This is a genomic window from Planotetraspora sp. A-T 1434, from assembly GCF_025420585.1.
Classification (GTDB): Bacteria; Actinomycetota; Actinomycetes; order Streptosporangiales; family Streptosporangiaceae; genus JAOEGB01.
Genome location: NZ_JAOEGB010000001.1, coordinates 633809 through 691479, shown reverse-complemented (window position 1 = coordinate 691479; position 57671 = coordinate 633809). Strand labels below are relative to the sequence as shown.

The following is a 57671-nucleotide window of genomic DNA, read 5'->3' as shown; positions in this document are numbered from 1 at the left end:
TCCGGACGCCCCGCTGGAAGCCGGCGAGCCTGCTACGCACGCGTTCAGGCGACAGCCCAGGCGCGGGGTCGGCCGCCGCGGGCGCCACGGGCTCAGCGGGGGCGGAGGCCACGGCCGAACCGGACACCAGGTTGGCCTTGGGCACCCACCAATCCGACTCCAACGCGGCGAAGATCGGCACGAACTCCGCCGTCGCCTCCAGTGGCGAGGTCCGCACCACAGGAAGTGGTCCGGTGTTGTCGGCTAGCCGGAAACGCACCCGCCGGTTACCCAAATGCATGAACGCCGCGCCTGAGCTGTGCGAACCTGCCGGAGCGGCATGCTCCAGCCCCTCTGCGCCCCGCCACCTTGCGGGTCGTGCGTTTCTCACCGCATTCGCAACCTCTCGGCCTTGTCTGCCGATCTGGGGTCTCCGTTGCTTGTGTGGCAACTGCGACTCCGTAGGGCAATAGCAATTGCAGCACGCCCGTTACCGGATCGGCGAATCATGCATTTCGCCCGAAATCGCAATTAATGCGACTAACGGCGACAAACCACCTCACATGATGGCGATCCACTCGATCGTGTCGGCGGCGACCCGCAGGCCGTCACGGCGGCGGATCTCCGCACCGGCGGCCTCCAGCCGGGACCGCAACCCGGAGTCGCCCAGAAGCCGGTCGATCGCATTTTCGGAATCAGCCCTCACATGGCGTGGCTGGGGGCAGTGAAAACCGGCACGACGCGGTACGGCCCAGCACCACCGGACAACGGCTTGCCGGTGATGGACGGCGTCGAAGACCAGGGCCACAGGCGCCCCGCCGGTGGCCCTGCCGGAAACCCGATCCTCAGTAGGCCCGGCCGCCGTATGCGGCGCGGACCGTCAGGACGTACTCCACCAGGCTGATGAGCGTGGACTTGACCGCGTCCCGCGAACGGGCGTCGGTCCGCACCACCGGAACGTGGGGAGGAAGGGAGAGGGCCTCCCGGACCTCGTCCTCGGAGTGGAGGAACTGTCCCTCCCAGCCGTTCATCGCGACCACGAAGGGAAGCTGGGCCTCCTCGAAGTAGTCGATGGCGGGGAAGCAGTCGGCGAGCCGACGGCTGTCCACCAGCACGACCGCCCCGATGGCACCGCGCACGAGGTCGTCCCACATGAACCAGAACCGGTGCTGACCCGGCGTCCCGAACAGATACAGGATCAGGTCCTGGTCCAGCGAGAGCCGGCCGAAGTCCATGGCGACGGTGGTCGTCGTCTTGTTCGGCGTGAGGCCGAGGTCGTCGATTCCCGCGCTGGCGTCGGTCATCACGGCCTCGGTCGTCAGCGGGAGGATCTCGGATACGGCCCCGACGAAAGTCGTCTTGCCCACACCGAACCCACCCGCGACGACGATCTTCGTCGAGGTCAGCCCACGACTAGAGCCTGCGTAGTCCACTGAGCACCCTTTCGAGCAGGTTGAGGTCTGGCTGTCCCTGGCTCAGCTGCGGCATGTGCAGGCGGACCAGACCCTCGTCGGCCATGTCGGCGATGAGCACGCGGGCTACGCCGAGCGGAACCCGGAGCAGTGCCGAAACCTCCGCGACCGATCGTACGGAACGGCACAGCATCATGATCGATTCCTGCTCCGGGGTGAGCAGGGAATAATCATCACTCATCAAGGTCACCGATGATACGAGGGTTTCCATCGCCATGTGATAACGCGGCTCGGAACGCCCTCCGGTGACGGCGTACGGACGGAACAGAGGCTCGTCCTCTGTCCCGTCATGCTCGCGCATGCCCCTCTCCCGCGGTGATCATCGGCGTGACGTCTGGAGCTCGGCGCGCAGCGCCGGGGTGAGCACCTGACCGGCGCGCTCCACGAGCAGGGTCATCTGGTACGCCACCAGGCCCATGTCGCAGTCGGGAGCGGCCAGTACGGCGAGGCACGACCCGTCGCTGATGGCCATGACGAGTAGCAGGCCGCGCTGCATCTCCACGACCGTCTGGGTGACCGAGCCGCCCTCGAACACCCGGGACGCGCCCAGGGTGAGGCTCAGCAGACCGGCGGCGACGGCCGCGAGCTGGTCGGCACGGTCAGGCGGGAAGCCGTCGGATTGGGCGAGCCGCAGGCCGTCCGACGACACCACCACCGCGTGGGCGACGCCCGGGGTGGTCCCGACGAACTCGGTGATCAGCCAGTCGAACCTGCGTGCTTCCACGCTCAGCTCAGTCACGAACCATCCTCCTCATTACCCGACCCTTCGACGGAGCCTCCGGCCAGGTCCGCCCGGCCCCGCCGTACACCCTGCTGGAAGCTGGACAGGCGGTTGCGCACCGCCTCGGCCGATACCGGGGGGCGCGGCGCGGCCGCCGCGCCGGCCGTCCCGACCGAGCCGGGCACCAGGTTGGCCTTGGGCGTCCGTTTCGGCAAACCGGCCGCCGTGACGCCACCCAGCGAGGGGTCCTTGACGGTGGCCGCCGCCTGGAAGCCGCTGTCGGCCTGGGATCCCCAGGCCCCTTCGGCCTGCCCCGCCCTGGACCGATCTCCGCCCCCCGGCGCGCCTGCCGGGACCTGACCGGCCGCGGCCTGACCTGATGGCGCCTGGCCGGAGCCCGGCGCCCTGGACGCGGCGGCATCCGGCATCGATGTCTCTCCTTGTCCCGCTGCCAAGCCTGCTACCTGCCCCGCTGCCTCCGCCTCGTCGGCGGGCCGGCGGAACCAGGCCGACTCCACCGAGGCGAAGATCGGCAGGTACTCGTCGCCCCGCTCAAGCGGGGAGTCCGTCACCACCGGCAACGGCCCCGTCGTCACGGCGGCCTCGCCGATCGGGAAGGCCCCGGAGTGCTCCGTGAACACCGGCTGCTCGCCGAACGGGGACGGCTCGCTGAACGGGGGCCGACCGCCCGGCGGCTCGTTGAACAGCGACGGCTCGCCGTACGGAGACCGCGCCGCGGGGGGCTCACCGAACGCGGACGGCCCAGCGGGGGGCTCGCCGAACGGAGACTGCGCGGCCGGCGGCTCACCGAACGCGGACGGCCCAGCGGTCGGCTCACCGAACGCGGGACGGGCGGCCGGTTGACCGAGCGGTGACCGACCGGTCGGCTCGCCGAACGGGAACATGCCCGCCGCCGGCGCGACAGGACGATCCGGGAACGCCGAGGGCCCGGTGGGCGACTCGGTGTAGGCCGGGAAACTCTCCGTGGCGTCCTGCGTCGGCGCGCCGAAGGGTGCGAAGCCTCCATCGCTTCCCGCGACGCCCGCTGGGTGCGCGCCATTGGACCTGTTGCCGCCATTGGCAGACTCTGCCCCATCCGAGCCCCATGCGCCGTTCTGGCGCGGCGTGGACGGCCTGCGCGTCGGCAGCCCGTTGGTCGCGGGGGCGGGGGAAGAGGGATTCCACGGGGAGAAGCCCCCCGGGCTGTCCGGGGGCTCCTGCTGCGAGGGCGCGCCCCAGGGCTGGAACGATCCCGTGGGGGACGGCGCCGCCCCGGAGGCCGGGTCGCCGAAGGCCGCCCGAGGCGGAGGAACGGGCGCAGCCGGGCTCGGGGCCGGCTGGTCCGCGTTGGAGACCAGGTCGGCCGGGAACAGCACCATCGCGATCACACCGCTGCCGTCGCCCGCCCGGAGCTGGACCCGGATGCCGTGGCGCAGCGCCAGGCGGCCGACCACGAACAGGCCCATCCGGCGGGAGACCGACACGTCGACGGTCGGCGGCTCGGCCAGGCGACGGTTGGTCTCCGCGAGCTCCTCGAGTGACATGCCGATTCCGGCGTCACTCACTCCGAGCATGACCGCGCCGCCTTCTACGGGGCTGCTCGACACCAGGACCTTGGTGTTGCGCGGTGAGAAGGCGATGGCGTTCTCTACCAGCTCGGCCACCAGGTGGACCACGTCGTTGGCGGCGTGGCCCGCCACGGCGATGCTGCGGTGAACCTTGACGGTGACCCGCTCGTAGTCCTCGACCTCGGACAGCGAGGCGCGGACCACGTCGACCAGCCGGGCGGGCTGGCTCCGCTTGCGGGCGGGCTCGTGGCCGGCGAGGACGAGGAGGTTCTCACTGTTGCGGCGCATGCGGGTGGCGAGGTGGTCGAGCTTGAACAGGTCGGCCAGCCGGCCGCCGTCCTCCTCGCCGCGCTCCAGGCCGTCGATCAGTGAGATCTGCCGCTCCACCAGCGTCTGTGTGCGGCGCGACAGGTTGACGAACATGGCGTTGACGTTGGCGCGCAGCCGGGACTCCTCCGCCGCGAGCCGTACGGCCTGGCGGTGGACCTCGTCGAAGGCCTGCGCGACTTCACCGATCTCGTCGGCGCTGCCGACCCCGATGGGCTTGACCTGGGGCTCCTGCACCTCGTCCGACTGGCGCATCCGCCGGACGACCTCGGGGAGCCGGAGGCCGGCGATCTCCAGGGCCTCCGCCCGCAGTCGGCGCAGCGGCCGCACCATGGAACGCGCGATGAGCACGGTGGTGGCGAGGACGAGGAGGAGAAGCGCGAGGATCAGCGCCCCGGCGATCAGCGCGTTCCGCTGCTCGGACGACTGCAGCCCCCCGGCCCGGTCGAGGACCGTGGCCGAGACGCGGTGCTCGACGACGGCCATCTGCTCGACGGCCTTGGTGCTGTGCTGGAACCACCGCTGCAGGATCCGGTCGCGGTCGCGGTAGCGGCCGAGGGAGACGCCCTGGATGCCCAGGGTAAGCGCCCACGACTTGGTGAGCTCGGTGTCGACGATGTCCTTGTCGCCGAGGAGCGTCACCAGCCGGCCGGCCTCGAGGGGCGGGGCCTCGGTGTAGAAGGTGGCGAGGTAGCTCTGCTGCCGGGACTGCGAGGCGAGGAAGTCCTTGAGCTCGTTGGGGGTGTAGATCTCGCTGCGCTCGAGAAGCTCCCTGGCCAGCATCGACCGCTGGAGGGCCACTTCCTCCTTGGCGTGGGCGATGCCGCCAAGGGCGTGGAAGTCGCCGACGACCTGAGGGTCGTCGCCGTTCTGGCCGAGCTCGTCCTGCAGCCGCAGGATGTTCGCGATGAGGGCGGAGTAGTCCTCGGGGGCGCCGTTGGCGCGGATGCCGGGAAGGCTCGCGATCCGGTTGACGGCCTGCTCCGCCTGCTCGACGGCCCGCACTCCGAACGCGGGGTCGAGGTTCTTGAGATCGGTGGTCACCTGGTGGACCAGCGGGTCCACCACCGCCCGCTGGTCGGCCCTGGTCAGCTCGGTCTGGCCGTCCACGTTGAACTTCCGCCGGGGGCCGCCCCAGACGGTGAGGTCGCGCTCGAGCGCCAGCTGCTGCGCTAGGTCGCGTAGCCGCACCGAATATTCGGCGGCCTGCCTGATCCGCCCGTAGGCGTTGATGCTGTCGATCGACCCCACGACTCGGACGCCGGCGAGGAGCACGGCCACCAGGGTGGGGGCGATGATCAGGGCCGTCAGGCGGGTGGGGACCCGCCAGTTGCGCGGGGTGAAACGACTTGGCCGCGCGTGGTTATCTGTCTTCGACTGCTCCGTGCTCACCGGCCCCGCCATCTTTCGGCATGCCTTCACGCGTCTGGACAGCATGAAGTTACATAGCTATACAAGTGGGGGCAATTCGACCACAAGGTCACGATCTCCGGCGCGCCTGGGCATGCCACCGCACTTAATTGTTATGAACAGGAAAGAGGATCTTCCCCTTTGCTTCACCTCAGAGCGGCCAGCACGTGTTCGCGCACTTGGGCCCGCTGCTGCTCGTCGGTGATGGGACGACCCGTCCGATCTGCCACATAGAAGACGTCTACCGCCTCTGCGCCGAGAGTCTCCACGCGAGCCGCCCTCACGTCAAGGCCGCATTCGCCGAAAGCACGCCCGATCTTCCACAGCAGCCCGGGACGGTCGTGCGCGCGCACCTCGACCACGGTCGCCGTATTGGACGCGTCGTCCACCAGCGTGACTCTCGGCGGCGCCACCGGCACCCTGGGCGGCCGCATCGACCTCGTCCGCCGGGCCAGCCGCTGCTCGATGTCCAGCCGACCGGCGAGGACCAGGCGTAGGTCGGCCTCCAGCGTCGCCGGGTCCGGCGGCGTGCCGTACTCGGGCACCACGACGAACTCGATGACCGCCGTCGACCCGGCCGAGGCGGCGGAGGCCGAGCGCACGACCATCCGGTGGGCGGCGAGCACGCCGGCCGCGCGCCACAGCAGCCCGGGCCGGTCCGGCGCGACCACGGTGACCGCGCCCCGGTTCACCCGTACGGCGCCGCCGCCGTGCCTGGCCAGCGCGGCCTGCTCGGCCGACAGCACGGGCGCGGGGGCGGGCGGCGTGCCGGACAGCACGGACCTGACCCGGCGCACCAGGTCGGAGACCAGGGACGCCTTCCAGGAGTTCCACGCGGCCGGGCCGGTGGCGTTGCCGTCGGCCACCGCCAAGGCGGCGAGCAGCTCCAGCACCTGTCTCGACCCGACGGCCTCGGCGACGCGCGCGATGGTCACGGGGTCGTCGAGGTCGCGGCGGGTCGCGGTCTCCGGCAGCAGCAGATGATGGCGGACCACGGTGGCCACGGTCTCCACGTCCGCCGGGGGCAGGCCGATCCGGGCGCCGATGTCGCGCGCCACGACTTCGCCGGTCGTGGAGTGGTCGCCCGGCCAGCCCTTGCCCATGTCGTGGAGGAGCGCCGAGATGAGCAGCAGGTCGGGCCGGGAGACCTCGCGGGTGAAGGACGCCGCTCCGGCCGCGGTCTCGATGAGATGGCGGTCCACGGTATATCGGTGTACCGGATTCCGCTGCGGCCGGTGCCGTACGCGTTCCCAGTCGGGGATCATCCGGACCAAGACGCCGGCCTGGTCGAGCTCCTCCCACACGGGTACGGCGGCGCGACCGGCGCCCAGCAGGGCCACGAGGGCGGCACGCGCCTCCTTCGGCCACGGCACGGGAAGCGGCGGCGACTGGGCGGCGAGCGCGGAGACGGTGGCGGGCGCCATGGGCAGCCCCGCCTCGGCGGCGGCCGCGGCCGCGCGCAGCACGAGCGTGGGGTCGTTGCGCGGGTTGACGCCACGGGCGAGGACGACCTCGCCGCCGTGCTCGACGATGCCGTCGGCGAGCGGGCGCCTGCCTCTCGGCGTGGGACCGGACAGCAGCCGGTCCACGGTCCGCCAGGTGGCGTCGAAGGCGTGGGAGATGGTCCGGCCCGCCTCCGCCAGGCGGCGCATCAGCGCCTCGGCGTCAAGCAGGCCGAGCGTTCCGGCGACCGCGTCCTGCTCCTGGAGCACCAGGCGGTCGGCGCCGCGGGCGGTGACCAGGTGGAGGCCGTGCCGGATGTCGAGGAGGAACTCGTAGGCCTCCCGGACCCGGGGGCCGGGGGCGGACGCGACCCAGGCGGCGGCCACGGCCTGCATCGCCTGCACGTCGCGAAGGCCTCCCCTGGCATCCTTCAGATCGGGTTCGAGGAGGAAGGCCAGCTCACCGCACGACTCGGCCCGTTTGTCCGCCGAGGTCCGCAACTCCGCGAGCCTGCGCCGGGAGTCGGCGCGCCACTCGGCGAGGACGGCCTCGCGGACGGCCCGCGTCAGCTCGGGGTCGCCCACGACGTGCCGAGCCTGGATCAGCCCGAGGACGGCCTTGAGATCCTCCCGGGCCACCTTGACCGCCTCGTCCACCGTGCGGACCGAGTGGTCGAGACCCACCCCCGAGTCCCAGATGGGGTACCAGATCCGGTCCGCGATCCGGCCGACATCGTCCCGCCCGTTGTGGAGCAGGACGAGATCCAGGTCGCTGCCGGGGGCGAGCTCACCCCGCCCCAGGCTGCCGACGGCGACGAGAGCGACACCACTGATCCCGGGGGGACCAGCGGCGCCGCGCTCCTCTGGGAAGCCGCCCTTGGCTCCTGGTCCGCTCCGTCCCTCGCGGGCGTACGGCTGCGCGCCCGCCGTACGGAACAGATCGGTGAGCCACCTGTCGATGTCCGCGGCCCTGTCCTTGCGGGCCGCGGCGAACGAGCGAGCTTCCCCTCTCATCATCCGGTTACAGGGCCTCCGGCCCGCGTTCACCGGTGCGGACGCGGACGACCGTGTCCACCGGGACGGACCAGACCTTGCCATCGCCGATCTTGCCGGTCTGGGCGGCCTTGACGATGACGTCGATGACGTCCTCGGCGTCGTCCTCCTCGGCCAGCACCTCGACGCGCACCTTGGGGACCAGGTCGACCTGGTATTCCGCGCCGCGGTAGACCTCGGTGTGGCCGCGCTGCCGGCCGTACCCGCTGGCCTCGCTGACCGTCATGCCCTTGATGCCGAACTGCTCCAGCGCGGCCTTGACGTCGTCGAGCTTGAAGGGCTTGATCACTGCGGTGATGAGTTTCATGCGTCCACCTTCTTGGCCTCAGCCGGAACAGCCGGCCCGTTGAGCGAGGCCACACCCGAGGAGTGGATGGTGCCGAGGTCGTAACCGGTCTCGGCGTGCGTCGTGATGTCGATGCCGGTGACCTCGTCCTCCTGGGTGAGCCGGAAGCCCATCGTCTTGTCGATGATCTTTCCGATTATCCAGGAGGCGATGAACGAGTAGCCGCCGACGACGGCGGGACCGAGGAGCTGGAGACCGAGCTGCTTGAGGTCCCCGCCGTAGAAGAGGCCCTTGCTCTGCTGGGGGAGGAAGGGGTAGGCCGCGATGAAGCCCAGCGAGACGGCGCCGATGACACCGCCGACCAGGTGGACGCCGACCACGTCGAGCGAGTCGTCGTAGCCGAGCTTGTACTTGAGGCCCACGGCGTACGCGCAGATCGCACCGGCCACGGCGCCGAGGAGGACGGCGACCCACGGGTCGACGAATCCGGCCGCGGGGGTGATGGCGACCAGACCGGCCACGGCGCCGGAGGCGACGCCGAGCGTGGTGGAGTGGCTGTCGCGGAGCTTCTCGACGAGGATCCAGGCGCCGGCGGCGGCGGCCGTCGCGACCTGGGTGTTCATGAACGCGAGACCAGTCGTCTGGTCGACCGCGAGCTCGGAACCGGCGTTGAAGCCGAACCAGCCGAACCACAGGAGACCCGCGCCGAGGAGGACCAGCGTGAGGTTGTGCGGGCGCATGGGGTCCTTGCGCCAGCCCGTCCGCTTGCCGAGCACCAGCGCGAGGGCCAGGCCCGCGGCGCCGGCGTTGATGTGCACAACCGTTCCACCGGCGAAGTCCTCGATGCCGAGGCTGAACAGCCAGCCACCGCCCCAGACCCAGTGGGCCACGGGGAAGTAGACCACGGTCGCCCAGACGATCGAGAAGACGACCCAGGCGCCGAACTTGGCCCGGTCCGCGATCGCGCCGCTGATCAGCGCCACAGTGATGATCGCGAATGTCAACTCGAAGGCCGAGAACACCAGGTTCGGGAAGTTGTCGGCGATCGTGGACGCGTCACCGGCCTTGTCGACGATAAGGCCCGTGTAGGCGGTGTTGAAAAGGCCCTTGAGGCCGATGTTGTCCAAACCGCCGACGAACTTGTTGACCGTCTCGTTGCCCGCGACCCCGAAAGCGAGCGAGTGCCCGTAAAGCACCCAGGCGATGGTCACAGTGATGATGCTGACGAAGGACATCATCATCATGTTCAGGACGCTCTTCGCCCTGGTCATGCCCCCGTAGAAGAACGCGAGGCCCGGCGTCATCAGCAGCACCAGCGCGGTGGCTGTGATCATCCAGGCGGTGGTGCCGGTATCGATCATCGATACGGCCCTCCTTCTTACAATTGGCGTGTGGCCGGTTATCACTCCCGCAGTGGCTTCGTCCGGGGGAATCGCCCCACCCACGAAAACTCTTCGCAGGCTCAGAGTCTCCGCGGGGCCAGAGGTTGCCGGCTGGCGCACTGACGTTGGCGACAGCGTGTTCTTCCGCCGTTTCAGGTCGCGACCATGCGTGTTTCACATCTGTGAAACTCGCGGGTGTCATGTTTCAGCCGCGTTTCAGATGCCCCATGGCACCACAAAACGCGCACCCGATAGGGGTGCGCGTTGTTGAAAGACTTCTCCGCCGTACGGCCGGGCCGGGTCGACGGCCCGCCGAGCCGGCTCAGGCCCCGGCCGGCCGGGCTGGTCCGGCGGCAGGGCGAGCCGACTCAGGCCGCGGCCCGCCGGGCTGGTCCGGCGGCGGGGCGAGCCGACTCAGGCCGCGGCCCGCCGGGCTGGTCCGGCGGCGGGGCGAGCCGACTCAGGCGGCGGGACCCGGCGGGGATCAGGCGGGGATCAGGCGGCGGCGGTCGCCATCTTGCGAAGCCGCAGCAGGGCGTCCCGCTCCAGCCGGCGGGCCCGGTCCCGGCCGATGCCGTAGCGCTCCCCCACCTCGGTGAGGGTGTGCTCGCGGCCGTCCACGAGCCCGTAACGCCAGCGCAGCATCTCGCGGGTCTGGCCCTCCAGGCCGGTCAGCCACTCCTCCAGGCGCTCCTTCTCCAGTGTGGCCATCGCCTGCTGCTCCGGGTCGGCCCACGTGTCGTCCGCGATCATGTCGCCCAGCTCGGTCTCGTCCTCGTCGCCCACGCCGAGCTGGAGGGACACCGGGTCGGACGCCCACCGGCGCAGCTCCTGCACGCGCTCGATCGGCAGGTCGAGGACCTCGGCCAGGTCGGCGTCGGTCGGCTCCGCGTCGAACTCGGCCAGCATGTCCCTCCGGACCCGCATCAGCCGGGTCATCTGCTCCCCCGCGTGGGTCGGCAGGCGGACCGGCCGGGCCTGCTCGTGGATCGAGCGCCCCACCGACTGCCGGATCCACCACGTCGCGTAGGTCGAGAACTTGTACCCCCGCCGGTAGTCGAACTTCTCCACCGCGCGCACCAGACCCAGGTTGCCCTCCTGCACGAGGTCGATCAGGGGCATCCCCCGCCCCGAATACTTCCTCGCCACCGCCACCACGAGCCGCAGATTGGCCTGAATGAACTCGTCCTTCGCACGCTGCCCCGAAATCGCGATGCGCTCCAGCTCCTCGTCGGCCGCGTCAGCGATCTTGGGCTCGGCCCGCCCGCTGTCCAGGAGGTGCTCCGCGAAAAGACCCGCCTCGATGCGCTTGGCGAGCTCCACCTCCTGCTCCGCGGTCAGCAGGGGGACCCGCCCGATCTCGGCAAGGTACGTCCCCAGCAGGTCCCGATCAGTGACGTGCTGGTCCTGCGTCCGATTCCCCGTCGCCATTCGATGGCACCTCGTTCCGCCGCGCCGCAGTATGCAGTATGTGGAGCCGACTCCGAAGTCGATTCGCCCATGGTCAGCGGGCTGCCCCGGCTTCTTCGTCCTGACCTGATCAACGGTTTATCCGGTGCAAAGATTCCCTAAATTAATACGTCGCCAGAATGGTTTCGGATTCATCCCCAAGGAGGATGTGATCCCCAGAAAAGGCCCGATTACCCTCACCGGCGGTCCTCAAACGACTCGCCGCCCCGACTGCCACACCTGCGCCACCAGAGGCACGCCGGGCCGGTAGGCGAGATGGACGTACGAGGGCGCCTCCAGGATCACCAGATCGGCCCGCGCGCCGACCCGCAGCGTGCCGACGTCCGTCCTCCGCAGCGCCCGCGCGCCGCCCGACGTGGCCGCGCGAACCGCCTCCAGCGGTGTCATCCGCATCTCCCGGACGGCCAGCGCCACGCAGAACGGCATCGACGTCGTGAACGAGGAGCCGGGGTTGCAGTCGGTGGCCAGGGCCACGGTGACGCCCGCGTCGAGCAGCCTGCGCGCGTCCGGATAGGGCGAGCGGGTCGAGAACTCCGCCCCCGGCAGCAGCGTGGCGACCACGCCGCTGTCGGCGAGCGCGGCGATGTCGGCGCCGCTCAGGTGCGTGCAGTGGTCGGCGGAGGCCGCTCCCATCTCGCAGGCGATCCGCACCCCGGGGCCCTCGCCGAGCTGGTTGGCGTGCACTCTGGCCCGCAGGCCTGCCTTCATCCCCGCCGCGAGGATCTCCCTGCTCTGGTCCTCGTCGAACGCGCCGCGCTCGCAGAAGACGTCCACCCACTTGGCGTACGGCGCGCAGGCGTCGAGCATGGGCCCGGTCACCGTGCGAACGTAGTCGTCGGCGGAGGTCTCCGGCGGCACGACGTGGGCGCCCAGATAGGTCGTCTCCTCGGTGAACTGGCTGGCGATCTCCAGACAGCGTCGCTCGTCCTCCACCGTGAGGCCGTAGCCGCTCTTGGTCTCGAACGTCGTCGTCCCCTGGATGGTCATCTCGCTCACCAGTGCCGCCGTGTTGGCCACCAGCTCCGGGATGGTGGCCTCCCGGGTCGCGGCGACCGTGGTCCGGATGCCCCCCGCCGCGTACGGCTCGCCCGCCATCCGCGCCGCGAACTCAGCCGTGCGGTCGCCCGCGAACACGAGGTGGGCGTGGCTGTCCACGAACCCGGGGATGACCGCGCGGCCCTCCACCTCGACCCGCTCCTCGGCGGCGGGCGCGTCGCCGGAGCGCCCTATCCAGCTCACCACGCCGTCCTGGACCACCAGCGCGGCGTCCTCGATCTCCTCGCGCGCCGGGTCGGCGGTGTAAAGCAGGCCGATCCCGTCGAACACCGTTGCCCTCATCGTGCTCGCCCCACGATTTCCAATCCTCGCCGGACCCCGCCGGGCGCAAACCCGCCGAGAGGCCTCTGACAAGCCCTCCCATCAGTCCGTATGGCGGGCTGTGTCGGAGAGCTCCTGCGGGGGCTCCAGCTTGGGCCGCCGACTCAGGGGCGGACGCTCGCGACCACGTCGCGGAGAAGGGCGCCTACGTCGCCGAGGACATGACGGCCGTCCGTCACGACCCTGCGGCCGCCGGACACCACCGAATGGACGTCGGCCGCCGTCGCGGCGAACACGACCGACTCCGCCGCCGAGCCCTTGGTCGCGCCTGCCGTACGGACCGAGTCGAGGCGGACGGACACGAGGTCGGCCCACGCGCCGGGCACGAGGCAGCCGGCGTCGGGGAAGCCGAGCGAGGCGTGCCCGGCCGCCGTGGCGGCATAGAGCAGCTCGGCGGCCTGCCAGTGCCCGCGCTCCCTGGTGGCCAGCCGCTCGTGCAACTCGACGGAGCGGGCCTCCTCGAAGAGGTCGATCACCGCGTGGCTGTCCGAGCCGAAGACGACCGGCGCCCCGGCCTCCTGCAGCCGGCGCGCGGGGCCGATGCCGTCGGCGAGGTCGCGCTCGGTCGTCGGGCACATGCACACGTGCGTGATCGAGCCCCCGAGCAGGGCCACGTCCACGTCGGATAGATGCGTCGCGTGCACCACCGTCGACCGGGGCCCGAGCACGCCATGCTCATGGAGCACCTGCACCGGCGTGGCCGCGTAGGTGTCCACGCACAGCTCGTTCTCGGCGCGCTGCTCGGAGACGTGCGCGTGCAGCGGGCCGGCGTGCCGGTGGGCGAAGTCGACGACCACGTGCATCTGCTCGGGCGGGACCGCGCGCACGGAGTGGATGGCCGCGCCGATCTCCACGTCGTCGGCCCCGTCGTACGCCTGGGCCAGCGCCTCGCCCCGGACGGCCCAGCGGTCGGCGTCCCCGTCGCCGAAGCGCAGCTGGGTGCCGATCAGGGCGTCGCCGATCCCACCGGTGAGATAGCAGGTGTCGAGCAGGGTGATCCGCAGGCCCGCCCTCCGCGCCGCCTCGACGAGGACGTGTCCCATCGCGTTCGGATCGTCGTACGGCACGCCGCCCGGCCCGTGATGCACGTAGTGGAACTCGGCGACCGACGTTATCCCGGCCAGCGCCATCTCCGCGTAGGTAGCCGTGGCGAGGGCGAGATAGCCGTCGGGGTCGAGCCGGGCGGCCACGCCGTACATCTGCTCGCGCCAGGTCCAGAAGCTGCCGCGCTCGGTCTGTGTGTGGCCGCGCAGCGCGCGGTGGAAGGCGTGCGAGTGGGCGTTGGCGAGGCCGGGGAGCGTGAGCCCGGCGAGCCGTACGGCTCCCGGCGGGGCGGGCACGCCGGGGTGCACCTCCGCGATCCGCCGGTCCTCGACCGTGACGGCGACGTTCTCCACGACCTCACCGGGGTGGAGCCACACCAGCTCGCACCAGTAGGTCGTGCGCACAGGTCCTCCACGACGACCGCGAGGGCCTGTCTCCGCGACACCCTCCAGCACGCTGCCACTCTAATGAATGGCGCCATTCACCGGGCTGGCAGGGCGGCCCTCATTCGGGGCGGAACGTCTCGGGTCCGGGGCGATCGAGGGTCAGCGCGTAGACGTTGTGCGGGTACCGGTGGTCGTTCGGGTGGATGCGGACCTCGGTGTGGGTGGCCTCCAGGATCACGCAGCGGTACCACTCGCCGTCGTCCAAGAAGAGCCACGGCCCGGTCAGCCGGTCGAGCCCGCTCCGCCGCACCTTCTCCTCCGCCTGCTCGTACGGCCCGGCCTCCCGAGTGGGTAGCCGAAAACGGTCAGAGGCTGCCAGCCGTCGCCGTCCCGGCGGACGTAGCCGAGCAGCGCGCCATCCTCGTCACGGCGAATCTCGTCAACACGGGTGCTGATCCTGGGCGTGCTTCTGGACGGGCCGCTCCACGGCTACGAGGTGCGCAAGCGGCTGGAGCTCTGGGGCGCGCAGCACTGGGCCAACGTCGCCTTCGGCTCGATCTACCACGCGCTGGCCAAGATGGCGGAGGAGGGGCTGCTGGAGGTCGCGGAGGTCGCGGACGCCGCCGGGGAAGGCCGCGGCAGAGGCGGCCGGACCGTCTACGGCATCACCCCCGAGGGCCGGGCCGAGTTCGACCGGCGCCTGCGTGCCTACTGGGCGGAGATCATGCCGATCGTCGATCCCTTCCAGGTGGCCTTGACCTTCATGGACCGGCTCCCCAAGGATGACCTCCTCACCGCCGTCCACGACAGGCAGGAGCTCCTGCGTGCCGGGTTCGGCATGTTCGAGCGGGCGCTGGACGGCAAGCGCTCGGGGAACGCCCCCCGCCACGTGGACGAGTGCCTGCGCCTGAGCGCGGCCCAGTATCGCGCGCAACTCGAGTGGCTGGAACAGGCCGCCGAGAAGATCGAGAACGACGATTTGCCATAAAGATCCGCCAATAAATCAGTTGCCACTCCCCCTACGAGATGGTGGAGCGTGACTCCCGGAAAGGAGCCACTCGTGATCATTGAGGCGCAAGATCTCCGCAAGACCTTCAAGAGCCGGGCCAAACGAGGATCCCGGACCCCCGAGATCGTCGAGGCCGTCAAGGGCGTCGACCTGTCCGTCGAGACGGGCGAGATCTTCGGGGTGCTGGGCCCCAACGGCGCCGGCAAGACGACGACAATACGGATGCTGGCCACCCTCATCACCCCTACCGGCGGGACCGCCACGGTCGCCGGGCACGACCTCCTCGCCGCGCCCGAGGACGTGCGGCGGAGCATCGGCTACGTCAGTCAGGCCGGCGGCGTGGACGACAACAACGGCCCCCGGGCCAACCTCATGCTGGCGGCCCGGCTCAACGGGCTGACCGCGGCCGAGGCCGCCGCGCGGACCGAGGAGATGATGGCGGCCTTCGACCTGTCCGGGTTCGCCGACCGCCCGGCGCGGACGCTGTCCGGCGGCCAGAAGCGGCGGGTCGCGCTCGCGCTCGGCCTGGTCCACCGGCCGCCGCTGCTGTTCCTCGACGAGCCCACGACCGGGCTCGACCCGCAGAACCGGGCCAACCTGTGGGACCAGATCAAGGCCCTCCGGGAGCAGGGCACGAGCGTGCTGCTCAGCACCCACTACCTCGACGAGGCCGACTCGCTGTGCGACCGGCTCGTCATCGTGGACCACGGCCTGATCGTGGCCGAGGGCACGCCGGGCGATCTCAAGCGCGAGGTCGCCGGTGACGTCGTGTCGCTCAGGGTGTCCGACACGGCCGCCGCCTCGGAGGCCGTGAAGGCCCTGCCGTACCCGAGGGAGGTCCGCATCGACGGCGACCTGCTGAGGATCTATCTGGACGACGGCGAGCACGCCCTGCCGCAGCTTCTGGCGACCCTGGCCGAGCACGACCTGGCGATCCAGTCCATCTCCCTCGAAAGGGCGACGCTCGACGACGTCTTCCTCCACAAGACCGGCCGCTCCCTCCGCGACGCCGCCTAACCCTCCCCTCCCCCCAACCCCTCGCCGTGATCATGCACAGGTTCCCGGACACCCGCCACGGCCAGGGAAGACCCCGTTCGTGACCATGCACTGAGGTGACCCCCCGATGCTCAAAGACACCGGACTCTTCCTCGCGTACGAGCTGAGGAACACCGCCCGGAACCCGATCTGGCCGCTCTTCGGCCTTCTCCAACCCGTGCTCTACCTGCTGCTGTTCGCTCCCCTGCTGGCCAACACCAGCCCGGGAGTGCCGCAGGCCGAGACGCTCAAGCAGTTCACCCCCGGCGTGATGCTGATGATCGCGCTGTTCGGCTCGCTGTTCGTGGGCTTCGGCATGATCGCCGAGATCCGCGGCGGCGTGCTCGAAAGACTCGCGGCGAGCCCGGCCAGCCGTCCGGCCATCGTCCTCGGCCGCACCCTGCGGGACATGATCGTGCTGGTCATCCAGGCCGTGCTGATCGTGGTCGTGGCCCTGCTCATGGGCATGCGCCCCAGCCTCCCCGGAGTGGCGCTCATGCTCGTGCTCATGGCTCTCACCGGCGTGTTCGCCTCCGGCCTGTCGTACGGCCTGGCCCTGGCGCTGCGCGACGAGAACGGCATGTCGCAGATCCTGCAGTTCTTCGCCCTGCCGCTGATCCTGCTCACCGGGATCCTGCTGCCGATGTCGCTCGCGCCTCAGTGGATGCAGGTCGTCGCCAAGGCCAACCCGCTCTACCACGCGGTCGAGGCCGGCCGGGCGCTGTTCGTGGGCGACCTGGCCAGCGGGGAGATCGCGCTGGCGTTCGGCCTGATGCTGGTCCTCGCGCTGATCACCCTGCGCTGGTCGGTCCGTTCTATGCGTCACCTCGCCGACTGATTCGCATTCGCCACCTGGCCGGCCCGCTGCGGGGATCCACCTGACCGGCCCGCTTGATGCGCCATCTCACGGGCTGACCGCCGGTCGGGTGCCGGTCAGAGTGGAGGAACACCCCTGTCTGGTCGGTCATGCGCTCGTACTGCTCAAGCCGGGCCCGCGTCCGCAGCGGCGCCGCGTCGGCCATCGCCTCCACCAGCACCATCGCGAGGGCCAGCGGCGCCGCGTGCGAGTCGAACACCAGCCGCTCCCCGACCGGCGCGTCCAGCACGACGTCGGCGGTGAACGGCACCTCGGCCCGGTCAGTGATCACCGCCGTCCGCAGGCCCAGCGCCGCCGCACGCTCAAGGGCTTCTACGGCTTCCGCCGGATAGCGGGGCAACATGACCGCGAGCAGCCAACCCGCCCCGGCACGGCGGGCGGCGTGGAGCCCGTCGACCAACTCGGATCCGCCGTGGGTCAGCAGCCGCACGTCGGGGTGGATGCGGCGGGCGTAGTAGGCCAACGTGGTGGCCAGGCCGCTCGACACGCGTAACCCCAGCACCGGGAGTGGCTCCGACGCGGCGAGCGCCATGCCCAGCTCACGGACCGGCCCGTCCAGCGCCGTGGCGCCCCGCCCGTTGGACGCGCCGGAGGACGAAAGCCGCTCCCGGATGGCCGTGAGGTTGCGGATCTCGCCGTCCACGGCCTCACGCAGCCGCCCGTACGGCTCGGCGGGCCGGCCACCGTCTCCCCCGCCGAGCACCAGGGGCCGCAAGGCGTGCCGTAGCTCCGGATAACCCGCGAACCCGAGCGCCATGGCGAAGCGGGTCACCGACGGCTGGCTCACCCCGGCCCGGTCGGCCAGCTCGACGCTGGACAGGAAGATCGCCTCGTTCAGATGCTCATGGAGGTAGTGAGCGATCCGGCGCTGGACCGGCGACAGCCGCCGGCCTTCGAGGAGCCGATCAAGTCCGCCAGTCACATCCACCTCCAACGCCGCGCGAGCCCCTCGTCATCCCGCAGGTCATCCCGCACGCCATCCCGCATGTCAAAGCCTGAATGACGGCATTCAAACCTGTCACCGAAGGATACGGCCCGCACCCGTACGCCATGGCCGCTGGCGAGGGGACTCGACAGGCCCACGGCGGGATGCCAGATCCGGTGCCGGGGACGACGGGCCGGGAGGGGGTCGATGCGGGGATGTGATGAGGGTGCGGAGGCTAGGGCACCCCGGCGTACACGGCCGAGGTGCCCCTGCCTTCGGCCGCTGTCCCGGACGCGCCCGCACGCGCGTTGGACCCGGGAAACGGCTGAGGTGAAGGAGAGGTTCCGCACTCCCGGCCTTCCCGATTTCGTGATCAGCCAAGCTGTGGTCCGCGGTAAAGCGTCCGTACGGCTTTGCCTGCCTCCCGTCCTCCGTCCCGAGCCGGGCCGCACACCGGCGCCCGGCTCGGTGCTTCAGGAGGCGACGAGGAACTGGGTCTCGGCCAGCTCGCGGTAGAGGTCGTCGGTGTCGACCAGCTCGTCGTGGGTGCCGTACGCGCGGACCCGGCCCGCCTCCATGACGATGATCCGGTCGGCTCCGGTGACCGTGGACAGCCGATGGGCGATCACCAGGACGGTGGTCTCCCGTGCCACCTCGGCCACGACCTCGCGCAGGCGCAACTCGTTCACGGCGTCGAGCTGCGAGGTGGCCTCGTCGAGCAGCAGCAGACGGGGCTTGCGGAGCAGGGCCCGCGCGATGGCCACCCGCTGGCGCTCGCCACCCGAGAGGAGGACCCCGCGGTGCCCGACGGGCGTGTCCAGCCCTTCGGGGAGACGCGCGACCAGATCGTCCAGACGGGTGCGGGCCAGGGCCTCGGCGATCTCCTCCTCGGTCGCGCTGGGAGCCCCGAAGACGAGGTTCTCCCGGAAGGTGCCGGCGAGGACGGGCGCGTCCTGCTCGACGTAGCCGAGCGAGGCCCGCAGCTCGCCCAGCGGCCACTCACGGATGTCCCGGCCGCCGATGAGGATCGTCCCGCCCTGTGGCTCGTAGAACCTCTCGATGAGCCCGAACACCGTGGACTTGCCCGCTCCGGAAGGGCCGACCAGCGCCGTCATGCCGCCCGCCGGCACATCGAAGCTCACCTCGTCGTGGACGACCGGCCGGTCCTCGCCGTACCGGAAGGCCACGCACCGGAAGACGACGCCGATGGGATCGCGGGCCTCCGCCGGGCCCGCCGGTGCCTCGGCCGAGGACCGCGCCGGCTCGGGGGCGGCCGGGTCGGGGGCGGCCGGCTCGGACGGAAGCTCCACGATCTCCTGGATCCGGGTCATCGCGGCCAGGCCGTTCTGCAACTGGGTGAGGCTCTGGATCAGCTGCCCGATCGGGGAGACCAGATAGAACAGGTACAGCAGGAACGCGATCAGCGAGGAGATCTCCATCGCCCCGCTCGCGACACGGGCGCCGCCCACTCCGAGGACGGCGAGGAACGCGAGCTGGATGGACATCCAGGCGCCGATCCCCGCGACCGAGGTCCACGCGGCGGCGGTCACACCGCGGTCGCGCGCCTCGGTGGCCGCGGCGCTCACCACCGCGATCTCGCGTGACTCGGCCCCGCTCGCCTTGACCGTGCGGAACGCCTGGAGCGCGCGGTCCAGCACGGAGCCCATCTCCCCAAGGGCCATCTGGGCCTCCAGCGACGCCCGGCGGATACGCGGCGCGATCGACGCCCCCATTAGGCCGACCAGGGCGACCACCACGAGCGTGACCATGAGCAGCAGGCCGTCCATGATGGCCATCATCACAACGGCGCCCAGGAACATGAAGATCGCGCCGACTGAGCTGGCCAGCGCCTCCGTGCAGACCGCGCGCAGCAGCGTGGTGTCGGAGCCGACCCGGGAGAGCAGGTCGCCCGGCTTGAGCCGGTCCACGTCGGCCACCCTGAGCCGCAGGATGCGTTCGACGAGGTTCTTGCGCGAGGCGAGCACGATGCTCTCGCCCATCCGCTCCAGCAGGAAGCGACCCCCCGCGGAGATCAGCGCCCCGACCAGGACCGCCACCGACAGCCCGAGCACCGGGCCGACGAGATCGCCGCCCTTCCCGAAGGCGTCGATCACGCTCTTGGCGAGAATCGGCATCGCCAGCCCGGCGAAGCTGCCCACCAGGGTCAACACGCCACCGAGCAGCAGCGCCCGCTTGTGCGGCCGGACCAGGCCGTACAGCAGCCGCCACGAGCTCCGCGCGCCCAGACCGCTCAGTCGCACCCGCCCCCGAAGAGCCTCCTCCCCCCGAAGCGCTTGTGCACCGCCTGCTTGCTGACCCCGAGGGCCTCCGCTATCTGAACCCATGACAACCCCTGCACGCGTGCCCGGCGCACCTGCACGGCGGCCAGCCGATCGACCTGGCGGCGCAACTCGGCGGCGGCACGGAGCGCGCGCAGGGGGTCGTCCCCTTCGGCTTCGGTCACCAGAGCCACGAGTTCCCCATTCATAGGGGTCAACTTACGTTGACCATCTGATGCGGTCAATCTAGGTTGACCTGGCCGACCTGTCAACCCCGGTTGACCGCGCGAGAGCCGTCCGAAACAGGACCCATCCGGGGAGGCGCGGGGCCCGAATACGCGATCGAGGGCTCCGGCCGGACAACCTCAGGTGCCATTCCCACCCGACAGTTCCACCTGTCCCGAAAGGACTCACCATGGAGCTCCGGATCAACCGGCGATCCCTGGTCGCCCTGGGCGTCGCGGGGGCGTTGACCGCCTCCTCACTCGTCCTGCTGCGCGCCAGCACCAGCACGGCCTCCTCGCATCGCGAGGCCCCGCTGATCGCGGGCGACCCCAGAAACGACAACACCGACGTGTACGCCTTCGTCAGCCCCGACAAGACCGGCACGGTGACGCTGCTCGCCAACTTCATCCCGTTCGAAGAGCCGAACGGCGGGCCGAACTTCTACACGTTCGACACGAACTCCCGCTACAACATCAAGATCGACAACGACGGCGACGCCGTACCGGACGTGACGTACCAGTGGTCGTTCCGGAACGAGGACAAGCGCGGCGACAGCACGTTCCTCTACAACAACGGCCCCGTGACCTCCCTGGACGACCCCAACCTCCTGTTCAGGCAGCACTACACGCTGAAGAGGATCACCGCCCACGGCACGAGGACCCTGGTCGCCGATGGCACAGTCGCCCCGAGCAACGCCGGGCCGGCGTCCATGCCCGACTACGCCACCCTCCGGAACCAGGCGATCCACCGCATCCCCGGCGGCAATGCGTTCGCCGGGCAGTCCGACGAGGCGTTCTTCGTCGATCTGCGGGTGTTCGACCTGCTCTACGGCGGCAACCTGTCCGAGGTCGGACAGGACACCACCAAGGGCTACAACGTGCACACGCTGGCCCTCCAGGTGCCCAAGGACGACGTGGCGCTCAAGGGCGACGCCAATCGCAACCCGGTGATCGGCGTCTGGTCGACCGTGGACAAGTGGAGCCCCCGCGGCTACGTCCAGGTGTCCAGGCTCGGCCAGCCGCTCGTCAACGAGGTCGTCGTCCCCGCCTCGCTGAAGGACGCGTTCAACTCCCTCAGCCCCGACAAGGACGCCGGGATTCCGGCGGTGGTCAAGCGGGTCACCTCTCCGGAGCTGCCGCGACTCGTCGAGGGCGTCTACGGCGTCAAGGCGCCCAAGATCCCGCGCGAGGACCTCGTGGAGATCTTCCTGACCGGCATCGCCAAGGGCAACGGCCCGATCAAGGCGGACCTCAACTCACAGAGCCTCAACAAGGACGCCGGGAAGCTGCGCCCGTCCGAGATGCTGCGGCTCAACATGTGCATTCCGGTCACCAAGGAGCCGAACCGGCTCGGCGTGCTGGGCGGAGACCCGCAGGGCTTCCCGAACGGCCGCCGGCTCGGCGACGACGTCGTGGACATCGCGATCCAGGCCATGGAGGGCGCCGCCCTGACCGGCAGGCTTGTCCCCGCCCTGGCGGCGGGCGACAAGGTCGACTCCAACGACAAGCCGTTCCTCGCCCAGTTCCCGTACATCCCGCTGCCGAGCAGCACCTCCGTGAACCAGCCCGTCAGCGGCTCCTAGAAGCAGTCCGCCCGGGAGCTCCGCGCGACATCCCGGGGCGACACAGAGCTCCCGGGCGGACGTACGGCCATGCATGATCACGCGCGTCCCGCCTCCAGCGTTCGTGATCATGCGCGCCTTCCCGGGCATGCCCGCCCAGCTGCGTTCTCGACGTTCCTGATCATGCGATCGACGACCCCTGTACAGAGAGGTGTCCCGAATGCCGCGCATCGCCAGGCCACCAGAGGCGACGCCAGACCAGACCACGCCACTGGCGGCCGCGCCCTGCGCAACGCCGCGCCGAGCCGTACCCAGCACGACCACGGCCCCCGCGACCACGGCCTACGCGACGACGACCGGCGAAACCGTAGGGTGCGGAACCGTTTCCGACGCGAGCAGGGCCACCGCGCCCGCGCCTGCTCGGCGGCGGCTGCGGACGGCCGCCACGGTCACCGGCGGATCTCTCCTCGCGGCGGTCACGCTGATGGCCGCCGCGACCCTGCTTCCAGGCTCGCCCGACCCCGCGCCGCCCCCGCCGTACTCCGCCGCGAGAGGCACGATCTCGTACGGCACGGCCTCCGGTCTCGGCTCGTCCGGCGCGACGCCGGACGTCTCCGCCTCCATAGCGGGGCTCCAGAGAAGGCTCCACCGGCTGCCCAAGGACTATGTCGCCTGGGCCGAGCTGGGCTCCGCGTACGTCCAGCGCTCGCGCCAGACCGCCGACCCCTCCTACTACGTCAAAGCCGAGCAGGCGACCGCCAGGTCGCTCAAGCTCTCCCCCGGCAACTTCGCGGGCCTCACCGCCGAGGCCGCCCTCGCGGCGGGCCGCCACGACTTCGCCCGTGCCGTACGGCTGTCGCGCGACGCCATCGCCGCCAACCCCTACGGCCCGATCGCGTACGGCGTGGCGGCGGACGCCTACACGCAGCTTGGCCAGTACGGCCCGGCGTCGGAGGCCATCGGCGAGATGATCGACCTCGCTCCCGGCGTCTCGTCGTTCACGCGGGCCTCCTACGACGCCGAGTTGCGCGGAGATCAGACGGCCGCCCGCCGTCTGCTCGACTACGCCCTGCGCGACGCCTTCACCCCCGCCGACATCGCGTACTGCCGCTATTACCTCGGGGAGTTGGCCCTTCACGCGGGGGACGGCAAGCGGGCCGCCTCGATGTACGCGGCGGCGCTGAAGGCCGACCCGTCGTTCGTCCCCGCCCTGGCCGGCAAGGCCCGCGCCGCCGCTCTCGACGGGCGGCTCCGGGAAGCGGCCACCGGCTACGAGGCCGTGGTCGAGCGGCTGCCCCTCTCGCAGTACCTCATCGAGTACGGCGAGGTCCTCCAGCGCATGGGCGGGGACCCCTCGACCCAGTGGAAGGTGCTGGCCGCCCAGCGCGACCTGATGCGCGCGAACGGCGTGCGCGACGACCTCACGTGGGCCGAGTTCGAGGCCGACCACGGCTCGCCGGCGAGAGCCGTACAGCTCGCGACGGCCGAATACGCCCGCAACCCCAACGTGGTGGCGGCCGACGCGCTGGCCTGGGCGTTGTACCGCGATGGCAAGCCGCGGCAGGCGCTGCCCTATGCGCGGAAGGCAACGGCCACAGGCTGGCGCAACGCCCTGCTCGTCCACCACCGGGCTGAGATCGAGCGAGCCCTCGGGGTCGACACGAGCGAGTCTTCCGCGCTGGTCCGGACATACAACCCCCGCTTTGAGCCGAGGCTCCCCGCACTCCAGAGGTTCTCGTGAAATCCGTCGTGCCATGGATGCTTGCCGGGCTCATCGGAGCGGCGGCGCTGCTGGCCCCGCCGGTCGCCGCTCACGCGTCGCCCCTCCCGGCCCACCCGCTGGGCAACTTCACGGTCAATCACTATGACGGGCTTCGCATCAGGCCCGACCGCGTGGAGAACCGGGCGGTCGTCGACTTCGCCGAGCTGCCGACCCTCCAGGCGCGGCCCACGGTGGACACCGACGGCACGGGCCAGGTCTCCCCTGACGAAGCCGCCGCCCACGCCCGCTCCCAGTGCCTGTCCGTGGCCGCCGCCCAGAGCCTGGCCGTGGACGGCGTGACGGCGAAGTGGGTCCTGCGGTCGGCCGCCTTCACCTACCAGGCGGGCCAGGGCGGCCTGGAGACCAGCAGGCTGACCTGCGAGCTCGCCGCGCCCGCCCATGTGCCGGCGGGCTTGTCAGCAGGCGTGGAATTCCGCGACGGGTTCCTCGCCGACCGGATCGGCTGGCGTGAGATCACAGCCATGGGCGACGGCGTACGGCTCTCGCCCTCGGCGACACCGGCGACCAGCGTGAGCGACGAACTGCGGACGTATCCGCGCGACCTGCTGTCGTCCCCCCTCGACCAGCGGTCCGCCTCGCTTCTAGTGGCCGGAGCCGCAGCCCCAGCCACCGGCCAGGCCTCGAACGGACGCCCGGGACCGACCACCGACGCGGCGCCGACCGGCGAGTCCGCCCTGAACGGCAGCCCGGCACTGAACGACAACCTGGCCCGGAACGACAACCCGGCCCGGAACGACAACCCGGCCCGGAACGGCGGTAGCGAGCGTCCGGGCCCCACGGCGGGGACGCCGCTCGGCGGCCCGGCGCTCCCAGGACCGATCGGCTGGTGGCTGGCCGGGCTCGACCGGACGTTCACCAAGCTGGTCGGGGCCTCCTCCCTCACCGTGCCCCTCGGCCTCCTGGCCGTGCTGCTGGCCGCCGCCCTGGGCGCCGGACACGCCCTGATTCCCGGCCACGGAAAGACCATCATGGCCGCTTACCTGGCCGGACGCCGTGGGCGCCCGCGAGACGCCCTGGTCGTCGGCATGACGGTGACGCTCACGCACACCGTCGGAGTGCTGGCCGTCGGCCTGCTGCTCACCGCGTTCTCGGCGCTGGCCGGAGAGTCCGTGCTGGCCTGGCTCGGTCTCACGAGCGGCCTTCTGATCACCGCCATCGGAGCCCGCTTGTTCTGGTCCTCCCTCAAGCACCGAGGATCAGCCCCCCTCCACCGCGGGCATGGCCACGGCCACGGGCATGCGCGCGGACACGAGCATGGCCACGGCCACGGAGATGGGCACGGTCACGAGCACGGCCACGGAGATGGGCACGACGGGCACGGGGGCTCTCCGGGTGTGGGGCTGACGCCGCGCGGAGTGAGGCGACGGTGGCCGGGGCTCGTGGGGTTGGGGATCGCGGGCGGGCTGGTGCCGAGCCCTTCGGCCCTGATCGTTCTCCTGGGCGCCATCGCCCTGGGGCGGACTTGGTTCGGAGTGGGCCTGGTGGCCGCCTACGGCCTGGGCATGGCGGCCACACTGACGGCCACCGGCCTGCTGCTGGTCACGCTGGCCGGCAGGCTGGACCGCCTGGCGCTGACGCGCAGAGGGCTACCGGCTCGCTTGGCCGGGCTCGCGCCGACAGGCACCGCCGCCGTCGTCATGCTCCTCGGCGCCGGCCTCGCCCTCCGTTCCCTCGGCGGCGCGCTGTGACCCGAGTCCGCCCCCCTGCCCGCGTGATCATGCACACGTTCCCACACACGCCGTCCTACCTGGTGTTTTCCGCAGTTTGATCATGTACCTGTTCCCGCACACACCGTTCCACCTGGGGTTTTGCGCAGCGTGATCATGCATCACGAGAGTGCGCCCGAGGGGCGGGCACTACATGATCACAAATAGTGTCGGCCGTGATCAGCCACGTGCCGCGGAATCCATGCATGATCACGGTCCGGGGAACTCCACGCCCCCGAGCGGCCCGGGAAACCATGCATGATCACGGCATGGGGACCTTATCCCAGCACGCCGTAGAGCTGGCGGAGCTCCCGGGTGGTGTCCATGATCTCGTACCACGTCAGGCAGAGCCGGGCCTCGGCCTCCTCGGTGCGGGCCTCGGCGGCGAGCAGCCGGTCACCGGTCAGGAGGGCCGCCTCCCGTTTGAGCTGGGCCGCCATCTCCTGGAACACGAACCGCTCCCGCAGCTCCATGCGCCCGCCTCCCCACCCAACCCGAACGAGTACGCACGGATAAATACCCACATATCGCCCGAAAATTCGGAGGGCTACCGCCGCTGCACACGCCGTTGCGGCGATGGGAGGTCATGGCGGCCGGACACGAACTCCTGGAAGGCGATCTTCGCGCGGATGACCGGCCGCCTCCAGCGCTCCTCCCGGTGTACGGCTTTCGCCATCCGCCGGGGCTTGGGCCGCCTTGCCACGTCGGAGTAGAACCAGCGGGCCCACGGCGATCCGGGGCGGGCGAGCCGTGCCGCCCCGACATAGATGAACGGCGGCACGAACAGCCCGAGGATGCCGCTCCAGATCTTCCCCTTGAGCAGCGTGACCACGGCGAAGACGAGGTTGACGGCGAGGAAGCCCGTTCCCGCCCAGTGGCTGCCGAGCGCCCGCTCTGAGCCGCCCCAGCCGAGGGGGCGCAGGCCGAGGAGCAGCAGGCCGGTGGCCGCCACGGCGACGAAGACGGCGTCCACGGAGGTGCGGCCCTCTTCCTGCCAGTAGACGTCGCGCAGGTGCAGGATCAGGGCGAACTCGTCGAGCACAAGGGCGGATCCCGCTCCGAAGACGGCCGCCGAGAAGGCGTACCACCCAGTGGAGACGCCGGAGAGGATCAGCCCCGCGACTCCTCCGAGCAGCATGAGCACCACGCCGAAGACGACGTGGTGGATGTGCGTCTCGCCCACGTTCACGTTGCCGAACCACCGCACCCTCGCCCGGATCAGCCGGACGTTGACGCGCGTGCACACGAAGGACACGATCAGCGCCACGAAGAAGCAGAACAGCGGCAACCGGTGCGTCTCGACGACCCGTTCGCGAAACAAGTCAGCCATGTACAAGTCAGCCATAAAATGAAATCCCCGACCCCCGATGCTACGGGGGCAATCGAGTGGTTAGGCGAGAAAGCCACGCAGGAGGGCCGCCGTGCCCTCCAGGTGCTCGGCCACCGCACGGCGGGCGGCCTCGGGATCTCCCGCGAGAATCGCGTCCACGATGGCGGCGTGCTGCGCCGCCGCGTGCTCGATGTTGGGCCGCAGCACGGGGATGGCGTTGAGCAGGTCGGTCACCCGGAGGCGGGCGTCGGCGCAGGCCGCGGCGAGCAGCCGCGATCCGGTCAGTTCCGCGATGGCAAGGTGGAACGCGGTGTCCATCCGCCGGTAGTCGGCCGGGGCCGCGTCGTTGACCCCGGCCAGCCGGGAGGTGAGCGTCTCCCGCTGCGCCGGCGTGAGCCCGGAGCACGCGAGGACCTGGGCCGCGCCGCATTCGACGGCCATCCGGAAGGTCAGCGCGTCGTCCAGCTCGCTGGGGCCCATCTCGTTGACGGCCCTGCGCAGGTCGCCCTTCCGGGGGTTGGGCGGCTGGTAGACCACGAAGGCCCCGCCGTAACGGCCCCGCCGTACGTCGAGGTAACCGGCGTCCTGAAGCGCGCGGATGGCCTCCCGCAGAGTAACCCGGCTGATGCCGAGCTGGGCGGCGAGCTCCCGTTCGGGGGGCAGCTTCTCCCCGTGCGCGACGACGCCGAGCTTGATCGCCTGGAGCAGTCGTTCGACGGTCTCCTCGAAGGCGTTGCCCGCCCTGACGGGCCGAAGCAACGAGACCGCCCCCGCTCCGCCCGCCCCGAAGCCGCCGGTCTTCACGAAGCCTGCCTTCACGGAGCCTGCCTTCACGGAGCCCGCCTTCCCCTCGGGCCCCTTCACGGCACCCGTCTCGGCGGTCCCCGTCTCCGTGCCTCCCGTCTCGGCGGTCCCCCTCTTCGCGACGCCCGTCTTCGCAGCTCCGGGGCCCGAGTCGTACGGCCGCGCGGTGGAGGCCCGCGCCGAGGTGGTCTCCATGCCCGCCGTCCCTTCGCGTCCAGGCCACGGGCGGAGGTTCGGAACGCCCCCACACCCCCGCGTGGCCTGAGGTTAACCCTAAGAGCATTGTTGACTAAGGGCGGGGCCTGGTGCTTGCATGCCCTTCAATGGTCTGATTCCAGACTTTTGGACAGGAGGCGCCGTGCTGAGCGTGGAACAGCTTCGCGGCGACGTCGAGGCGGGCCGCGTGGACACCGTCCTGCTCGCCGTCACCGACATGCAGGGCCGCTTGCAGGGGAAACGACTCTCGGCGCGGTACTTCCTGGAGGAGGTGCTGGGGCACGCCGCCGAGGGCTGCAACTACCTGCTCGCGGTCGACGTCGATATGAACACGGTGGACGGCTATGCGATGTCGTCCTGGGAACGGGGCTACGGCGACTTCGTGATGAAGCCCGACCTCGCGACGCTGCGCCGGGTGCCGTGGCAGGAGGGCACGGTCCTGCTGCTGGCGGACCTGGTCTGGGAGGACGGCTCGGACGTCATCGCCTCCCCCCGGCAGATCCTGCGCAAGCAGGCGGCCCGGCTGGCCGAGCACGGCTGGACCGCCTTCGTGGGCACCGAGCTGGAGTTCGTCGTCTACAACGACACCTATGAGGAGGCCTGGCAGCGCGCCTACCGTGATCTGACCCCGGCCAACCTCTACAACGTGGACTACTCCCTGCTCGGCACGGCCCGGATCGAGCCGCTGCTGAGAAAGATCATGCGTGACATGGAGGGCGCCGGGCTGTACGTCGAGTCCGCGAAGGGCGAGTGCAACCTCGGCCAGCACGAGATCGTCTTCCGGTACGCCGACGCGCTCGCGACCTGCGACAACCATGTGATCTACAAGAACGGCGCCAAGGAGATCGCCGCCCAGGAGGGCAGGTCGATCACGTTCATGGCCAAGCCGAACCAGCGCGAGGGCAACTCCTGCCACATCCACATCTCCCTGCGCGACGAGGACGGCCGTCCGGTCATGGCGGGGCAGGAGCCGTACGGGCTGTCGAAGACCGGGCGGCACTTCATCGCGGGCCAGCTCGCGGCGCTCAGAGAGCTGACCCTCCTCTACGCGCCCAACATCAACTCCTACAAGCGGTTCGTGCCGGGCAGCTTCGCGCCCACCGCCGTGAAGTGGGGCATCGACAACCGGACCTGCTCGCTCCGCCTCGTCGGCCACGGGCCGTCGCTGCGCGTGGAGAACCGCGTGCCCGGCGGCGACGTCAACCCCTACCTCGCGGTGTCCGCGCTGATCGCCGCCGGCCTGCGCGGAATCGAGGAGGAGCTCCCCCTGGAGGAGCCGTTCGCCGGGAACGCCTACGCGGCCGGAGCCGAGACGGTGCCGACCACGCTCCGCGACGCCCTGTCGCTCTGGGAGGGCTCGGAGCTCGCCGAGGCGGCCTTCGGCAAGGACGTCGTCGAGCACTACGCCAACAACGCAAGGGTCGAGCTGGCCGCCTTCGACGCGGCGGTCACCGACTGGGAGCTCTATCGGGGGTTCGAAAGGCTGTGAAGATAGTCAATCCGGCGACCGAGGAAGTGATCGCCGAGGTCGAGATGGCGGACGCCACCGAGGTGGACCGCGCGGTGGAGCGGGCGAAGGACGCGTTCGCGACCTGGCGGTCCGTGAGCCCCGGAGACCGGGCGCGGCTGCTGCGGCGGTTCGCCGAGAAGGTCGAAGACCATGCCGAGGAGCTGGCCCGCCTGGAGATCGCCAATGCCGGGCACACGGCCGGGAACGCCCGCTGGGAGGCGGGGAACGTCCGGGACGTCCTCCACTTCTACGCGGGGGCGCCCGAGCGGGACCATGGCAGGCAGATCCCCGTCGCCGGCGGCGTGGACGTGACCTTCCAGGAGCCGCTGGGCGTCGTCGGCGTGATCGTGCCGTGGAACTTCCCGATGGTCATCATGACCTGGGGGGTCGCCCCGGCGCTGGCGGCGGGGAACACCGTGATCGTCAAGCCCGCCGAGTGGACGCCGCTGACCGCGCGGAGGCTCGCCGAGCTGGCCCTCGAAGCCGGGCTGCCGGAGGGCGTCCTCCAGGTCATCCCCGGCGAGGGTGAGGTCGCGGGCGCCCGGCTCGTCGACCACCCCGACGTGCGCAAGATCGTGTTCACGGGCTCGACCGAGGTCGGCAAGCTGATCGCGGCCCAGGCGGCGAGCCAGGTCAAGCGGGTGACGCTGGAGCTCGGCGGCAAGAGCGCCAACATCGTCTTCGCCGACTCCGACCTGGACAGGGCGGCCTCGTCGGCTCCGATGGCGGTCTTCGACAACTCAGGCCAGGACTGCTGCGCCCGCTCCCGCATCCTGGTGGAGCGTTCCGTCTACGACGACTTCCTCGTACGGCTCTCGCACGCCGTACAAGCGATCAAGGTGGGCGATCCGCTCGATCCGGCCAGCGAGATGGGCCCGTTGATCAGCGCCGAGCACCGGGACCGGGTGGCGTCGTTCGTCGGCGCGGAGGGAGTCCACGCGGCGGGGTCGTGCCCGAGTGGGCCGGGCTACTGGTTCGCGCCGGCCGTGCTGGCGGCGCCCGCCGGATTCGACCCGCTCGCGGGAGGGTCGGGGGCCTTCCACCGGGCGTTCACCGAGGAGATCTTCGGGCCGGTGGTCTCCGTCGTGCCGTTCGACGACGAGGCCCATGCCGTACAGATCGCGAACAACACGACATACGGCCTTTCGGGGTCGATCTGGACGCGGGACGTCGGGCGGGCACTGCGGGTGGCCCGGGCCGTCGAGGCGGGCAACCTGTCGGTGAACTCGCATTCCAGCGTCCGCTACTGGACGCCGTTCGGCGGCTTCAAGCAGTCCGGCCTCGGCCGGGAGCTCGGCCCCGACGCGCTCGCCGCCTTCACCGAGACCAAGAACGTCTTCATTTCCACGGAGTAGACATATGCAGCGTTTGCAGGACCGCGTCGCCGTCATCACGGGAGCGGGGAGCGGCATCGGGCTGGCCACGGCCCAGCGGTTCGCCCAGGAGGGCGCGAAGATCGTGGCCGTGGACCTCGACGAGGTGGCCGGCGCCAAGGTGGCCGACGAGGCCGGCGGCCTGTTCGTCAAGGCCGACGTCGCCAATGAGGACGACGTCGTCCGGATGTATCAGACCGCGTTCGACACGTACGGAAGCGTCGACATCGCGTTCAACAACGCGGGGATCTCGCCGCCGGACGACGACTCCATCCTCGACACCGGCATCGACGCCTGGCGCCGGGTGCAGGAGGTCAACCTCACCAGCGTGTACCTGTGCTGCAAGCACGTCATCCCGTACATGCGGCGGCAGGGCAAGGGGTCGATCATCAACACCGCGTCGTTCGTGGCGGTGATGGGCTCGGCGACCTCGCAGATCTCGTACACGGCGTCCAAGGGCGGCGTCCTCGCGATGAGCCGGGAGTTGGGCGTCCAGTTCGCCCGCGAGGGCATCCGCGTGAACGCGCTCTGCCCGGGCCCGGTCGACACGCCGCTGCTGCGGGAGCTGTTCGCGAAGGACCCCGAGCGGGCGCAGCGCCGCCTCGTTCACGTGCCGATCGGCCGGTTCGCCCGCGCCGAGGAGATCGCGGCCGCCGTCGCGTTCCTCGCCTCCGACGACTCCAGCTTCATCACCGCCTCGGAATTCCTCGTCGACGGCGGCATCTCCGGCGCGTACGTCACCCCCCTGTAGGGCATGCCGGTCTTGTAGGACACCCAAGGAGAAAGCCGGGCGGTGGCGGCGCCCGCCGCCCGGCCATCCACACAGCCACCGAGGGAGAGCATGTCTCGGCCCGTCATCGGCATCACGTGCTACGTCGAACCCGCCAAGTTCACCGTGTGGGAGATGACGACCGCGCTGCTGCCGTACATGTACGTCGAGCACGTCACCCGGGCAGGCGGGCAGGCCGTCATCCTGCCGCCCGCCGGAGAACCGTCAGTGCTGGTCGAACGGCTCGACGGGCTGATCATCGCGGGCGGGGGCGACATCGATCCGGCGAGGTACGGCGCTCGCCCGCAAGAGCAGACCGGCTATGTCCGCGAATTTCGGGATGAGGCGGAGTTCGGGCTCATGGAAGCAGCCCTCGGCTCCGGCCTGCCGTTCCTCGGCATCTGCCGCGGGCTCCAGGTCCTCAACGTGGCCAGGGGCGGCACGCTCCACCAGCACCTCCCCGACGTGGTGGGCCACACCGCCCACTCCCCCGCCCCGGGCACCTTCGGCCGCGTCCCCGTACGGCTCTCGCCCGGCCTGGCGAAGATCTACGACTCCGAGGACCTGACCCCGGCGCACTATCACCACCAGGCGATCGACCGTCTCGGAGACGGGCTGGAAGTCACCGCCGAGTCAGAGGACGGCACGATCGAGGCCGTCGAACTGCCCGGCCATCCCTTCGCCCTCGCCGTCCAGTGGCATCCCGAAGCCGACGAGGACGGCCCCCTCTTCCACGCCCTGGTGAAGCATGCAAGGCGTACATTAGGTACATGAGCGAAGCCGCTTCCGATTTTCCGCCACCGCCCTACACAGTTCAGGAAGTCAGCACCACGCAGGCCCGCAAGGACCTGGCCGAACTGGTCAACCAGGCGGTGTACGGCCACGTCCACACGATCCTCACCAGGGACGGTCGGCGTCTCGCTCGAATCATCCCGGAGGAAGACGCCTGGTTCTACACGCCCCACTGGCAGGAGAAGCTGACGAGGGCAAAGGACGACGTCGCCGAGGGACGTGTCAAGACCTTCGACACGATGGAAGAGATGTTCGCCGACCTCCAGGCCGACGCGTGAAGTATCGCCGCACCGCGGAGTTCGGCAACGACTTCCGCAAGCTGCCGGTCGAGCACCGGAAGATGTTTCAAGAGGTCGTCTTCGACCACTTCGTTCCCGCATTGGCCCAGGGGGCGCACACCGGGAGAGTCCCCTGGCCTCGGCGTCTACGAATTCACAAGATCGATGAAGTTTACTCGCTCACGTGGAGCTTCTCGTCCCCAGATGGGCGCGCGCTTTTCACGTTCACCGTTGAAGAGGGCGAGTCCGGTGAGCCGATCGTCACGTGGCTGGCCATCGGCTATCACAACATCTATCGCGCATAGATCGCTGTGCGTGCGCTCTCGCGCGAACCTCGGGCGGAGGAAAGGTCAGGAACGCGCGGTTAGGGCGCGGGAGTTGAGCCGCTAGGCTGGGCCGTACACCGGTGATCCCGTGCGGGAGAGCGTCCTGGCATCCGGTCAGGGCCCCTGAAGGAGCAAGCCCTCCCCGCGAACCTCTCAAGGCAAAGGACCGTGCGGGCCAGGTGACCTCTGGAAAGAAGGCACGTGCCGAGGGTACGGCCTCGCCGAAGGTGAAAGTCCGGCAAAGAACGGGCGAAGCTCTCAGGCACCGATGACAGAGGGGGAGGATGCCCAATAGTCCGACGCAGCATCCGTCCTCCTGAGGTGCGTTCATGTCCCGATCTACTCCGTTGCGTGAGGTTCATGAGAGCCTGGGCGCGACGCTTACCGACTTCGCCGGGTGGCTGATGCCGCTCCGTTATGGCAGCGAGTCGGCCGAGCACAACGCCGTGCGGACCGCCGCGGGCCTCTTCGACCTGTCCCACATGGGGGAGATCTTCGTCACCGGGCCGCAGGCGGGTGAGGCGCTCGACTACGCGCTGGTGGGCCACCTGAGCGCCCTCGACCCGGGCCGTGCCCGCTACACCATGATCGTGAACGAGGACGGCGGCGTACTCGACGACCTGATCGTCTACCGGCTCGCGGACGAGGAGTTCATGGTCGTCGCCAACGCGTCCAACTACGCCCCGGTGGCCGCGGCGCTGGCCGAGCGGGCCGCGCCGTACGACGCCCGGGTGGAGGACCGGTCGGACTCCTACGCGCTGATCGCGGTGCAGGGGCCGAACAGCACCGAGATCCTGCGCAAGCTGACCGACGCCGACCTGGACGGCCTCAAGTACTACGCGGGCCTCCCCGGCACCGTCGCCGGGTTCGAGGCCCTCATCGCCCGCACCGGGTACACCGGCGAGGACGGGTTCGAGCTGTTCATCCGCAACGAGGACGCGGTGCCGCTCTGGAACGCGCTCGCCGAGGCGGGTGCCGGGCTCGGGCTCATCCCCGCCGGGCTGTCCGCCCGCGACACGCTGCGCCTGGAGGCCGGCATGCCGCTCTACGGCAACGAGCTGAGCGCGGACCTGACGCCGTTCGACGCCGGGCTGGGCCGGGTGGTGCGGTTCGACAAGCCGGGCGACTTCGTGGGCCGGGAGGCCCTGTCCGCCCGGGCCGAGCAGGCCGCTGAGCAAGCCGCTGAGCAAGCCGCTGAGCAAGCCGCTGAGCAAGCCGCTGAGGGAGTCGCTGAGGGAGTCGCCGCGCGGGGTGGGAGCGATCGCCGGCTCGTCGGCCTGGTGGCGCGCGGCCGCAGGGTGCCCCGCCACGGCTACCCCGTCACCCAGCACGGCGTGGTCGTCGGCGAGGTGACCAGCGGAGCCCCGTCGCAGTCGCTCGGCAAGCCCATCGCCATGGCGTACGTGTCCGCGGCCGCTCTGGACGGCGGCGGGAGCCTGGCGGTCGACATCCGTGGTAGCCATGAACCGGTCGACGTCGTTGACCTGCCTTTCTACAGGAGGAGCAAGTGAGCAGCATTCCCGACGAGCTGAGCTACACCAAGGAGCACGAGTGGGTGGCCGGGCTCGATGACGGCCTCACCGTGACGGTGGGCATCACGGCGTACGCCGCCGAGCAGCTCGGCGACGTCGTCTACGTGCAGGTGCCCGAGGTGGGCGCCAGCGTCGCCGCCGGAGACGCGGTCGGCGAGGTCGAGTCGACGAAGTCGGTGAGCGACATCTTCGCCCCCGTCGGCGGCGAGGTCGTGGAGGTCAACCCGGCCGTCGTGGACGACCCCTCGCTGGTCAACTCCGACCCGTACGGCGAGGGCTGGCTGTTCCGCGTCCGCATCGAGGGGGAGCCGGAGGACCTGCTGTCCTCGGCCGAGTACGGCGCGCTCACCGCGGCCGAGTCCTGACACAACCTCCCCCGAAGGGCACCGATCAATGGCGATCAGCGTGTTCGACCTGTTCAAGGTGGGGATCGGGCCGTCCAGCTCGCACACTGGCGGCCCGATGGCCGCGGCGCACAAGTTCGCCCGCGGCCTCCACGACGACGGCCTGCTGGAGAAGGTCGCCAGGGTCGAGGTCATCCTCTACGGCTCGCTCGGCCTGACCGGCAAGGGCCACGGCAGCGACAAGGCCGTCCTGCTGGGCCTGTCCGGTGAGAAGCCGGAGCTGGTCGACGTCGACGGCGTCGAGGATGCGCTGGCGGCCATGCGGTCACGGGGGACCGTCCTGCTGTACGGCTCGCGCGAGATCCCGTTCGTGGTGGGCGAGCACCTGATCTTCGAGCGGAAGCTGTCGCTGCCGCACCATCCGAACGGCATGCGCTTCACGGCCTTCTCCGGCTCCGGCTCCGGCTCCGGCTCCGGCGGCACGCCGCTGCGGGAGAAGGTCTACTACTCGGTCGGCGGCGGCTTCGTGGTGGACGAGAACGCGACCGGCGCCGACCGGATCAAGCCCGACGACACGGTCGTGCCGTATCCCTTCACGACCGCCGCCGGGCTCCTCGCCCACTGCGCCGACACCGGCCTGTCGATCTCCGGCCTGATGCTGGAGAACGAGAAGGCCTTCGGCCGTACGACCGAGGAGATCCGCGAGGGCCTGCTGCACCTGTGGTCGGTCATGGCGGAGTGCGTACGGCGGGGCAGCACCCGCGAGGGCGTCCTGCCGGGCGGGCTGAAGGTGAAGCGGCGGGCCAACCAGCTCCACCGGAGGCTCCAGAGCGAGACGGACGCCGATCCGCTCCGGGCGATGGACTGGGTGACGCTGTTCGCCCTCGCGGTCAACGAGGAGAACGCGGCGGGCGGCCGCATCGTCACGGCCCCCACGAACGGCGCGGCGGGGATCATCCCGGCCGTGCTGTCGTATTACACGAAGTTCGTCCCGGGAGCGGACGACGACGGGATCGTCCGGTTCCTGCTGACGGCCGGGGCCACCGGCGTCCTGTTCAAGGAGAACGCCTCGATCTCGGGGGCCGAGGTCGGCTGCCAGGGAGAGGTCGGCTCGGCCTGCTCGATGGCCGCCGCCGGGCTGACGGAGGTGCTGGGCGGCACCCCTGAGCAGGTGGAGAACGCCGCCGAGATCGGCATTGAGCACAACCTGGGCCTGACGTGCGACCCCATCGGCGGCCTCGTGCAGATCCCCTGCATCGAACGGAACGCGGTGGCCTCCATCAAGGCGATCGCCGCCGCCCGGATCGCCCTGCGGGGGGACGGCCGCCACTTCGTGTCGCTCGACAAGGCCATCAAGACGATGCGCGACACGGGCCGGGACATGCTCGACAAATACAAGGAGACCTCCCGCGGCGGCCTCGCCGTCAACGTCATCGAATGCTGACCCCACCCTTTGGGTGTGATCATGCACAAGGTCCCGCCCTGGGCGCCCGACCTGCCCCTTCACCCGGCGTGATCATGCACAGGATCCCAGGTTCCGGGCCCGGCCCGTTCCTCTCCCGTACGCGATCATGCACGAAGTCCTCGCTCAAGCCGCCTGACCTGCGGGGACATCCGGCATGATCTGGCAGTCGTGTCTTATCCTGACTTCTCTTGATTCGTACCGGCCCCCGACGTGAACCGCAGGAGTTGACCGTGACCTCGTTCCTGCGCACTCACGTGGTCTTCCTGATCGCCCTCGTGGCCGGCATCGCTCTACGGGCGCTCGCCGTGCTGGGATATCGGCCCGCGCTCTGGTTCTGGGCCGACTCGTTCGCCTACCTCAGCTCGGCCCTCGACCTCCGGCCGCTGGAGTCGAGGCCGTCGGGCTACTCGCTGTTCCTTTGGCTGCTCGGTCCGCTGCACAGCGTCACGGCGGTCACGATCGCCCAGCACCTGCTGGGGCTCGGCATCGCCACCTGCGTGTACGCCGTGCTGCGCCGCCGTACGAGACTGCCCGGGTGGGGCGCGGCGCTCGCGGCGGCGCCGGTGCTGCTCGACGCGCACCAGATCCAGCTCGAGCACCTCATCATGGCCGACCTGCTGTTCACCGCCCTCGTCGTCGCCGCGGTGACGGTGCTCCTGTGGCGCCCCCGGCCGTCGCCGCGGGCGGTGGTCGTGGCGCTGATCCTGCTGGCCCTCGCCACGGTGACCAGGACCGTCGGGCTGCCGCTGATCGCCGTCGCCCTGGTCGCCGTCATGCTGATGCTCGGAAGGGCGGGCTGGAAGTCCGTGCTCGCCGGTCTCGCCGCCGCGTCGGTGGTGCTCGGGGGCTACGCGGTCTGGTTCCACAGCGCGTACGGGTCGTACGGCATGGGCGGCAGCGGCTTGTGGCTGTGGTCGCGCACGATGACGTTCGCCGACTGCGCGGCGATGCACCCGCCTCGGGAGCTGGCCGTCCTCTGCCCCTCCGAACCCCGGCTGGCGGCTCCGGCCTACATCTGGGACGCCCGGTCGCCGATCCAGCGCGCCGGGGCCGACCGGGAGAGGCTGGCGGGTGAGTTCGCCTCGCTGGCGATCCGCAGCCAGCCCGCCGGCTTCCTGCTGACCGGGCTGCGCGACTCACTGTGGGCCTTCGAATGGGATCGCCGGGTCTATCCCTCACCCGGACCGCAGAGCGCGTACGTCTTCCCCGACACCGCCAAGCCGTTCACCCCGAAGGTCGCCTCCGCGGGCCGTACGGCGACGCAGCTCACCGTGGCCTACCAGGGCGCGACCGGGGCCACGCGGATCGCCGAGCCGTACGCCGGGTGGCTGCGCGCCTACCAGCGGCAGGGGTTCGTGCGCGGCCCGCTGCTGGCGGTGATCCTGCTGGTGGGGCTGGGCGGCCTGGTCGCGCGGCGGTGGGCCGCGCTGCTCCCCTGGGCCGCCGCGATGACGCTGCTCTTCCTGCCGCCGCTCATCGCCGCGTTCGACCACCGCTACGTGGTGCCGGTCGTGCCGCTCGCCTGCCTCGCCGCCGGGCTGGCCTTCGCGCCCCGTCTCCGGACGGCGGCCACGGGGGCGCGGAGACGGTCAGCGGCGGCGGACGTGCACCCTGACGAGGGCGGGCAGGCCCTCCCGGTCGACGGCCCCGCGCACGCGTGAGATCGCCTGGCCGTCGAGACGGCCGATCACCTCGTGCAGATCGGCGCGGCGCAGGAGCGAGACCGAGACCCGCATCCTCTTGTCCCCCACCAGCCTGACCTGGATCCTGCCGACGCCCTCTATCCCCTTGAGCGCGACGCCCAGCATCGCCGTCCCCGTTCCGGTACGGCTGCCGCAACGCCCCCAGCCCAGCGCGACGAGCAACCACCGGGTCGTGATCAGCGCCAGCAGCATGGCGACGGCCGCGGCGAGCGGGCGGGCCCAGGCATTCTGGGCGAAGAAGGCGCCCAGTTCGGCGAGCCGGACCTTGGGATGGTCCTCCCTGACCGCCAGCGCGCAGACGCCCCCGGCGAGCAGTGCCAGCCCCACCAGGGCGATCCCGATGCGGTTTCCCACGTGCGGGCGCATCGTCAGATCCTCCTCCTGCGCAGCCGTACGACGACCTCGTGACGGCACTGCGGGCCGAGGCCGGACAGCTGGTCCCCGACCGCCGCGCCGACCTCGCGCAGCGACTCGCCGGTGCGCTTGGTGTCGGTCAGCACGATCACCTCGATCTGTCTGCGGCGGATCCGCACACGGGCACGCTTCACTCCCTCGACGGCCTCGGCGGCGCCGGAGAGGGTCCTGCGCAGGCCGCTTCGCGTCAGCCCCATGACGAGCAGCGGGTCCGTCCCCTCCAGGGGCACCAGGCGGGGCCGTCCGGGCAGGACGGCGAGAGCCACCAGGCCCGCTCCGGCGACGATCACGGCGGCGGCGGTTCCGGGAACGGCCGGGTCGCCCAAGGTCAGCGACAGAAGGCGGCGAAGCGGCGGCCAGACAGCGGGCGAGCCGAACATGGCTGCGATGATCTCGACCGTCACGGCCCAGGCACAGGCCGAGAGCGCCGCCGCCACCAGGATCCCGGCGGGCGTACGACCTGGCCGCAGGGCACGTACGGCATGGCGCCGGACGGTCCTCCGGCTCTCTGTCACGCCCTTGGCCGGGGAACCCGCGAAGATCTCCTGGACGACGCTCACCAGCCGCTCACCCCTCCCGAGCACCGCGTCGGGTCCGGTCCGTAGTCACCTGCCCATGGGTACACGGCGCGGGGCTTCCACGTGGCGATCACCCGCGCTCTTGCGCGATCGTGAATCGTCGCTACCGGACTTTTTGCCGTCGCGCCCGTTAACATGAATATGGCTCATGTAATTCGGCTCGGAGGGGGCTAGGCTGCCGCCATGGACGACCGACAGCGTCTCGACAGGGCCACGGCCGAGCTGGAGCCTCCCTTCGCGGTCGTCGACATGGACGCGCTGCGTTCGAACGCGGCAGATATGGTGCGGCGGGCTCACGGGAAGCCGATCCGGGTGGCGAGCAAGTCGATCCGCAGCCGCGCGATCCTGGAGCGTGTGCTGGCCATGGACGGCTTCGCCGGGATCATGGCCTTCACGCTGCCCGAAGCGCTGTGGCTCGTCTCCACCGGGCTGCGTGACGTGCTCGTGGCATATCCGGCAGTGGACAGGGCGGCCCTGCGGGCCCTCGGCTCCGACGAGCGCGCGGCGCGCGAGATCACGGTGATGGTGGACTCCCCCGGCCACCTGGATCTGATCGAGAGCCTGGGGCTCGCTCAGCAGATCCGGGTGTGCCTGGACATCGACGCCGGATTTGTCTCTTTCGCCGGGAAGCTCCGAGCGGGAGCCCTCCGGTCACCCGTCCGCGAACCTGAACAGGCCGCGGCCATCGCCGCCGACATCGCCGGCCGCTCCGGCCTGCGCCTCGTCGGGCTCATGTCGTACGAGGCGCAGATCGCCGGTGTGGGCGACAAGGTACCCGGTCCCTACGGCCGGGTGATCCGCTGGATGCAGCGGCGCTCCCAGCGGGAGCTGATGGTCCGGCGCGGCAGGATCACGCATGCCGTACGGCAGGTCACCGACCTGGAGTTCGTCAACGGCGGCGGGACCGGGAGCATCGAGAAGACGGCGAGCGAGCGGGCGATCACCGAGGTCGCGGCCGGCTCGGGCTTCTTCCACCCCCGGCTGTTCGACTTCTACCGGAATTTCACCGGCCGGCCCGCCGCGCTGTTCGCCCTGCCCGTGGTCCGCAAGCCGTCCCCGGACGTCGTCACGGTGCTCGGCGGCGGATATCCGGCCTCCGGGGCGCCGGGGCCGAGCCGGTTGCCCCAGCCGTACCTGCCGGCCGGGCTGCGGTACGACGCCAACGAGGGAGCGGGCGAGGTCCAGACTCCGCTGAAGGGCGAAGCCGCCGACGACCTGCGCATCGGCGACCGCGTCTGGTTCCGCCACGCCAAGGCGGGCGAGCTGTCCGAGCGCTTCGCCGGCGTCTATCTCATCGAAGGCGACCGCGTCGTCGACGAGGTCCCCACCTATCGAGGCGAGGGCAAGACGTTCCTCTGACCGGCCTCTCCCCCCACAACCCCGCGTGATCATGCAGAGGTTCCCGCGCATGCCGTACGACCTGCACATTCGCTGGTCGTGATCATGCACGGAGTCCCGCGCATGCCGTACGACCAGGACACTCACCAGTCGTGATCATGCGCACATTCCACATGACCAGCGCTGATCTGCAGGCTTTCCGTGAACGATCTGGCAGCGAAACGGCATGTGCAAGATCACGAGAGCCGTTCGCCAAGGTCAAGCCGCACGGTAAGGAAAGCACGCATGATCACGCGGTCGGTTTGGGCCGGCCATCCCAGCAGCGCGGGACTCTGTGCATGATCACGCCGAAGGGCGGGGCGGCGGCCAGGGTCAGCGGTTGCGGCGGCGCAGCAGGATGATCGCGGCGCCCACCACCAGGACGGCGCCGAGGCCGATGAGGACCGGGGCCACGGTGCGCGCCGGGTATTCCTCCTCCCACGGCCCAGCCCCCTCCGAGGGCGTGGCGGGATGCGCCGCGACGCCCCCGACCAGATCCCCGAGGGACGACACCAGGTGCTCGGCGTTGGCCTTGACCTTGGCCACGCCACGCTCCGCCACTCGTCTCGGGCTCACCCGGTCCGCGATGGCGTCGACCGTGCGAGCCAACTCCTCCCGGGTGCGCTCGATCTCTCGCTCCAGCGCATCGGGATCGGTGTCCGCCATACGATCCCCTCCTGTGATATCCGTTGTGATCAGTCTGCCAGGTCCGGTAAGCGCCCCGCACCGTGGCCGAGCCGGTAGTTTGGTTGACGCTTGCCCGCGCATCGCCGCGGGTCACCTTCGCAGGAGGACTTCATGAGCAGGCTCGAGCCCGGCGACGCCGCGCCGGACTTCACCCTTACCGACGCCGATGGCAACGACGTCTCGCTGGAGTCGTTCCGCGGCAAGCGTGTCATCCTCTATTTCTACCCAGCCGCGATGACGCCAGGCTGCACCAAGCAGGCCTGCGACTTCCGCGACAACCTCGGCGCCCTGACCGGCAAGGGCTTCGTCGTGCTCGGCGTCTCGAAGGACAAGCCCGCGAAGCTGCAGCAGTTCCGGGAGCACGACGGACTGACCTTCCCGCTCCTGTCCGACGTCGGGCTCGACGTGCACAAGGCATACGGCGCGTACGGCGAGAAGACGAACTACGGCAAGACGATCATGGGTGTCATCCGCTCGACCTTCGTCATCGACGCCGACGGGAAGATCGAGAAGGCGCTCTACAACGTGAAGGCCACCGGCCACGTCGCCCGCCTGGTGAAAGAGCTCGGCATTTCCTGATTTGTACGGGTTGTGACTGGCACCGAAAATGTCAGTGCCAGTCAATAGCCTTACCGCGTGCGGAAATACAAGTACACCCCCGAGCTCCTCGCCGAAGCGGCGGCCAACTCGAAAAGCATCGCAGACGTGCTGCGCTACCTGAACATTCCGTGGTCAGGCGGCACCCACGCGCACATCAGCCGCCGCCTCAAGCACTTCGCCATCGACACATCCCACTTCGGCAGGGTGTCCCCGAACAAGGGCAAGCCCTCCCCTCGACGGCATCTCCCAGCGGAGATCCTGGTAATGATGCCGGCCGGGTCACCGCGCCAGAAGCCCACCACCTTGCGCCGGGCGCTGCGAGAATCCGGTGTCCCCTATGAGTGCTCGGCCTGTAGGATAGGCAACGATTGGCAGGGTCGGCCGCTAACCTTGCATGTCGACCACATCAACGGAAACTGGCTGGACAACAGAAGAGAAAACCTCCGCTTTCTCTGCCCGAATTGCCATTCGCAAACGGCTAACTTCGCGGGCAAAGGAAGAGGAAAAGGGGTCGTAGCCCAATCGGCAGAGGCGACGGTTTTAGGTGCCGTACAGTGCGAGTTCGAATCTCGTCGACCCCACTTGAACTCTCGGGAAAATTCTTCCGGCCAGCCCTCTTCACGCCGTGGCGCGATTTCCAAGTTGCACTTGACCGTCGCGACAGACGATGCCGATTTCCTGGAAAGGTATGTGGCCGATGAAGGCGCCCGGTCACGGTCGGCGGCCATCCGCAAGGCCATCAGCCTGCTCCGCGCCCAGAGCCTGGCTGAGGAGGGGGACACGCGAGCGCACTGAACCGGCCAAGCAGTCGTGCTCAAGGGGATTGGTCAACCCACGAGACTTGTGGCGCTATGAGGTCGGGGAGGGGATCGGGGGGAGAGGTGTGGGCGGTGTGGGCGCCGTCGGCGGCGTAGGCGCGGAGGGTGCCGTGGGGCTGCCCGGCCCGGGCATGTCACAGCGGAATCCTGTGTCAGTGCGCTGGCAGAACCGCGGCAGTCGCCCGACCCCAGGCGGCGCGTCCTCGCCGAAGCGGCGTCCGAACGGCCGTTCCCAGGGCCCTCGACCCGCGCGAGGGTCCTGGTTCTCGTAGCTCACCCGGTAGTAGTGGCCGTGGACCCGGTTCCATAACGCGCCGCCGACGGCTACGACGCCTCCCCCGAGGATCGCCCCGATGAGCACCCCGGCCAGGCCGACGGCAACCAACTGGCCCGCATGCGTTCTCCGCCCTCCGCCGAACCGGCCGGGCATTGCGGCTGCGGGCTGCGTCGGCCCCGCCGCGCCCCATCCCGGGGCGTTCCAGCCGGCGCCGCCCGGGCCGTACGCGTACGAACCGGAGCCGGGAGCCGAGAACGAGCGTGTCGTCCCGGGCCCGGACGCACCGGCCGGTCCAACTCCTGCCCCATAACCCGGTCCCGCCTCATAACCAGGGGCCGCTGCATGGCCCGGTCCCGGTCCATAACCCGGTCCCGATGCTTGGCCCGGTCCGGCCCCATGACCCGCTCCAAGCGTTCGGCCGGGCTCCGCCTCATGGCGCGCGTGGCCGGGCTCCGCCGCAGACCCCTCCGCTGCGGCCGCAGGCCCGGAGGGCGCCGCAGAACCGGGCCCCGCCGTTGGTTGGCCGGCGGAGCCTACTCCGGACCCCGCAGCAGGTCCGGAGCCTGGCTCCGCCGTGGTCGCTGAGGGAGCCGCCTCGGAGGGAAGTGGCCTGGCGCCCTCTCCCGGCCGTGGGTCGCGCGGCTCGTCCTCAGCACCGCGCGACCCAGCGTCTTGATCCGCCATCACAGATCTCCCTTTACCCGCCTCAGCGAGGCGCTCCCGGAGACAAGAATGCGGGGCAATCCGTAAGGAGGGCGTAAACGCCGAGCCCATGCGACCCGATCCGTATGCGACCTGAGTCGTACTCTCGGATCCACCCCAAGACGGAACATCGCTGAGCAGCGGATACGTATGGTTGGAATCGTGTTCGGCGGACTGCGCGCCTGGAGTCGGCGCCACAGCACCTTGGTGGACGCGCTCGTGGTCTCACCGCTGGTGCTGTTCTGCCTGCTCACCCTCAATGTGTACAAGAGCGCTCCACCGTACGGAACGTTCCTCGGAACACCCGCCACGCTGCTGCTGTCGGCCGCGCTCATCACCCCGTTGATGTGGCGGCGGAACCGCCCCCGCGAGGTGTTCGCGGTCGTGGCGCTCATGAGTTTCGGCCAGTGGGTGGCCGGCGTCATGGTGCTCCCGGCGAACTTCGCCGTCATGATCGCGATGTACGGCGTGGCCGCCCGGTGCACGGTCCGCTGGGCGGTGGCGGCCGGGCTCGTCGCCGAGTTCGGTCTGCTGCTGGCCATGCTCCGCTGGAACATCCGGGTGTGGGACGCGTTCCCGTCGATGTCGGTGTTCGTGATCGCCATCTGGCTCGCGGGCATCTACGCCAACACCCGGCGGCGTTACGTCGAAAGCCTGGTCGAGCGCGCGGAGAGGGCGGAGCGCGAGAGGGACCAGCAGGCGCGCATCGCCGCCGCCGCCGAACGCGCCCGCATCGCGCGAGAGCTGCACGACGTCGTCGCGCACAACGTCAGCGTGATGGTGGTCCAGGCCGACGGCGCCGGGTTCGCCATCGACAGCGACCCTGAGCAGGCGCGCCGTGCCGTACAGGCGATCTCGGCCACCGGACGGCAGGCACTCGCGGAGATGCGCCGCCTGGTGGGTGTGCTGAGGCAGGACGCGGCGGCCCGGGAGGAGTACGCGCCGCAGCCGGGCGTGCAGCAGCTCGGCGACCTGGTCAGGCAGGTCAGCGACTCCGGGCTGCCGATCGACTTCACTGTGTCCGGAACGCCGTGCGCGCTCCCCGAGGGTGAGCAGCTGGCGATCTACCGGATCGTCCAGGAGGCGCTGACCAACACTCTCAAGCACGGCGGGCCCGGTGTCCGCGCCGAGGTCGGCGTCGAGTACGGCAGGGGCGAGATCGTGCTGCGGGTCGCCGATGATGGCCGGGGCGCGTCCGCGCCATGGGTCGAGGGCGGCCATGGGCTCGTCGGCATGCGTGAGAGGGCGTCGATGTACGGCGGGACCGTCGAGGCGGCGCCCCGGACCGGCGGAGGGTTCCAGGTGATCGCCCGGATCCCGGTCGGCGCGGCGGCGTGATCACCCCGATGTCAGAACGATGCCAGATCCCGGCAAACAACGTGACGCCGGAGAGCCGAGGGCAGGGCGGCAGTGATACGAGTCATGCTGGTCGACGACCAGGAACTGGTGCGGACCGGGTTCAGGATGGTGCTCGGCGCGCAGCCGGACATCAAGGTGGTCGGCGAGGCCGCGGACGGGGCGGCGGCGATCGAGACGCTGGGCACGACCGAGGCCGACGTGGTCCTGATGGACGTGCGCATGCCCCGGATGGACGGCGTCGAGGCGGCGCGGCTGATCTGTTCACGTCCCGGCGCGCCGAAGGTGCTGATCCTGACGACCTTCGACCTGGACGAGTACGCCTTCGCCGCGATCAGGGCGGGGGCCTCCGGCTTCCTGCTCAAGGATGTGCCGCCCGCCGAGCTGGTCAGCGCCATCCGGTCGGTTCACGCCGGTGACGCGGTCGTCGCTCCGAGCACGACCCGCCGGCTGCTCGACCGCTTCGCCGTACACCTGCCGGCGTCGGAGACCCCCAGGCGGGACGCGGACGTGCTGACGGTGCGCGAGCGGGAGGTCCTCATCCACGTGGCCCGGGGGCTCTCCAACACCGAGATCGCCAAGGAGCTGCAGCTCGCGGAGGCGACCGTGAAGACCCACCTGGGCCGGATCCTGGCCAAGCTGGGGCTGCGCGACCGGGCCCAGGCCGTCGTCTACGCGTACGAGAGCGGGCTGGTCGCGCCGGATCGTCCCAACGGCTGACGCCGGACTACGTCGAAAGTCGCACGTGTGCCGTACGGACCATCAGAAAGTGGACGCGAAGTCCGTTCGCCAGGCCGAGGACCGGTCATGATCACGGCCATAGCCTCGCTGTATGACGACAACGATCGATGTCCGCAGCGCCGTAGTCGCGAGGGGACTGACCAAGGTATACGGCGAGGGCGACGCGGCCGTGCACGCTCTTCGCGGGATCGACGTGAGCTTCGCCACGGGGGCGTTCACGGCCATCATGGGGCCGTCGGGTTCCGGGAAGTCGACGCTGATGCACTGCCTCGCGGGGCTCGACTCGGTCACGGACGGCCACATCAGCATCGGTGACGTTGAGATCACCCAGTTGAACGACAAGCAGCTCACACTGCTGCGCCGCGAGCGGGTCGGCTTCGTCTTCCAGGCGTTCAACCTGCTCCCGACCCTGACGGCCGAGCAGAACATCCGGCTTCCGCTGGAGATCGCGGGACGGCAGGCCGACCGGGCGCTCTACGACCAGGTGATCGACACGGTGGGCCTCCGGGACCGGCTGAAGCACCGGCCGAACGAGCTGTCGGGCGGCCAGCAGCAGCGCGTCGCCGTGGCGCGGGCGCTCATCAGCAAGCCACAAGTGATCTTCGCGGACGAGCCGACCGGCAACCTCGACTCGCGCAGCGGCGCGGAGGTGCTGGCGTTCCTGCGCCGGTCGGTGCGGGAGCTCGGCCAGACGATCGTCATGGTAACCCATGACCCGATGGCGGCCTCGTACGCCGACCGGGTGGTGTTCCTCCGGGACGGACTGCTGGTGAGCGAGCTGGACCGGCCCACCCAGCAGACCGTGCTCGACACGCTCATGGCGCTGGAGGCCTGAGCCGTGTTCAAGACCACTCTGGCCGGGCTCCGGGCGCACAAGCTGCGGCTGCTGCTGACCTCCTTGGCGATCACGTTGGGCGTCGGCTTCATCGCGGGCACGTTCGTGCTCACCGACACGATCGAGGCGGGCTTCACCAAGTCGTTCACCGCCGCGGCCGACAAGATCGACGTGGCGGTCCGCTCGAAGGGGGACCCGCTTCCCGCGAAGCTGCTGGACACCGTGAGATCCGTCGCGGGGGTCAAGGACGCCCAGCCCGTCGTGTACGGCGATGCCGCGCTGATCGGCAAGGACGGCAAGGTGGTCGGCGACACGCCCACAGCCGGGGTGTCCATCCCGGCCAACCGGCTCGACATCACGAACGGCAAGGCTCCCGTGGCGGACGGGCAGGCCGCGCTCGACGAGAACACCGCGAAGGCGCAGGGCTTCGCTCTGGGCGACACCATCGCGGTCCTCGATCAGAAGAACGCCCGGCACGAGTTCCAGCTCGTCGGCGTCTTCGACGTGGGCGTCGAGCAGGACCTGGCCTACCGGGGAGCGGTGGCCTTCACCGCCGCCACCGCGCAGCGGATGACCGGCGAGAAGGGCCTCCAGGAGATCGACGTTGTGACCGCCGGCCCCGCCCCGGACAGTCTCCGTACGGCTGTCGCCGCGGCCGTGAGCCGTACCGGCCTGGGCTCGAAGGCCGAAGTGCAGACCGGGGAGGAGCTGACCCACGACCTGGCGAAGGCCAACGGGGCCGACACCGGCTTCCTGAAGCTCGGGCTGCTGATGTTCGGCGTGGTCGCGCTGCTGGTGGCCGCCCTGGTGATCTACAACACGTTCAACATCCTGGTGGCGCAGCGGATGCGGGAGATGGCGCTGCTGCGCTGCATCGGGGCCACCCGGGGCCAGGTCTTCGGATCGATCGTGCTGGAGTCGGCCGTCGTCGGCCTGATCTCGGCCGTCCTCGGTCTGCTGGTGGGTCTCGGCCTGGGAGCGGTCGCCGTTCTCGTGCTCAGGAACGTGGGCGCGGAGATCCCCACGGGCACGGTCGCGCTCACACCACAGGTGATCGTCATCGGGCTCGTGACAGGGCTGGTCGTGACAGTCGGCGCGGCGCTGCTGCCCGCCCGCCAGGCCACCAAGGTCGCCCCGATCGCGGCGCTGCGCACGCAGGTCGAGGAGCACACGTTCCGCGCCGGGGTCGTCCGGGTGATCTTCGCCGCCCTGTTCGGGCTGGGGGGCGCGGGGCTGACGGTGGCGGGCGTGACCATGAAGCCAGGCGATAGCGCGCTCATGGTCGTGATGGCGGGCGGCGTGCTGATCTTCTTCGCCGTTCTCATCCTGGGTCCCGTGATCGTCAAGCCGCTGAGCGGACTCACCGGCTGGCTGCCGGCACGGCTTTTCGGGGTCCCGGGCCGCCTGGCCGTGGATAATTCGCGGCGCAACCCGAAGCGGGCGGCGACCACCACCATCGCGCTGACCGTCGGCGTCACCCTGATGACGTTCATGTCGGTCCTCACGGCGACGATGCGCGCCACCATCGGCAACGAGCTCGACCAGCAGTTCCCGGCGGACTACCTGGTCACCGCCCAGTCGGGCACGATCCCCCGTTCGGTGGCGGACGCGCTTCGCGGCCGCCCCGAGCTGGCCTCCGTGACTGAGATCAGAGGGAAGGACGCCAAGCTCAACGGCGAGCGGTTCACCATCGGCACGGTGAACCAGTCGGCACTGGGGACCGCCATCAAGCCGTCGGCCACATCCGGCTCCGTGGACGGCTTCGCGCCGGGCCAGGTCGCGCTGAACGCCCCCATCGCGAAGGACATGGGGCTCAAGGTCGGCGACACCGTCAAACTGGAGACGGGCAAGACCAGCACGAGCCTGCGGATCGTCGCGCTGCTCAATTCCGAGGTCTCCCTGCTTCCGGGGGTGACGGTGCCGGAGGCGGCCTTCGAGCAGTACTTCGGCAAGGTCGACGACACCAACCTCCTGATCGACGCGGCGGACGGGGTTCCGACCGACAAGTCACGAAAAATCGTAGAAAGCGCGGTCCATGCGTACCCCACGGTGAAGGTCGGCAGCACGACGGAGATCCGCGGTCAGTTAGACGACGCGATCGACACGATGCTCCTGATCGTCACGGGGCTGCTCGGCCTGGCGATCGTCATCTCGCTGCTCGGCATCGCGAACACGCTGTCGCTGTCGGTCCACGAGCGGACCCGCGAGTCCGCGCTGCTGCGTGCGCTCGGGCTCACCAAGCCGCAGTTGCGCGGCATGCTGTCGGTCGAAGCGCTGGTCCTCGGCGTCGTGGGCGCCCTCGTCGGGGTCGTGCTCGGCGGATTGTACGGCTGGGCCGCCACGAAGACCCTCACGGAAGACGTCCTCTTCCGGCTTCCAGTCGCGCAGATCCTGCTGTTCATCGCCGCTTCGGGCCTGGCCGGAGTGCTCGCGGCGGTCCTACCGGCCCGGCGAGCCGCAAGGGCATCCATCGTCGACTCGCTGGCAAGCGCCTGAAATCTCCCACTCGTGGGTGCACCCACGGCCAATCATGCATGATCACGTCGAGGAACCCGCAGATCAGCCGGAGATGCGGGAAGGTATGCATGATCACGCACGGGAGGGGCGCTGGTCCTCCGGGAATCGCGGGAATCCGTGCATGATCACGAGGGGGGGAGGCCGGGGGGGAAGGCGGGGTGGGGGTGGGTCACTGTTCGGCTACCTGATGGGAGCCGAGCAGTGGCCGGACCGCGATGTCGCCGGTCGTGCCGTCGATGACGACACAACCACCACCGGCCGTCTCCGGTGGAATGCTCGGGTCCTCGGGCTCTTCGTCGGCCACCCAGGCCACGTAGCCGCCCTCGACCGCGAGCATTCCCACCTCGGCGGAACGATCCCGGAAATACCGCTCCGCCAGCTCCCGCGCCTCATCGGGCGAGACCATCAGAGGCGCTGCCCTTCCCGGTCGGTGACCACGCAGAACACCCCGGTGACGTCCTCGTACGGCGGCTCCACCGCCATGTGCCCCCTCTGGGCGTCGATCCAGAGCACCTCGCCCCGGCAGTTGACGGCGTTCCACGCGTGGCTGCCTCCCCCGGGCCATCGGGTGATGAGCATGGCCGCCGCGCCGTGTCCGCCGAAGACGAGGCGCTGCGCGATGGCGACGTAGGCGCGGCGGCCGTGGCCCACGTATTCGAAGCGATGCCCCAGCCACTGCTCGGCCCTCGCCACTCCCCCGGTCTCGCCGGTCAGCAGCGGCTTGCCTCCCGCGTCGTACTCCGGCTGCCTGCGCGCGGCCACGACCGGCTCGCCGTGCCAGGTCGACATGACCGCCAGCGCGCAGTCGACCGCGTTGGTGGACCTGAACGGGTCCTCCGTCGGCCCCTCCGCGTTGATCAGGCGGATCCACGTGCCCCTCGGATCGGGGAAACGCCCGTTCACCGCCTGTGCGAGGCTCTCCCGGGCCGGGCCCTCCTCAGCCTCGGGCCCCGGCTGCGCCAGCCCTCCCGGCCTGCCGTACGGTCTGGTCTGCTCAAGCCTGGGCGGCCGGCGAGAGCTGTCGAACCAGTCCCTTTCGCCGTCCTCCTCGGCCTCCGGCTCAGCGTCGCCTTCGCCGTCGTTCGCACTCGTCCCGGCGGCGCCGGCGACCACCCCGGCGGACGCCTTGTCCGCCACCCCGCCGGGCGCCCCGGCCACCGGACCCTTGGCCGCGCCATTGACGGCCCCATTCACCACTCCCCCGCCCAACCCTTTCGCAGCCCCGTTGCCCAAGCCGTTGAGCGCCCCATTGGCCAAACCGTTCGCGACCCCGTTCGCCACGCCGTTGGCCGACCCGTTCGCAGACCCGTTCGCCCCGCCGTTGGCCGAGCCATTCACCACGCCGTTGGCCGAGCCAGCGGCTGACCCCTTGGCCGAACCATTGAGCGAGCTGTTGGCCGACCCGTTCGCCACGCCGTTGAGCGAGCTGTTGGCCGACCCGTTCGCCACGCCGTCGGCCAGCCCGTTGGCCGGGGCATCGGACGGACCTTTCGCCATACCGTCGGCAACCGCGTTGGCCACACCGTTGGGCAGTCCGTGGCGGGACCCGTCGGCCACGCCGCCGGGTAGTCCGTTGAATCCCCCGGTGACCTTCGGTGGGTCGGTGAAGCGGGTCTCCTGGCAGCGGTCCTCGGCCACGGGCGCCGGGGCCTCCGCGGCCAGCTCGTAGTCACGCCATCGGCGTCCGTCGGCGCTGACGACGGGGTTGTACACACCGGCCGGCAACCTCCATCGAGAATGCCGGCGAGCCATCTCCTGAGTCACGTGCTGCGGCCCCCTCCCTGACACGCACATCAGGCTGCCGATGGTAGAGGCGCCCCAAGGACGGCACGCTGGATTTTCCGAAGTCCCGACCCGCCGCCAGGGCCTTCGACCGGGAATGTCCTAGCTGGTCAGCCCGCCTTGACGACGATGGAGTGATACCCCGTGGCGCCGTCCGGAGCGGGCGGCATCTGCTCGGGCGTCTGGCTGTGACCGGTCGCGTCGGTCGCCCGCACGGAGACGGTGTGCCGTCCGCGGGCGAGGTCCCAGTCGATCGACCACTGCCGCCACGTGTCGGGACCGGGCACCTGGGCGAGCGTGGCCTGCCGCCACTCACCGCCGTCCACCTGCACCTCGACCGCGTCGACGCCGCGGTGCTGCGCCCAGGCGACGCCCGCGATCGTCGTACGGCCCGCCGGGACGTCGTCTCCGCTCCTCGGCACGTCGATCCTGGACTGGGTCTTGATCGGACCCTTGGCCGCCCAGCCGCGCGGCGTCCAGTACGCCTCGTCCTGGTCGAAGCGGGTGACCTTGATCTCGGTGACCCACTTCGTGGCCGACACGTATCCGTACAGTCCCGGCACGACCTGACGCACCGGGAAGCCGTGGGCCGTGGGGAGCACCTCGCCGTTCATCGCGATCGCGAGCAGGGCGTCCCGGCCGTCCATGACGACGTCCACCGGCGTGCCGCAGGTCCAGCCGTCCTGCGAGACGCTGAGCAGCATGTCGGCGTCCCGCCTGATCCCGGCGTCGCGCAGCACGTCGGCCAGGCGCGCGCCGAGCCAGCGCGCGTTGCCGATGTACGGCCCGCCGACCTCGTTCGACACGCAGGTCAGCGTCACGTCCGCCTCCGTGAGAGGGCGTTTGAGGAGGTCGGCGAAGGTCAGCTCGACGGGCCGGTCCACCAGTCCGTGGATCTTCAGCGTCCAGCTGTTGGGATCGACCGACGGCACGACCAGAGCCGTGTCCACCCGGTAGAACTCCGGGTTCGGCGTGACGAACGACGACAGGCCCTTGACGCGGAGGTCGACGCCCGGAGGGAGCGCCTTCGCGGGAACGGCCGGGCGAGGCAGCGCCTTGGCGACGCTCCTGCGGGCCACATCCGCGTCGTTGAAGCCGGCGAGCAGCCGTCCGCCGAGCCCGGTCACCCCGGCGACGCCCAGCCCCACAGCGACACCCGTCAGCAGCCTCCGCCGGTCGAACGCGTAGACGTCGTCTCCGGCCCGCATGACCGCCGGCATCTCGGCGGGGCTCCCCGTCGCGCCCTTGGTGAAAGACTGCCAGGCTGTTCCCGCTCCCGCTCCCGCTCCCGCTCCCGCGGCCCTCCCGCCGGTTTCGCCGGCCGTTTCGGCAAGGCTCCGCGCGACAACCGGCTCACCGGGCCTACCGGGTTCATCGGGTTCCGGCTCGTGGGACCCGGTCTCATGAGCCTCGGTCCCGATAGCTTCGCGTAGCTCATCGGGCCTGGGCTCAGGTCGTACACGCCGCTCAGGCCGATCACCCAGATAGCGCGGCTCGCCGCGCTCCCGGCGGGCGATCTCCCATTCGGGCGGCTCCGTCCGGCGGAACAGCCCCGACAGGGCCCAGACCCCGGCGGCCGCCCCGAGGACCGAAGGGAGGAAGTCGAGGCCCCCGGAATCCGGCCGGCTGACCGCGGCGACCGCTCCGACGAGGCCGAAGAGGGCCAGGCCTGCCTTGCCGTACGCGACCCTTCTCCGCGCCAGAAGTCCGATGCCGGCGGCGATGAGTGCGACCACGATGACGATGCCGCTGATCAGCACCGGCTTGTCGTCGGACCCGAAGGTCCTGATGGCCCATTCCTTGATCCACGCCGGAGTCCGGTCGACCACGGCGCCGCCGACCGCGATCACCGGCGCGGCGCCGGGGTTGATGAGACCGGCGGCCAGCTCGGCGACTCCGAGCGCCACCGCGCCCGAGGCCACGCCGATCGTGGCGGCCGCCCACCCGGGAATGCGGAGGCCGCTTTCGTTCGCGTTCACAGTGGAACGCTACGCCCGGCCGCCGGGGAAGGTCTTACGGCGGGATTACGAGGTAACCCGTTGCCGTGATCATGCAGGGTTTCCCGGGAAGCTCCGGGACGTGGCGTTCCCCAAATCGTGATCATGCATGGATTCCGCCGTACGCGGTCTGATCAGTGCCGACACCGTTTGTGATCATGCGGTGTCCGTCCGTCGGCCTCACCCTCGTCCTACATGATCACGCTGCACAAAACACCAGGTAGGACGGTACGTGTGGGAACATGTGCATGATCACGCTGCACAAAGCACCGGGTAGGACGGTACGTGCGGGAACATGTGCATGATCACGCGGCAAGGTCAGGGCGGAAGGGGACCCGCACCTTCTTCCCTTACCTGACCGGCGCTCTAGGCGAGGACCTGGGCGATGACCGGGGCCAGGGCGCGGAAGGCCCGGCCACGGTGGCTGATGGCGTCCTTCTCCGCAGCCGACATCTCCGCCGTCGTACGGCTCTCGCCGTCCGGCACGAAGATCGGGTCGTAGCCGAAGCCGTTGGTGCCCCTGGGCTCGCGGATCAGGAAGCCGTGCATGGCCCCCTCCACGATGTGCTCCTCCCCCGAGGGCAGCGCGAGCGCGGCCGTACAGGCGAAGTGGGCCTGGCGGCGCCCCTCCGGCACGTCCGACACCTGGGCGAGCAGCAGGTCGAGGTTCGCCTTGTCGTCGCCGTGCGCTCCGGACCAGCGGGCGGAGAAGATCCCCGGCATGCCGTTCAGGGCGTCGACGCAGAGCCCGGAGTCGTCGGCGACGGCGGGGAGGCCGCTCTCCGACGCGACGGCGTGCGCCTTGAGCAGGGCGTTCTCGGCAAACGTGAGGCCGGTCTCGGCTACGTCACCGATATGCGGGAAGGCCTCCAGGCCGACCAGCTCGACCGGCACACCGGTCTCGGCCAGGATCCTCCGGAGCTCCACGATCTTCCCGGCGTTCCGCGTGGCCAGGACCAGCTTGTTCATCCTGTCTCCTCCATACCCATGCCCGTGTCCGTGCCGTCCGAGGTCCGGCGGGTCAGGCGAGCGCCTCGGCCTGCAGGCGGGTGAGCTCGGCGCAGCCGGCCGCGGCGAGGTCGAGCAGGCCGTTCAGCGTGGCCCGGTCGAAGGGGGCGCCCTCGGCGGTCCCCTGCACCTCGACGAAGTCGCCTCTGCCGGTCATGACCACGTTCATGTCGGTCTCGGCCTTGACGTCCTCGGTGTAGCAGAGGTCGAGCAGCGGCTCGGAGCCGACGACTCCGACGGAGACGGCGGCGACGGAGTCCATCAGCGGGTCGCCGGGGCACATCTTCCGCTGCCGCATCCACGCCACGGCGTCCGCGAGGGCGACGTAAGCGCCGGTGATGGCGGCCGTGCGGGTGCCGCCGTCGGCCTGGAGCACGTCACAGTCGAGGAGGATCGAGTTCTCCCCCAGGGCCTTGTAGTCCACGCACGCCCGCAGGGACCGGCCGATCAGCCGGGAGATCTCGTGGGTCCGGCCGCCGATCTTGCCGCGGACCGACTCCCTGTCACTGCGCGTGTTGGTGGAGCGGGGCAGCATGGCGTACTCGGCCGTCACCCACCCCAGTCCGCTGCCCTTGCGCCAGCGGGGCACGCCGCTCTCCACCGTCGCGGCGCACAGCACCTTCGTGCCGCCGAACTCCACGAGCACGGAGCCCTCGGCATGGGCCAGCCAGTTCCGCGTGATGGTCACGGGGCGAAGCTGATCGGGTCGACGTCCGTCTGCACGAGCCATATTCAGTCAGGGGCTCTGCACTCTCCCAAGCACACTTCCCCTTCCTCCTTCCGCTGCCTTTGTGCGAGCTCACCCTCAAGGGCGAACGCGGGCCTCATTCTAGTCAGCCCGCCGCGATCATCGTCGCGCCGAGCAGGTGGTCCGGGACCGGGCGGTGGAGCTTGACGGGGGTGAATCGGCGAGTACATCATTCCGTTACGTTCGTGGGTATGTCGTCGAGCTTGTGACGCGCGTACCAGCCGGTCCTTTCCCGAGCCGCTCACCTCGTCTTTGAGGTGTTTCAGATCGGATGACTTGTGATAGACATTCCGCCGCAAGGGGACGCGATCGTGGTGAAAAGCCTCGATCAGCTGCTCGACCGGGCAGAGAATCTGCTCGCCATTGATGGGCGTCATCTGCTCGGAATAACGGGGCCTCCCGGGGCGGGAAAGAGCACCCTCGCGGGGTGGCTGGAGTCCACCCTGGCGGAGCGGCACGGCGCGGAGCCTCCGCTCGTCGCCCAGGTTCCGATGGACGGTTTTCATCTCAGCAACGCCGAGCTGGCGGCACGGGGCCTGTCCAACCGGAAAGGCGCCCCTGAGACCTTCGACGTCGCCGGCTACCGCGAGCTGCTTCGCCGTACCCGGGAGGACGCGGACCGAGACTGGTTCGCCCCGTCGTACAGCCGTGAGCTGCACGAACCCGTCCCGGACTCGAACCGCATCCCCTCGTCAGTGCGCCTGATCATCAGTGAGGGCAACTACCTGCTGGTCGGCGACGGCGGCTGGGCGGAGGTCGGCCCGCTCTTCGACGAAGTCTGGTTCGTGGTCGTGGAGACCGAGATCGCGAGGGAGCGGCTGACCACGCGCCAGATCACCGGCGGACGGTCGCCGGAAAGCGCCGAGGAATGGGTGGGCCGCAACGACATGGCGAACCTCGCCATCGTGAACGGCACGGCGCCACGAGCCGACGTTCTGGTGAAGCTGGATATCGGCGCTTATAACGACCTCTAATCCGATTTCGGCGTCATTGCCCGAGTCGTACGGTGTCGACGACATCCCAGCACCACTCGCGATGGTCCCGTCCGAGCGACACCATGTGGATTTCACCGACGACGATCTCCACCGTCGTTTCGTACGGCTGCGCTTCCAATGCGGCGAGAATCGGGGCTGTGGGCGTCACCGCGTTGCAGTAGCCGATCGTGACATGCGGCCAGAAATGGTCGTCTGTGCCGACGAGCCGGTCATCGCCGATGACCTGTTCGATCGCCCTCCGTAGCTCGATCCGCAGAGCGCTGATCTCGCGCCAGGGGGTCACCCGCAGTACCACGGCCTCGGGATCGGGGTCCATCGGCCCCAGACGCAGGGGCAAGGGTCCGAACTCGCCCAGGCGGGCGCGGACCTTGCCGACGATCTCATCGACCTCGGCGCGCTCGACTTCGTCCGAGAACCCCACCTGCTGCACGCTGATGTGCAGGTTCCGGGCAGCGGGGCGATCCAGAACCGGCAGAGACAGCGACTGGTGAGAGACGTCGGACAAGCGCGCCACCTCGGCATATCCCCCAAGAGGGATATACCACCAGTACGCCCGCCTGCCGTACCGCCAGCCTTTCCGCCATTCCCAGTGATCGCGCATGTGCGTCAGCTCGCGCACCACACGCCGGCGTCGCTCCGTCTCCGCCTTCTCCCGTGGCGTCTGGGCGGTCATGTCCGTCCGTCCAGCACTCGGGTGACGGCGTCGTAGCAGCCCGCGGAGTCCGCTAGGATGTCGGGCTTGGTCAGTCTCCGCAACGGGACACCCCGCTCGACCTCCGCTCCCCTGCTTCTGATCTGAACCACCGGGATGCCCGCCAGCCTGGCCGCCACCACATCCGTCATCCGGTCCCCGACGAGCACCGCACGGCGCGCCGCGGCCGCCCGGATCACCTGATGTATCGCGACCGGTGAGGGCTTGAGCGGCAGCGTCCTTCCGTCACAGACCACGATGAGCTCGGCATCGGCCAGCGAATCGAGGCCGGTCCGCCGGATCTTCTCCCACTGGTGGCCGGCCTCTCCATTGGAGACGATGGCCAGCCCCTTTCCGTCGGCTTTCAGGGCGCGAGCGGCCAGGAGGACAGGCGTCCGCGGCCTGGTCAAGCCGACCTGCCATCGCCGGTAGTCCGCCCGCAGGCCCTCCCAGTCCAGGCTCCGGTCAAGAGGCAGATCGGCCACCATGGCGACGACCCCGAGCAACTCGTGCAGCCTGTCGTCGCCGTAGAGCAGAGTCGTCGCGCGCCAGGCCACGGCCGCGCGGACGAGTTGTCCCCGCTCGCAGCCGGGAAACGCGGTTTCGAGAATTCTCCGTCTGGCCGCCCGGAGTCCCCGGCTGGTGTCGAGCAGGGTGTCATCCAGATCAAAGATGACGAGGTCATCTGGCACGTTATGCCCATCAGGGTCGAAGGCTGCACTCATGGGGTCATATAGACAAACTGTCGCTGCTCACTTCTAATGAGGCAAGAGGGCGAGGAGTGGATGTGGCGAGAATCGACTACAACGGCCCTGTGGCAGCGGCGTACGAGTCCGGGCGAGGAGCACCCGAAGGAGGGCTCGACAACTGGCGGTCGGCTCTCGCGCCCTATTTCCCGGCCAGTGGCCCTCTCCTCGATCTCGGCGCGGGCACCGGCCTGTACGCCCGCGCGATAAGCGACTGGTTCGGGCAGCGGGTAATAGCCGTCGAGCCGTCCATGAGCATGCTCCGCCAGGCCATCGCGCACGCTGGGCCCGACCAGGCGCCGATCAGTTATGTCGCCGGACGCGCCGAGGAGATTCCTCTCGCGGACGGCCGCTGCGCGGGAGCCTGGCTCTCGACGATGATTCATCACGTGACCGACCTCGCCGGCTGCGCCAGGGAGTTGCGCCGCGTCACCCACGCGGGAGCGCCGGTTCTGATCCGCGGCACCTACCCGGGCCGGCAGTCAAAGATCGCTTTATACAGGTTCTTCCCCACGGCCGCCCGGATTGTTGACTCTTTCCCGTCCGTGGAATTCGTGATCGAGGCGTTCTCACGCGCCGGATACTCCGCCGAGTCGTTTTCCAGCGTCCGTCAGAGCAATGCCCGCGACCTTCGCGAGTTCTATGAGAAGGTCCGGCACCGGGCGAACACCACCCTCCTGAAACTCCCGGACGACGAGTTCGCCGCGGGCCTGGAGCGCCTGCGCCAAGCGGCGGAGTCGGAGGTCGTCGGCGCGCCCGTGGAATCGGAGCTCGAACTGCTCGTGCTGAGGTGACGGGTTCTCATTACCCCGGCTGGTCGAGGACTATCTCCTCTAGGTGGGGCACCCGGTCGGTGTAGCTGCCGGTCGACACCACCGCCACGAAGTTGCTCGATCTCGGGATCTTGGCCGCGAGCGAGCGCCAGTGGCGCGATAAGTACCACCCCGCGGCGGTCGTCCCGACCGGGCCGAGGCCCGCCACGATGATCCAGCGCCGCTCGCGATGCTCCTCCGGACTGGGCGAATACCTCAGGATGATCCCGT

At 70.1% G+C, this 57671-nt stretch carries 54 protein-coding genes, 1 tRNA gene and 1 riboswitch (2 of these 56 running past the window's edge); of the genes, 25 read left to right on the top strand and 30 right to left on the bottom strand.

Annotated elements, in window-relative coordinates:
- From N5079_RS03015 to N5079_RS02955, 13 genes are all read right to left on the bottom strand, one after another.
- Positions 1–259 carry the 5' portion of a hypothetical protein gene (locus N5079_RS03015; protein ID WP_261581758.1) on the bottom strand. It extends 107 nt beyond the left edge of the window, so the window shows 259 of its 366 coding nt (coding positions 1–259); its start codon is at positions 257–259; the stop codon falls past the left edge of the window.
- A 279-nt stretch (positions 260–538) separates the two neighbouring features.
- Positions 539–685 carry a hypothetical protein gene (locus N5079_RS03010; RefSeq protein WP_261581757.1) on the bottom strand — a complete coding sequence of 49 codons (147 nt, stop codon included), beginning with the start codon at positions 683–685 and terminating at the stop codon, positions 539–541.
- 139 nt (positions 686–824) lie between these two features.
- Complete coding sequence (locus N5079_RS03005; protein WP_261581870.1) at positions 825–1385, bottom strand: GTP-binding protein; 561 nt, start codon at positions 1383–1385, stop codon at positions 825–827.
- 7 nt (positions 1386–1392) lie between these two features.
- Positions 1393–1752 carry a DUF742 domain-containing protein gene (locus N5079_RS03000; protein WP_261581756.1) on the bottom strand — a complete coding sequence of 120 codons (360 nt, stop codon included), beginning with the start codon at positions 1750–1752 and terminating at the stop codon, positions 1393–1395.
- Between the two features lie 18 nt (positions 1753–1770).
- The gene (locus N5079_RS02995; RefSeq protein WP_261581755.1) at positions 1771–2190 is read right to left on the bottom strand and encodes a roadblock/LC7 domain-containing protein; all 420 of its coding nucleotides are present in this window, start codon (positions 2188–2190) and stop codon (positions 1771–1773) included.
- Positions 2187–5459: a nitrate- and nitrite sensing domain-containing protein gene (locus N5079_RS02990; RefSeq protein WP_261581754.1), complete on the bottom strand. Its 3273-nt coding sequence runs from the start codon at positions 5457–5459 to the stop codon at positions 2187–2189. Before N5079_RS02990 ends, N5079_RS02995 begins: the two co-directional genes overlap by 4 nt.
- A gap of 164 nt (positions 5460–5623) precedes the next feature.
- On the bottom strand, positions 5624–7933 hold the full coding sequence (locus N5079_RS02985; RefSeq protein ID WP_261581753.1) for a [protein-PII] uridylyltransferase: 2310 nt from the start codon (positions 7931–7933) through the stop codon (positions 5624–5626).
- 7 nt (positions 7934–7940) lie between these two features.
- Complete coding sequence (locus N5079_RS02980) at positions 7941–8279, bottom strand: P-II family nitrogen regulator (protein WP_030510869.1); 339 nt, start codon at positions 8277–8279, stop codon at positions 7941–7943.
- Positions 8276–9619 carry an ammonium transporter gene (locus tag N5079_RS02975; protein ID WP_261581750.1) on the bottom strand — a complete coding sequence of 448 codons (1344 nt, stop codon included), beginning with the start codon at positions 9617–9619 and terminating at the stop codon, positions 8276–8278. The genes N5079_RS02980 and N5079_RS02975 overlap by 4 nt, the downstream gene beginning before the upstream one ends.
- Positions 9620–10135: 516 nt before the next feature.
- Positions 10136–11071 carry an RNA polymerase sigma factor RpoD/SigA gene (locus tag N5079_RS02970; RefSeq protein ID WP_261581749.1) on the bottom strand — a complete coding sequence of 312 codons (936 nt, stop codon included), beginning with the start codon at positions 11069–11071 and terminating at the stop codon, positions 10136–10138.
- A gap of 228 nt (positions 11072–11299) precedes the next feature.
- On the bottom strand, positions 11300–12448 hold the full coding sequence (gene hutI / locus N5079_RS02965) for an imidazolonepropionase (protein WP_261581748.1): 1149 nt from the start codon (positions 12446–12448) through the stop codon (positions 11300–11302).
- A 143-nt stretch (positions 12449–12591) separates the two neighbouring features.
- A complete protein-coding gene (locus N5079_RS02960; RefSeq protein WP_261581747.1) occupies positions 12592–13935 on the bottom strand; it encodes a formimidoylglutamate deiminase in 1344 nt (447 codons plus the stop codon).
- Positions 13936–14035: 100 nt separating this feature from the next.
- Positions 14036–14227 carry a hypothetical protein gene (locus tag N5079_RS02955; RefSeq protein WP_261581746.1) on the bottom strand — a complete coding sequence of 64 codons (192 nt, stop codon included), beginning with the start codon at positions 14225–14227 and terminating at the stop codon, positions 14036–14038.
- A gap of 138 nt (positions 14228–14365) precedes the next feature.
- Between N5079_RS02955 and N5079_RS02950 the strand changes: the two genes are divergently transcribed.
- The 3 genes from N5079_RS02950 to N5079_RS02940 all read left to right on the top strand — a co-directional run bounded on the left by N5079_RS02950 (position 14366) and on the right by N5079_RS02940 (position 16799).
- Positions 14366–14905, top strand: coding sequence for a PadR family transcriptional regulator (locus tag N5079_RS02950; protein ID WP_261581745.1), 540 nt, complete (start codon positions 14366–14368; stop codon positions 14903–14905).
- 72 nt (positions 14906–14977) lie between these two features.
- Positions 14978–15943 carry an ATP-binding cassette domain-containing protein gene (locus N5079_RS02945; protein WP_261581744.1) on the top strand — a complete coding sequence of 322 codons (966 nt, stop codon included), beginning with the start codon at positions 14978–14980 and terminating at the stop codon, positions 15941–15943.
- A 106-nt stretch (positions 15944–16049) separates the two neighbouring features.
- Positions 16050–16799, top strand: coding sequence for an ABC transporter permease (locus N5079_RS02940; protein ID WP_261581742.1), 750 nt, complete (start codon positions 16050–16052; stop codon positions 16797–16799).
- On the opposite strand, the gene N5079_RS02935 is transcribed toward N5079_RS02940, so the two are convergent.
- From N5079_RS02935 to N5079_RS02925, 3 genes are all read right to left on the bottom strand, one after another.
- The gene (locus N5079_RS02935; RefSeq protein WP_261581741.1) at positions 16777–17760 is read right to left on the bottom strand and encodes a MurR/RpiR family transcriptional regulator; all 984 of its coding nucleotides are present in this window, start codon (positions 17758–17760) and stop codon (positions 16777–16779) included. The genes N5079_RS02940 and N5079_RS02935 overlap by 23 nt on opposite strands.
- 476 nt (positions 17761–18236) lie before the next feature.
- On the bottom strand, positions 18237–20024 hold the full coding sequence (locus N5079_RS02930; protein WP_261581739.1) for an ABC transporter ATP-binding protein: 1788 nt from the start codon (positions 20022–20024) through the stop codon (positions 18237–18239).
- A complete protein-coding gene (locus tag N5079_RS02925; protein WP_261581738.1) occupies positions 20015–20251 on the bottom strand; it encodes a hypothetical protein in 237 nt (78 codons plus the stop codon). The genes N5079_RS02930 and N5079_RS02925 overlap by 10 nt, the downstream gene beginning before the upstream one ends.
- A gap of 206 nt (positions 20252–20457) precedes the next feature.
- Here N5079_RS02925 and N5079_RS02920 point away from each other — a divergent pair, with 206 nt between their 5' ends.
- The 3 genes from N5079_RS02920 to N5079_RS02910 all read left to right on the top strand — a co-directional run bounded on the left by N5079_RS02920 (position 20458) and on the right by N5079_RS02910 (position 25299).
- Positions 20458–21849, top strand: coding sequence for a DUF4331 domain-containing protein (locus tag N5079_RS02920; RefSeq protein WP_261581737.1), 1392 nt, complete (start codon positions 20458–20460; stop codon positions 21847–21849).
- A 199-nt stretch (positions 21850–22048) separates the two neighbouring features.
- Positions 22049–23569: a tetratricopeptide repeat protein gene (locus N5079_RS02915; RefSeq protein WP_261581735.1), complete on the top strand. Its 1521-nt coding sequence runs from the start codon at positions 22049–22051 to the stop codon at positions 23567–23569.
- Between the two features lie 17 nt (positions 23570–23586).
- Positions 23587–25299 (top strand): nickel/cobalt transporter, encoded by a 1713-nt coding sequence (locus N5079_RS02910; protein WP_261581734.1) that lies wholly within the window; start codon positions 23587–23589, stop codon positions 25297–25299.
- Between the two features lie 296 nt (positions 25300–25595).
- Here N5079_RS02910 and N5079_RS02905 read toward each other — a convergent pair whose 3' ends face one another.
- From N5079_RS02905 to N5079_RS02895, 3 genes are all read right to left on the bottom strand, one after another.
- On the bottom strand, positions 25596–25790 hold the full coding sequence (locus N5079_RS02905; protein ID WP_261581733.1) for a hypothetical protein: 195 nt from the start codon (positions 25788–25790) through the stop codon (positions 25596–25598).
- 74 nt (positions 25791–25864) lie between these two features.
- Positions 25865–26647: a hypothetical protein gene (locus N5079_RS02900; RefSeq protein WP_261581731.1), complete on the bottom strand. Its 783-nt coding sequence runs from the start codon at positions 26645–26647 to the stop codon at positions 25865–25867.
- A gap of 60 nt (positions 26648–26707) precedes the next feature.
- On the bottom strand, positions 26708–27451 hold the full coding sequence (locus tag N5079_RS02895) for a FadR/GntR family transcriptional regulator (protein ID WP_261581869.1): 744 nt from the start codon (positions 27449–27451) through the stop codon (positions 26708–26710).
- A 313-nt stretch (positions 27452–27764) separates the two neighbouring features.
- Here N5079_RS02895 and N5079_RS02890 point away from each other — a divergent pair, with 313 nt between their 5' ends.
- The 10 genes from N5079_RS02890 to N5079_RS02845 all read left to right on the top strand — a co-directional run bounded on the left by N5079_RS02890 (position 27765) and on the right by N5079_RS02845 (position 37717).
- Positions 27765–29156 (top strand): glutamine synthetase family protein, encoded by a 1392-nt coding sequence (locus tag N5079_RS02890; RefSeq protein WP_261581730.1) that lies wholly within the window; start codon positions 27765–27767, stop codon positions 29154–29156.
- Between the two features lie 44 nt (positions 29157–29200).
- On the top strand, positions 29201–30532 hold the full coding sequence (locus tag N5079_RS02885) for an aldehyde dehydrogenase family protein (RefSeq protein ID WP_261581867.1): 1332 nt from the start codon (positions 29201–29203) through the stop codon (positions 30530–30532).
- A gap of 4 nt (positions 30533–30536) precedes the next feature.
- The gene (locus tag N5079_RS02880) at positions 30537–31301 is read left to right on the top strand and encodes a 3-oxoacyl-ACP reductase (protein ID WP_261581729.1); all 765 of its coding nucleotides are present in this window, start codon (positions 30537–30539) and stop codon (positions 31299–31301) included.
- Between the two features lie 90 nt (positions 31302–31391).
- A complete protein-coding gene (locus N5079_RS02875; RefSeq protein WP_261581728.1) occupies positions 31392–32093 on the top strand; it encodes a gamma-glutamyl-gamma-aminobutyrate hydrolase family protein in 702 nt (233 codons plus the stop codon).
- Positions 32090–32389: a type II toxin-antitoxin system Phd/YefM family antitoxin gene (locus tag N5079_RS02870; RefSeq protein WP_261581727.1), complete on the top strand. Its 300-nt coding sequence runs from the start codon at positions 32090–32092 to the stop codon at positions 32387–32389. The genes N5079_RS02875 and N5079_RS02870 overlap by 4 nt, the downstream gene beginning before the upstream one ends.
- Positions 32386–32694, top strand: a complete 309-nt coding sequence (locus N5079_RS02865; protein ID WP_261581726.1) for a hypothetical protein — start codon at positions 32386–32388, stop codon at positions 32692–32694. The genes N5079_RS02870 and N5079_RS02865 overlap by 4 nt, the downstream gene beginning before the upstream one ends.
- Positions 32695–32796: 102 nt before the next feature.
- A riboswitch (glycine riboswitch) is annotated at positions 32797–32894 on the top strand.
- 150 nt (positions 32895–33044) lie between these two features.
- Positions 33045–34226, top strand: a complete 1182-nt coding sequence (gcvT, locus tag N5079_RS02860; RefSeq protein ID WP_261581724.1) for a glycine cleavage system aminomethyltransferase GcvT — start codon at positions 33045–33047, stop codon at positions 34224–34226.
- A complete protein-coding gene (gene gcvH, locus N5079_RS02855) occupies positions 34223–34612 on the top strand; it encodes a glycine cleavage system protein GcvH (protein WP_261581723.1) in 390 nt (129 codons plus the stop codon). The genes gcvT and gcvH overlap by 4 nt, the downstream gene beginning before the upstream one ends.
- 28 nt (positions 34613–34640) lie before the next feature.
- Entirely contained in the window at positions 34641–36035 is a 1395-nt protein-coding gene (locus N5079_RS02850; RefSeq protein WP_261581722.1) for an L-serine ammonia-lyase, read from the top strand.
- Between the two features lie 251 nt (positions 36036–36286).
- Positions 36287–37717 (top strand): hypothetical protein, encoded by a 1431-nt coding sequence (locus N5079_RS02845; protein ID WP_261581721.1) that lies wholly within the window; start codon positions 36287–36289, stop codon positions 37715–37717.
- On the opposite strand, the gene N5079_RS02840 is transcribed toward N5079_RS02845, so the two are convergent.
- Both N5079_RS02840 and N5079_RS02835 read right to left on the bottom strand, forming a co-directional pair.
- Complete coding sequence (locus tag N5079_RS02840) at positions 37646–38125, bottom strand: hypothetical protein (protein ID WP_261581720.1); 480 nt, start codon at positions 38123–38125, stop codon at positions 37646–37648. The genes N5079_RS02845 and N5079_RS02840 overlap by 72 nt on opposite strands.
- A 2-nt stretch (positions 38126–38127) precedes the next feature.
- A complete protein-coding gene (locus tag N5079_RS02835) occupies positions 38128–38733 on the bottom strand; it encodes a DUF6286 domain-containing protein (RefSeq protein ID WP_261581719.1) in 606 nt (201 codons plus the stop codon).
- A gap of 201 nt (positions 38734–38934) precedes the next feature.
- Here N5079_RS02835 and N5079_RS02830 point away from each other — a divergent pair, with 201 nt between their 5' ends.
- Positions 38935–40110 (top strand): amino acid deaminase/aldolase, encoded by a 1176-nt coding sequence (locus N5079_RS02830; protein WP_261581718.1) that lies wholly within the window; start codon positions 38935–38937, stop codon positions 40108–40110.
- A gap of 351 nt (positions 40111–40461) precedes the next feature.
- Here N5079_RS02830 and N5079_RS02825 read toward each other — a convergent pair whose 3' ends face one another.
- Positions 40462–40794, bottom strand: coding sequence for a DUF3618 domain-containing protein (locus tag N5079_RS02825; RefSeq protein ID WP_261581717.1), 333 nt, complete (start codon positions 40792–40794; stop codon positions 40462–40464).
- A 132-nt stretch (positions 40795–40926) separates the two neighbouring features.
- Between N5079_RS02825 and bcp the strand changes: the two genes are divergently transcribed.
- The 6 genes from bcp (at position 40927) to N5079_RS02795 (ending at position 48640) form a co-directional block, all read left to right on the top strand.
- On the top strand, positions 40927–41394 hold the full coding sequence (gene bcp / locus N5079_RS02820) for a thioredoxin-dependent thiol peroxidase (RefSeq protein WP_261581716.1): 468 nt from the start codon (positions 40927–40929) through the stop codon (positions 41392–41394).
- 528 nt (positions 41395–41922) lie between these two features.
- Positions 41923–41996: transfer RNA gene (locus N5079_RS02815), tRNA-Leu, on the top strand.
- A gap of 1378 nt (positions 41997–43374) precedes the next feature.
- Positions 43375–44550, top strand: a complete 1176-nt coding sequence (locus tag N5079_RS02810) for a sensor histidine kinase (RefSeq protein ID WP_261581714.1) — start codon at positions 43375–43377, stop codon at positions 44548–44550.
- A gap of 84 nt (positions 44551–44634) precedes the next feature.
- Entirely contained in the window at positions 44635–45288 is a 654-nt protein-coding gene (locus N5079_RS02805; protein WP_410007727.1) for a response regulator, read from the top strand.
- A 112-nt stretch (positions 45289–45400) separates the two neighbouring features.
- Entirely contained in the window at positions 45401–46144 is a 744-nt protein-coding gene (locus N5079_RS02800; RefSeq protein ID WP_261581712.1) for an ABC transporter ATP-binding protein, read from the top strand.
- 3 nt (positions 46145–46147) lie between these two features.
- Positions 46148–48640: an ABC transporter permease gene (locus tag N5079_RS02795; RefSeq protein WP_261581711.1), complete on the top strand. Its 2493-nt coding sequence runs from the start codon at positions 46148–46150 to the stop codon at positions 48638–48640.
- 190 nt (positions 48641–48830) lie between these two features.
- On the opposite strand, the gene N5079_RS02790 is transcribed toward N5079_RS02795, so the two are convergent.
- The 5 genes from N5079_RS02790 to rph form a co-directional block, all read right to left on the bottom strand.
- The gene (locus N5079_RS02790; RefSeq protein ID WP_261581709.1) at positions 48831–49067 is read right to left on the bottom strand and encodes a hypothetical protein; all 237 of its coding nucleotides are present in this window, start codon (positions 49065–49067) and stop codon (positions 48831–48833) included.
- Positions 49067–50374 (bottom strand): toxin glutamine deamidase domain-containing protein, encoded by a 1308-nt coding sequence (locus N5079_RS02785; RefSeq protein WP_261581708.1) that lies wholly within the window; start codon positions 50372–50374, stop codon positions 49067–49069. Before N5079_RS02785 ends, N5079_RS02790 begins: the two co-directional genes overlap by 1 nt.
- Positions 50375–50553: 179 nt before the next feature.
- The gene (locus N5079_RS02780; protein WP_261581707.1) at positions 50554–52422 is read right to left on the bottom strand and encodes a molybdopterin-dependent oxidoreductase; all 1869 of its coding nucleotides are present in this window, start codon (positions 52420–52422) and stop codon (positions 50554–50556) included.
- Positions 52423–52806: 384 nt separating this feature from the next.
- Entirely contained in the window at positions 52807–53409 is a 603-nt protein-coding gene (gene rdgB / locus N5079_RS02775) for an RdgB/HAM1 family non-canonical purine NTP pyrophosphatase (protein ID WP_261581706.1), read from the bottom strand.
- A gap of 52 nt (positions 53410–53461) precedes the next feature.
- The gene (gene rph, locus N5079_RS02770; protein WP_261581705.1) at positions 53462–54178 is read right to left on the bottom strand and encodes a ribonuclease PH; all 717 of its coding nucleotides are present in this window, start codon (positions 54176–54178) and stop codon (positions 53462–53464) included.
- Between the two features lie 332 nt (positions 54179–54510).
- Between rph and N5079_RS02765 the strand changes: the two genes are divergently transcribed.
- Positions 54511–55170: a nucleoside/nucleotide kinase family protein gene (locus N5079_RS02765; RefSeq protein ID WP_261581704.1), complete on the top strand. Its 660-nt coding sequence runs from the start codon at positions 54511–54513 to the stop codon at positions 55168–55170.
- Positions 55171–55183: 13 nt separating this feature from the next.
- Here N5079_RS02765 and N5079_RS02760 read toward each other — a convergent pair whose 3' ends face one another.
- Complete coding sequence (locus tag N5079_RS02760; protein WP_261581703.1) at positions 55184–55864, bottom strand: 2'-5' RNA ligase family protein; 681 nt, start codon at positions 55862–55864, stop codon at positions 55184–55186.
- Positions 55861–56574 (bottom strand): HAD family hydrolase, encoded by a 714-nt coding sequence (locus N5079_RS02755; RefSeq protein ID WP_261581702.1) that lies wholly within the window; start codon positions 56572–56574, stop codon positions 55861–55863. The genes N5079_RS02760 and N5079_RS02755 overlap by 4 nt, the downstream gene beginning before the upstream one ends.
- Positions 56575–56669: 95 nt before the next feature.
- Between N5079_RS02755 and N5079_RS02750 the strand changes: the two genes are divergently transcribed.
- Positions 56670–57422 (top strand): class I SAM-dependent methyltransferase, encoded by a 753-nt coding sequence (locus N5079_RS02750; protein WP_261581701.1) that lies wholly within the window; start codon positions 56670–56672, stop codon positions 57420–57422.
- Between the two features lie 10 nt (positions 57423–57432).
- Here the strand turns inward: N5079_RS02750 and N5079_RS02745 are convergent, their stop codons facing one another.
- Positions 57433–57671, bottom strand: the 3' end of a protein-coding gene (locus N5079_RS02745) for a hypothetical protein (protein ID WP_261581700.1). It continues 643 nt past the right edge of the window; 239 of the gene's 882 nt are visible here — the last part of the coding sequence; the start codon falls outside the window, past its right edge; it ends in the stop codon at positions 57433–57435.

What these genes read in the sequence shown, in the direction of transcription:
- N5079_RS03000 (WP_261581756.1), bottom strand. Translation starts at nt 1,752, where the DNA reads ATGCGCGAGCATGACGGGACAGAGGACGAGCCTCTGTTCCGTCCGTAC.
- N5079_RS02985 (WP_261581753.1), bottom strand. Translation starts at nt 7,933, where the DNA reads ATGAGAGGGGAAGCTCGCTCGTTCGCCGCGGCCCGCAAGGACAGGGCC.
- N5079_RS02980 (WP_030510869.1), bottom strand. Translation starts at nt 8,279, where the DNA reads ATGAAACTCATCACCGCAGTGATCAAGCCCTTCAAGCTCGACGACGTC.
- N5079_RS02975 (WP_261581750.1), bottom strand. Translation starts at nt 9,619, where the DNA reads ATGATCGATACCGGCACCACCGCCTGGATGATCACAGCCACCGCGCTG.
- N5079_RS02970 (WP_261581749.1), bottom strand. Translation starts at nt 11,071, where the DNA reads ATGGCGACGGGGAATCGGACGCAGGACCAGCACGTCACTGATCGGGAC.
- hutI (WP_261581748.1), bottom strand. Translation starts at nt 12,448, where the DNA reads ATGAGGGCAACGGTGTTCGACGGGATCGGCCTGCTTTACACCGCCGAC.
- N5079_RS02940 (WP_261581742.1), top strand. Translation starts at nt 16,050, where the DNA reads ATGCTCAAAGACACCGGACTCTTCCTCGCGTACGAGCTGAGGAACACC.
- N5079_RS02925 (WP_261581738.1), bottom strand. Translation starts at nt 20,251, where the DNA reads ATGAATGGGGAACTCGTGGCTCTGGTGACCGAAGCCGAAGGGGACGAC.
- N5079_RS02920 (WP_261581737.1), top strand. Translation starts at nt 20,458, where the DNA reads ATGGAGCTCCGGATCAACCGGCGATCCCTGGTCGCCCTGGGCGTCGCG.
- N5079_RS02915 (WP_261581735.1), top strand. Translation starts at nt 22,049, where the DNA reads ATGCCGCGCATCGCCAGGCCACCAGAGGCGACGCCAGACCAGACCACG.
- N5079_RS02910 (WP_261581734.1), top strand. Translation starts at nt 23,587, where the DNA reads ATGCTTGCCGGGCTCATCGGAGCGGCGGCGCTGCTGGCCCCGCCGGTC.
- N5079_RS02905 (WP_261581733.1), bottom strand. Translation starts at nt 25,790, where the DNA reads ATGGAGCTGCGGGAGCGGTTCGTGTTCCAGGAGATGGCGGCCCAGCTC.
- N5079_RS02900 (WP_261581731.1), bottom strand. Translation starts at nt 26,647, where the DNA reads ATGGCTGACTTGTTTCGCGAACGGGTCGTCGAGACGCACCGGTTGCCG.
- N5079_RS02890 (WP_261581730.1), top strand. Translation starts at nt 27,765, where the DNA reads ATGCCCTTCAATGGTCTGATTCCAGACTTTTGGACAGGAGGCGCCGTG.
- N5079_RS02885 (WP_261581867.1), top strand. Translation starts at nt 29,201, where the DNA reads ATGGCGGACGCCACCGAGGTGGACCGCGCGGTGGAGCGGGCGAAGGAC.
- N5079_RS02880 (WP_261581729.1), top strand. Translation starts at nt 30,537, where the DNA reads ATGCAGCGTTTGCAGGACCGCGTCGCCGTCATCACGGGAGCGGGGAGC.
- N5079_RS02875 (WP_261581728.1), top strand. Translation starts at nt 31,392, where the DNA reads ATGTCTCGGCCCGTCATCGGCATCACGTGCTACGTCGAACCCGCCAAG.
- N5079_RS02870 (WP_261581727.1), top strand. Translation starts at nt 32,090, where the DNA reads ATGAGCGAAGCCGCTTCCGATTTTCCGCCACCGCCCTACACAGTTCAG.
- gcvT (WP_261581724.1), top strand. Translation starts at nt 33,045, where the DNA reads ATGTCCCGATCTACTCCGTTGCGTGAGGTTCATGAGAGCCTGGGCGCG.
- N5079_RS02850 (WP_261581722.1), top strand. Translation starts at nt 34,641, where the DNA reads ATGGCGATCAGCGTGTTCGACCTGTTCAAGGTGGGGATCGGGCCGTCC.
- N5079_RS02840 (WP_261581720.1), bottom strand. Translation starts at nt 38,125, where the DNA reads ATGCGCCCGCACGTGGGAAACCGCATCGGGATCGCCCTGGTGGGGCTG.
- N5079_RS02830 (WP_261581718.1), top strand. Translation starts at nt 38,935, where the DNA reads ATGGACGACCGACAGCGTCTCGACAGGGCCACGGCCGAGCTGGAGCCT.
- N5079_RS02825 (WP_261581717.1), bottom strand. Translation starts at nt 40,794, where the DNA reads ATGGCGGACACCGATCCCGATGCGCTGGAGCGAGAGATCGAGCGCACC.
- bcp (WP_261581716.1), top strand. Translation starts at nt 40,927, where the DNA reads ATGAGCAGGCTCGAGCCCGGCGACGCCGCGCCGGACTTCACCCTTACC.
- N5079_RS02805 (WP_410007727.1), top strand. Translation starts at nt 44,635, where the DNA reads ATGCTGGTCGACGACCAGGAACTGGTGCGGACCGGGTTCAGGATGGTG.
- N5079_RS02800 (WP_261581712.1), top strand. Translation starts at nt 45,401, where the DNA reads ATGACGACAACGATCGATGTCCGCAGCGCCGTAGTCGCGAGGGGACTG.
- N5079_RS02790 (WP_261581709.1), bottom strand. Translation starts at nt 49,067, where the DNA reads ATGGTCTCGCCCGATGAGGCGCGGGAGCTGGCGGAGCGGTATTTCCGG.
- rdgB (WP_261581706.1), bottom strand. Translation starts at nt 53,409, where the DNA reads ATGAACAAGCTGGTCCTGGCCACGCGGAACGCCGGGAAGATCGTGGAG.
- rph (WP_261581705.1), bottom strand. Translation starts at nt 54,178, where the DNA reads ATGGCTCGTGCAGACGGACGTCGACCCGATCAGCTTCGCCCCGTGACC.
- N5079_RS02760 (WP_261581703.1), bottom strand. Translation starts at nt 55,864, where the DNA reads ATGACCGCCCAGACGCCACGGGAGAAGGCGGAGACGGAGCGACGCCGG.